Here is a 57,671-nt window from a genome sequence, read left to right on the forward strand (position 1 = left end):
TGCACCATCACTGCCTAAATAGTACCAGCTTCCATTATAATTTAACCATTCAGTTGCCATATCACCATTATTGGTTAAGTAATAGTTTTGCACCCAAAGATTCTTTGCTATATTTCCTGATGAATCAATATATTGCCACTTTCCATTATTTTGTATCCATTTGTTTGTTTTGTTATTTGAGTCTATATTGCTTGGTGCATTATTGCCCCTTGTTATATTAATAATGTATGTTCTTTCATCCTCATCATTTTTCACTGTAATATTAATTTCATTCTTCCCCATATTTAATGGAATTCTGGTTGAATAGTCATCATCTTTATGTACACTTATCCCATTAATATTAACTTTATCTTCATCTCGGTCATCTGGTTTTGCTTCTATTTTTATATAATTAATATCTGCAGGCACATTTATATTGTATAATGAATTTTTAGGTGCGAAATTTAATTTATAATAATCTTCACCGTGACTTAAAGTTAAATCACTTAAATAGATTTTATCATTATCCTCTTCATCATCATCTTCTGCTTCTTTTCTTCTTAGCTTAATTGTTACTTTTTGATTAGATGAATCACTATTTTTAGTTATTTCTACACTGACTGTTTTAGAATCCCCTGCTTTTATTGAAATTTCATCTTCTAAATCATATTCTTCATCATCGTCGCTTTCATCTATTACCTTTACGGAATAACCACTATCAACATCTGCCCTAATATTAAATTTACCTGTGCTTTCAGAAAGCTCTATGTAATATTTTGTAATATCATCTTTAAATTCAGTTGAATTATCATAATCACTATCTTTATACATCTCCAGTTCTGTAGAACCTGAGTTTTTACATACTTCTAAATCACTTATTCCTTCAATGAGTTCTGCAGAATAAGCCCTAGTAGTTAATAAATCAATATATCTTGAAGGCTCAATAACTGCTAAATTAGAAATTGCTAATGTTATAGCAATTATCCGTTTAATATTTTTATTCATAGCTTTCCCTCCTATGGCTATTTAAAGAAAAGAACGTCTATTAAAAACGCTCTTAATCTTTTATAAATATAATTATTATCTTCCAATCCAAGCGCCATCAGCACCTAATCTATATCCATCTATTGTAGTGTTATAAACCATTCCACCAAAGCTGCTTAAATAATAATATTTTCCATTAGTATCTTTAAACCACCCTGTTTGTATCTTTCCTTGTGAGTCTAAATGATACCACATACCATCAACCTTTTGCCATCCTGTTTTCTTAGCTCCATCAATCCCTAAATAGTACCAGTTTCCACCATAGTTAAGCCATCCAGTAGCCATATACCCACTATCTAATAGATAGTAATTTCCTATCCATATATTCCTTACTGGATTCCCAGTTGAATCAGTATATTGCCATCTACCGTTATTTTGTAACCATTTATTTGTATTGGAATTCACTGTTATATTACCTGAATTGATTTCTGTTTTTTCTGTTGCTTGTCCTCTATTTATAATTAAAGTATATACTCTAGATTTTCCACCATCTTCTACTTCTATTTCAATTGAATTTGTACCCTTTTTTAAATCTACATCAACTTTAAAATTATCATCATATTTAGCATCTTTTCCATTAATGGTAACATCATCGTCATCTTCATCTTCTGGCGTAGCTCTAACTACTACACTATCTACATCACTATCTACATTATATGTGTATTTAGTTTGTGATTCTTTTAATTCTATCATCTTACCATCAACACTAAGTCTTTCTAAATAAATACTATCATAATCAGAAGCATCTTTCTCTGTTTCAGTATCTGTGCTTGTACTATCTGTAGGATTATATTTCACTTTAATTCTATATGTATTTAATAAATCATAATCATCATCGTCATCATCATTGTTTCTTACAGTTTCACCTTTTGTATCTTCTCCATATATTTTTATTTCAAGAGTAGTTACACTTGAATCTGAATCTAAGGTAATATCATCACCAGGATCTTTACCTCTTGCTGAATCAGAACTTTTATTAAATATTTTAACATATCTTTCACCAGGGCCATCTATTTCTACTCTTATAGTTTTAAATGAAGTTTTAGCATAATATACTTCATCCTCCTTTGCATCTTCTTCATCGACTCTATCCTTATAATCATTATCATCATAATACTTTATTTTATCACCATCTTTATCATATAATTCCAAACTATCTAAAGTATCTTCGTCATTTGTATCTGCCGCATAAACCTTTTCTGTTAATAAATTAAAATTTGTAGCTGGTACAAATGCTGAAAATGTTCCTAAAGCTAAAGCCACTGCTATTATTTTTCTAAGATTTTTATTCATATCTAATCCCTCCATTGAAATCATTTTTGCCCAATAATAAAATTCATTAAATAATGTATTAAGTGAATATTAAAAATAAAATCGCTAATTTATCGTCATTAATTTAGAATTAATCATTGATACCTATCTTCCCGTCCAAACACCATTTGAATCTAATGCATATCCATCTATAATAGTGCTATAAACCATAGCTCCAAAGCTGTTTAAATAGTAATATTCCCCATCAACATCTTTAAACCATCCAGTTTGTACCCTACCTTCTGAATCTAAGTGATACCAAATTCCATCGACCTTCTGCCAGCCAGTTTTCTTAGCTCCATCAAATCCTAAGTAGTACCAGCTTTCATTATAATTCAGCCATCCAAGAGCCATATATTCATCATCTGAAATATAGTAGTTTCCTACCCAGATATTCTTTTCTGGATTTTTTGACGAATCGATATATTTCCATTTACCTTGAACTTGAACCCATTGGTTTCCACTGATTGTAGTTTCATTATTGCTTGTACTATTTAATGTAACACTGCCTCTATTTACTGTTAAGTTATATACTCTTTTTTTAAAGTTTTCTTCAACAACTATGCTTATTTGATTTACACCTTTACTTAGATTTATTTTTTTCTTATAGTCGCCATCATTATCAACATATTCTCCATTAACAAGCACATCATAATTATTATTTTCAGGTGTTGCTTTAACTGTTATATTATTTGTATCTTCGTCAACATTATAAATATAATTAGTCTTTGATTCTGACAATGATTGTATTTTTCCATCAATACTAAGCTTTTCTAAATAAATAGCAGAATTATCTGCTGGATTTGTTGTACTATTAGAGTTTGAATTAGTCGAAACAGCACTTCCTCTATTTATAAATACTGTGTATGTTTTTTCAAGATCACTATCTTTAAGCTTTATTGGGAATTCATTTAATCCCTTATCTAACTTAACCTTTTGCTTAAAGTTATCAGCACTATGAACTAGTTCTCCATCAATTGTAACATCATAATCCTCATCCTCTGGAGTTGCTCTGATTATTACTTCTTTAACATCACTATCAACACCATAAGTATATTCCTCTTTATCATCTGATAGTCCAATCATAATGCCGTCTATACTTAATCTTTTTAAGTATAGATCATTATCTTGACTTGTTCCTGTGTATTCTACTTTTATTTTATATGTACTTAAAACATCATAATTGTAACTATCTGAATATTTAATATCATCTGCGGGTTCTTGACCATATACTTTTATTGCAATACTTTTGTATGCTCCATCACTTGATACTTTAATATCTTCACTCGGATTTTGCCCTTTAGTAGAACTAGAAGTTCCATTAAAGATTTTTACGTATTTCTTTTCTGGTCCTTCAATTTTTATGTTAACAGTGTCAGTTGGAGATTTAACATAATAAGTTATTCTATCATCCACCTCATCTGCATCTATTATTGTTTTATAATCAGTATTTTTATATAAATTCAACTTATTTCCATCTTCATCATAGATCTTCAAACTATCTATATAATCCTCATCATTTTCCTGTACTGCAGCATAAGCCCTTGTAGTTAATAAATTTATATTACTAACTGGAATAACAGCAGACACTGTTCCAACTGCCAGTGCCAGCGCAACTATTCTTTTTATATTTTTATTCACAGTTCATCCCTCCATATTAGTCATATATCGTCTAATCTAAACTCATTTCTATAATTTGAGATAATTTATTATATTCGTCATTTACTTTAAATATAATAAAATTTAGGTTGTTTTAATTTAATTTCCATTCTATTATACACCAATTAATTCTATGCAACCACCATCATAAATCACATTTTGGCGAATTAAATATTAATTCAAAATTAAAAAATTAGTCCCGACACGTAGTCCCTTTGACCATTGAAAATTGAAAATTGAAATCTGAGAATTGATAATCAAAAACTAACAATTAATCCTAAAAACAAAGGAACGTCATTTTACAACGTTCCTTCACTTTTATAACTTGAACTTAGACATTACCAAAAACAGATTACTCCGCCACAAAGCTCCCGTGACAATTGAACATTGAGTATTGACAATTGTTCAAGAAAACCAGATTAGCTTCGCTCACTGGGTAAGTGATTCACACCAAATCATTTTTTAAGGAAGTTAACACGTATGCACGAGTTAACTAAGTTCGAATATCCAAATACAAGATTTGGATTCTCACTTATCTACTTAACCCAAGCTCCGTTAGAACCTAATTTATATCCACCAATAGTAGTATTTGAAGCCATTACTCCTTGTGCATCTAAATAATACCAAGTTCCATTTACTAATTGCCAGCCTATCTTCATAGCTCCATCGGTTCCTAAATAATACCACTTTGCATTATTACTTAACCAACCAGTAGCCATATTTCCATCTGCTTGCAAATAATAATTTTTACTTAAGCTTCTATCATAGAACCAGTTACTTTTTATTGGATTTCCTGCTCCATCATTATATTGCCATTTTCCATTTACTTGTACCCATTGCATTGCCTTAACAGTTGTAGTTACTATGTCAGTTGCAGTGCTTGGTTTTGTAGTTGAAGTATTAGTTGTAGTGCTTGTACTAGTTGAAGCATTATTCTTTGTGTATTCTAAGTCAATTTCATATTCGCCTACAACATCTCCATCATCTTCATATGTTACATCTGAATCTGGTTCCTCACTATATATTCTTACAGTAAGAGTTTTATCTCCTGTTATAGAAATATCATCTCCTGGATCTATACCTTTAGCTGAATCTGATGTTGATTTGAATATTTTAACATAGTCCTCATCAGGTCCCTCAATTTCAATGCTTACCTCTTTTGATGAAGTTTTAGCATAATAAGTTTCGCCTTCCTCTACGTCTTCACTGTCTACATCATCATCATAATCATCATCTTCATAAAGATCTATAGTTTCATAATCTTCATCTAATAATTCTAAGCTATCTAATGTATCTTCATCATTTTCGTCATCGTCATCGTCATCATCATCATCATCATCATCTGTATATTCTACTTTGATTTTATATTCATTATAATCTGAACTAGAATAATCCTCATCTTCATCATATTCATCTTCATATACTCTAACTTTAAGTGTTGTTATTTCGTCATCAAGGTCAATTGAATCTCCTACTTCATAATCATCACTACCCACAAATATTCTTACATTATCTTCATCTGCTCCATCAACGCTATCAATGGTAACTTCATCTGTATCAGATTCAGCATAATAAGTATCTCCTACATCTAAATCTCCATCTTCTACTTCATCATCACTATCATAGCCATCATCTGTATAAAGATCTAAAGTATCCCCATCATCATTTTGTAAGTCTATGCTATCTAATTCATCAGCATCATCATTTGATGCATAAGCCTTTGTAGTTAATAAATTCACATTTGTAGCTGGTGCCACTGCTGAAACAGTACCAATTGCTAATGCCATTGCAACTATTCTTTTTACGTTTTTATTCATTTGGGTACCTCCATTTTAATTATTATTTGTTTTTACTTTTCACTTTTAATTAATATATTAATTTTACCATATAAATCATAATTTTACACTTATACATTATTAACTATTGGATTTTTAATCATCTTCCCTGATGAATCTAAATAATATGATTTTCCATCTGAATTTTCAATCCATCCCGTCTTCATGGCACCACTATTATCAAGATAATACCAATTTCCAGTAGAGTCTTCTAACCAACCCATTTTCATTGCTCCACTTTGATTTAAATAGTACCAATTTTTATTTACATTTATCCAACCTGTTTGCATTTCACCATTTTCATTAAAATAGTACCAATTATTGTTATTACTTAGCCAGCCTGTAGTTCTATATCCATCTTCTTTTAAGTAATAATTTTTTTCAGTATTTTTATCAAACCACCATTGATTCTTTAAAACATCTCCAGAACCATTTATATATCTCCATTTACCATCAACTCTTTGCCACGAATTAAAACTATTTCCATTACTTTGGATTGTAAAATTTTGAACATTTGAAGTTGTGCCTGTAGATGTAGTTGAATCTGATACAATACCTCTGTATACATTTAATGTATAAGTTGTATCTTCATAATTTTCTCCGTCACTATGTTCAACATATATCTCTATAGTATTATTTCCTTTATCTAAGCTTATTGCTTTTTCATAATTGTCTTCTTCATATGCAGAACTATTATTAATCTCAACATAATCTTCATCATCTTCTGGAGTTGCTCTAACAGTTATTTCTTTAACATCTTCATTAACATTTACATTATAAGAAGTTTGATTCTTTGAAAAACCAACACTTCCATCACTTAAATGAATATTTTCTAAATATGCATATTCCCTATCATCTTCTGCTTCAGAGCTAGCAACTGATCTTTTTACATGAATTACATAAGTCTTTTCACAATTACTTACATCTCCAGCATCATATGCTACTTTATAAGCCGCTTCACTTTTATAAGTTCTTAAGTAAATATTTTTATATGCGGAGTCAATATTAATATCCTCTCCAACATCTTTGCCTGCTTCTGTTTTACTGCTTGAAGTAAAAGCTTTTACTACATATCCGTTCCCTTTTACCTCTGCATTTATTTGAATTACGCGAGCGCTTTTAAGCAATACATAATAATCATTTTGCCCTGTTAATGAAACCTCATCACCACTATAAGTATTTCGTATCTTAATATTACTATTACTTCCTGAATTTACAGTTAATGAATTTAGCTCCCCATCATTTGCACTTTTATATGTTGCTGCATAAGCCTTTGTAGTACCTAGTATAAAATTATTTGCTGGCAAAACTCCCGAGACAGCACCAATTACAAGACTTACTGCAATTATATGTTTAATCTTTTTATGCATTTTTTACCTCCCTTATTATTTTTAATTTATCTGATGTCTAGCCGCTGTAACACTCCCACTTCTATAAGTGGGAGATAACAGCGGCACGACCCTAGACGAGGTACCCCTTGAGGGTATAAGTTCAACTAAGATTCAGATGGGCATCAAATCCCACCTGAATCAAGTTTCACTTGATATCATTGTTGTATATTGACGGTATGTATAACCTATAAAAGCTAATTTCTACTTTATTAGTCTTTATACTATGTATAGTAATTTAACTACTATAAAGTAATTGTACCATATTTAAATTTAATTATAAATATAGAACTATATTTGTATATGTTAACAAGTATACTATATAGTTCTAAACTTTTTGTTATATAATTATTAATTTTTTATAAACCTTTTTTGAAAGTTTCTATAATTTCTTTATAAATTAAAGAAGATATTTGTTTAATTTCCTAAAATAAATATCTCTCTTCTGTTCTATCCCTGTGTTATCTCAACTTCCTTATTCTTAAATACAATGGCAAGCTTTATAATCTTGGTTATTCCCTTACTTAAAAGTTCACTTTCATATTTTTTATCTTCAATTTGCTTTAATGCCTCTTTTGTTGCATATTCTATTGTGTCCTCTAAGAATTCGTTAATCTTTTTAAATTCAATTATTATTCCTTGCTTTGAAACATCCTTTGGAATAATCATTACATCGTATCTTCCGTATCCGCTCTCTTTATTGGATTTTACCTCATAAGTATCAGTAAGAGAGACAAGCATTCCCAAAACAAAAGCATGGTACACCTTTTCTGGTTCTTTTCCCGATACATCAAAGTAACTAATGTTGTTTATGACAAAACCCTTAAAAAGAGCTCCAAAACTCTTTATATCACCATGTATTAAGGTTCTAAGCATTTCTTCATATCTTTCATTTGTCATGCTTTCTAAAAACCACTTTTTAATTATATTCTTATAAAATATAAGACACTCTTTATTGGGAATTTGCAACTCACATTGTCTCATTCCATCTATTGTTTCTTTTTTAATTGTCTTTAAATATCCTGATAAAAGTAAGAATCCCCAAATGTTTTCATTAGAATCTTCAACCTCACCCATAACAATATTTTCATCAATTGCTTTCGTTATGCTTTTTCCTACTATAAGGTCTTCAAGTTCTATTTTTATTCCTTGATCGCCTTTTAATAGCAATTTCTTTATTAAATCATTGGCACTGCTGTTGATCCAATAAGGCATGAAGCCTTCTTCATAACTTTCAGAATAATTTAATACTGACCACGGATTGTATATTGTATTTTTTCCGAAAATATATCCATTGTACCATTCTTTAACCTCTAAACTTTTAGCTTCTAATTTATAATATAATAAAAGCTCATCTACTTCTTCCTGAGTGAAACCAAATTTATCACTAAATTTATTGCTTAGCATTGTGTTCACTTCCAAATTATTAAGTCCTGAGAAAATACTTTCTTTCGCAACCCGTAGTATTCCTGTTACAAGTGCTTTTTCTACATTATTATTATCTTTTAAAAGATCAGTAAACATAACTCTTTCAAAAGAAATTATTTCTTCATAGTATCCACTAATATAACCTTCTTGAATTGGTACATCATATTCATCTATAAGCAAAATTACTCTTTTATTAAAATGCTTATACAAATATCTTGTTAGATTTCCCAAAGCAGTTGCAATTAATTCTGCATCACCCTTTTCATTAATTACCTTATTAATTTTTTCTTTTTCTATATCTTCTAATGTATCACTACCTAATAAATATTTATGTTCAAGATAAATCTCACTCATTAAAGATCTAATTCTACTCATTGTATCTTTAAAGTTATTAAATTTAGCACTGTTAAAAGATATGCTTATAACTGGAAATTCTCCTTGCATCTTCATAATTTCCGTTTCTTTTTCAATGTTTAATCCATTGAAGAGACTTCTTGAATATTCTATTTCACCATTTAACCTATTTTTCTTTTCCTTCATATTTATATCAAAAAAATATTTAATCATGCTCATATTCAAAGTCTTCCCAAAACGTCTTGGCCTTGGAGTTAAAATTATAGCAGCTCCATTTTCTATAAATTCTTTTATAATTAAACTCTTATCTACGAAATAATAATTTTCTTTTATTAGTTTTTTAAAGTTAGATATTCCTATTGGAATTTTCTTTTTCATTCTGTATCACTTCCTTATTTTAATTTTCAATAGTAAATACTCACTAGTTAACTTTTACATTGTTATATTCTTTTATTATAACCCATAACACATTTAGTTAAAACAAAATACCTATAGAATAAACACATTAAAAAGTGTTTATTCTATAGGTATGATTTTATAATTCTATATTATCAATGCTCCACCTGTAGTGAATTTATATTCTTTTCCATCGATTGTTTGAGTTCCTGTTACCATTACCCCATCTTCATTTAAATAGTATTTTGAATTAGAGCTGATTAACCATCCCTTTTGCATTATCCCATTTGTATTTAGGTAATACCACTTCTTTCCGTCAAGTAACCATCCTGTTTTCAGGGAACCATCACCATTTAGATAATACCATCCTTCAGTTTTTGTAGTATCAGCATTAGTAGTTGTTGTGCTAGTACTTGAAGTAGTGTCACTTGAAGTATTGCTTTGAGTATTATCATTGTTATTACCTTCAACTGCAACTTCTTGTTTATACCAGCCTGTCCTCATTGCTCCACTTGCATCTAACAGATACCACTTTCCATCTGTCTTTTGCCATCCTGTTAACATAGCACCTTTTTCATTTAGTAAGTACCAGTTGTCTTTATCTTTAAACCAACCAGTTTCTCTAATTCCATTTGCATTTAAATAACAATACACTCCTACCTCTTTATCATATAACCATGAATTCTTTAATAAGTTTCCATTTTCATCATTATATTTCCAGCCGTCATCAGTTTCTACCCAGCCAGTTTTGTCGTCCGTTGTATCAGTTTCATCTGGAACTTTAACTTCGCCTCTATTTATAGTTAATGTATAAGTTCTCTTTTTATCATTTACTTCATCTTCAACTGTTACTTCAATTACATTTTCACCTTTATTTAAAGATACTTTATTTTCATAATCATCATCTGAATTTACTTCGTCTCCATCAATTGTAACTAAATATTCCTCATCTTCAGGTTCAGCACCTATTGTTATTTTACTTATAGAGTCATCTAAATCAACTTCATAGGAACTTTCATCTTGTGAAAAATCAAGTTCTCCATCACTTAAAGTAATATTATCTATATATATGTCATCTTGCTCATCACTTGACGAATCACCTCGTGTTATATTTAAGGTATACGTTCTTTGATTGTCTTTAGCATCTGTAACCTTTATCTTGATTTCATTTTTCCCTTGCTTTAAATCTACAGTTTTTCTATATTTATCAGTTGACTCAACTAATGATCCATTTATTCTAACTCTATCCTTATCATCTTCTGGAACTGCTGTGATTTTTATATCATCAATATCTGAAGCTACTTTCATATCATAAGTAGTTTTTCCTTTTATGAAATTTATTTTTCCTCTACTAACATCGATATTATATAAATATACAGGATCTTGACTTGTATCTTCATATGAGCTTTCTGTAGTTTTCTTTAAATTTAATGTGTATTCTTCTTCACAAATTGATACATCATCTAGAGTATCTTTTGCTTTTCTAAATGCAGATGCAGATTCATAAGTTCTCACATAAAGAGTTGTATTCCCCTTTTCTAGTAAGATTTCGTCTCCTGGCTCATAAGCTGTTGCATCTGCTTTGTCAGATGTAAAGATTCTAACTATATAATCTTTACCTTCTACTTTTGAACTTATCTTTATTCCATCACTATCATCCGTGAGCTTTACATAGTACTCTCTATCCTCATTTAATTTCACAGTACTTCCATTATATCCATCACGAAGATTAAGAGTCTCTCCGTCTATTGATTTTACCGTTAATGATTTCAATTCGCCATCATCAGGAGAATAAGAAGCTGCATACACTGGCTTAATTGCCATATCAAAAGCTGTACCTGGTGTTATAGCTGAAATTGTTGAAAAAGCACTAATAGTAAGTGTAAGTGCAATTATACGTTTTATATTTTTATTCATAAAATCCCTCCTATGCCATTATTAAATAATTTTATCACAAATTGAGCTATAATACAGTAATTATTCCTTATTTATCATGTTATGGTTATATTGAGATTTAATTTTCAATTGCCAGTTTTCGATTATCAATGCTCAATTTTCAGTTTTTAACTTTTAGTTTTTAATTTTTAATTTTTAATTTTTTATAATTCAAAATTTATCATTCATTATTTACTGTCAGTACTTTAAATTCTCTAATTCGATTTAATGTATGAGTATAAATTCATAAGTAAAATCAATAAGTCACTGGAAATAATAAAATCTCCCTATGGGCAAATAATATATATTTCTATATATTTCATGTATTAATGAGATTCTTTTTTCAAATAATAGAATATAACTAAATCTTATATATTTTATTTTTAGTTATACTAAAATTTCAAATACTATTTCTTTCTATAAAGTAAAAAATGAAAATAATTATGATAGGAGTGATTCTTATGAATAAAGAAAATTCCCCTTCTAACTTAACTTCACGAGATTGTTCTCAAGAAAAATCAATTGATATTGAGCAATCAAAACTAAAAGATTCTTATACTGAAAAAATAAAAGATACTTATCTATCGCAATTGAAAATTGATTATCCGCCAAGTGAAGAAAGTATTGAACGTGCAAATGGTTTAGATCCTGCTAATCCAAATTCAGTATCTGAATCTTCTATTACCAATGCTATATCTAATTCATAGTTTCATTATAGAGAAATATGCAAATTTAGAATGATTGGTCACAATCAAAGAAATAGGAAGTCCATGTGCCCTATTAATTAAGATAGGAGTGATTATTGTGAGTAAAAAAAAGACTACCTCTAACCCAACTCAACAAGATTATGCTGTGGCAAAATTAACGGATATATACTCAACAGCGTTAGAAGCTTCTGATGCTGAAAATTTAAGCCATACTAATAATTCAAGTGAAAAAAACATTAAGAATAAAAACAATTCAAATATTTCTAGAACAAACCTAGATACACAGCTTATTGATTTAAATGCTGATGGTGATTCTGATGAATCTATCTATAATGATGAAATATGAAAATATATTGAAATTAGAAAGAATTATTAATTAAGATTGGAGCGATTAATATGAATAAAGAAAAAGTACCTAATAATGCAAATTTAGAAAGCAATTCTAGTAAAAAGTCAAGTAATACTCTTTCACCAAATTTAATGACTGATCTTTCTGGAAATATAAAAAATGCTTATTTACCAAAAATGAGAACTAATTATTCTCCAAGCGATGAAAGCGTTGAAAGCGCAACTGGTGTTGATTTCCCAATAAATATGCCAAATCCAGCAGTAGACCCTATTGTTTCAAATAATATATCTAATGCAGAATTTGATTACACACAAGATATGATTTCTCCAGATAATTATGATTTAGATAACGACTGAAAATAAATTCATACATCTTTTAATATATATGTTGCAAAAATAATCATTCATTGTTGATTTCAAAAACCATATAACAGTTCTAATTACAATTGAGCATTTAATATTGAACATTGATAGCTTCAACATATATAGTTTACAAGAGATAATTATAAATATTATTTTTTAAAATATTTGAATAAACTTGCTAATGTTGGTCAAAATAATAATTGTACCCCATAATACATAAGTACTAAAGTTTATCATTTTAATTTAGTGCTTATTTCCCAAAAAGTTTCACATAAATTTAATATTTATGTGAAACTTTTTTAACAATTAATTATATAGTATTCTTTAGTGAAAAATTCAAATATGCTTAAGATATATTGTTGATGATATCAAATATACTTTCATGAATATTTTACGTTTTCATTATGAAACCCATGTAGATACCCACTTTCTAGTTACACTTATACTATGAATATGTACCCAAATTAGAAATGAAGGTCATGCTTTTGTGGAAGTGTTACTATTTCGGATTTAGCTGTAGATATTTCTTTAGTAGAAGTTGCTTAATTTTTGCTTATCCCAATATATAAGTTACATTTATAGTTATTATTATATTCAATATCTACTATACTTATGAGGATATTCCAAACTAGAAATAAAGGGTACTCTTTTGTGCAGTGTTGCATCAGAGGATTTAGCTGTAGATATTTCTTTAGTAGAAGTTGTTCCAAAATGCTTGTTCAAAGCGTGCCTTTGAGGCTAGCATTTTGGGTACAACTTCTGCTATTAGAAATTCACAGCTAAATCCTCAGCAACCGAAACAACAGAGTACCCTTGATTTCGGCAGGATTATCCCCATAAGTAAAGCCTTTACCCTGGTATCTATTTTGAGACTGTCCAATTTTCTGGCGTTGCATATATTGAAACTCCATCTTTTGCACTTGTTTCATATAAGCTAACTCCATTAGAAATTAAATTATCATAAGCAATGTTTTTTACTATGCTTTTATCTGATCTGCTTATTATTCCAATATCGGGTTTTAGGTATCTAATAAAGTCTACAGTTGATGATGTGTCATTTCCATGATGCGGTACCTTTAATACATCAACATCTCTTCCATCTAATAAATCATTTACCCAAAAATCTTTTTCTGAATTCCATTCCATGTCAGCAGAAAATAAAGCTTGTAAATCTCCATAGTTTAAGTATACTATAGCAGAATTTTCATTAACTCCCCAATACTCTGCTACAAGGGCTGGAGATCCTATTGGTCCAAAATCCTTGTCTGATTGTACAAATTGCAAAATTTTATTTTTATCTATAAATTCACCATTTTCCGTATCAGTAAATTCTATATTTTTGTCTTTCATAGCTTTTACTGCATCATTATAAACATTATAATCTATCTTCATCATTTCAATGTTTGCAGCATTTTCTGTTGTAACTTTTACATCTGAATACCAATCTTTCATTATTGCAATATCAGGCATATATACTTTTTTAACTTTAAAATTATCTAAAATAGAAGCTAGTCCACCAATATGATCAGAATGTCCATGAGTAATTATAATGTAGTCAATTACCCCTTTTCCATCTTTCTGTTTAAGATCTTGCTCCTTTAAAAAATTAACTACTTTTTCTGGAGTCTTTACATCTCCAGTATCAATAAGTACAGTTTCTCCACTTGGGAGCTTTATAAATTCACAATCTGCATTTCCAACATTTAAATATTTTACAAATAAATGATTTTTCATTTTTGCAGTGCCTGTATATTTTCCACTAGAATTAAACTCTTCCATTTTATTATCTATGATTGCATTTCCAGTTGCAATGCTACTATCTGCTTTAACATAATACTTATTGCTTTTAGTATTTATCCACTCATTTGCTCCCATTATGCCATCTTTAGTTGAATAATAAATTTTTCCATTATTATTATAAAATCCAGTTTGAAGAATTCCATTAAATCTGAAAAAATACCAATTATCTTTTATGTATTTTTTACCTACAGTCATGATTCCTTCATCATTTAAGTAAAATTTATGTCCATCGTCTTCAATCCACCCAATATCCATCATTCCATCTTCATCTAAATGATACCAATTATATTTAATTAATTGCCAACCAGTTTGTTTAATTCCAGCTTCATTGAAATAATACCATGACCTTCCGAATTTTTTCCAACCAATTGTTGCAGCATGATTTTTATCTAAATAATATTCATTATCATTTTTTGCATTAGGATTCTCATCTTTTTCCTCAAACCATCCTGTTTTTTCTAATATTCCATCTTTAGTAACATAATACAGCCTTCCATCTATATTCTTCCACTCTGGCAAAACTTCTTGAACTACTGTTTGTTTATTTAAATCTTCATCATATTTTGTTTCTGTATCATTTTGACTTGGTACTTCAACATTTTGCCCAGAAATAGTTGTTGATCTTCCTGAATTTGTTGACCCTGTCCCTTTATTTTCTGTAATACTTGTTGTAACTATAATATCTTGCTTGTCCACTTTTACTTCAGCCTTTGCATAAATTCCAATGAAAGACGTACATAATAAGAAAATCATTGGAAATATGACTAACATCTTTTTTATATTATTTTGCATAACCTATGTTGCCGTTGCCAAAACCTTATAAAGCTCTATAAAGCTTGTTTAATTCCCTGTTCATTGTGTCCGATTTTGTGATTCTAAAAGAATATACTACTTTCGTTTGCTATAACACTCCGAGGGCTTAAATTCCCATACAACGCATGGTACATATTAGTAATATCGTTTTAAGTGATTACACTACTAATTCATATCTTGATAGATTGATGCTTGCATTATAATCCCTATCTATAACACAACCACATTCTTCACATATATATGTCCTCACTGATAGTGGAAGTTTTGGTTTTATATGACCACACTCACTACAAGTCTTTGATGACGGATACCATTTATCAGCTTCAACAATCTCAATTCCATTGAACTCACATTTATATTGCATTTGTCTTTTAAAGTCATATAAACATTGCTTTGCTATTGCTTTTGACAAATGACGGTTCTTCATCATTCCTTTAATATTAAGTGTTTCCATAACAACTCTTGATGGCTTGGTTTTCACTATCATGTTCGTTGCTTGGTGATTATGATTACTTCTTGTATTGGTTAATGTTCTATGAAGTAATTTAATCTGCTTTTCCATTTTTATAATATTACTTGTTTTGACAAACTTACTCCCTTCTTTATTTTTTATGTATTTGCGAGATACCCTACGTTGTAATCTACGTAGCCTTTTTTCCAGTTGCTTTACAACTCTTGTTTTATTAATATTTTTAAATGTCATTCCATTGGAGCATATAGCTAAATCTTTCACTCCAACATCTATACCTATTGATTCAATAGTTAATTCAACTACTGGTTGATCTTTTTCTATTCCAACCGCTATAAACCAATACTTTCCGTCAAAGCTTATTCTCGGGTTGGTATATTTACAATCCGTAGGTATTACATTTTTCTTTATATTTATCCAACCAATTTTTTCAATTAGTATAGAATTTTCTTTAACTTTTAATTTTATATTGTCATTATAGAATGATGGTTTAGACTTTCTTCTACTCTTGAATCTTGGCTTATCTGCTAATCCTTTAAAGAAATTCTTATAAGCATTGCAACCATCTTTAACAGCTTGTTTTGCTACATTATTAGATACATCATTAAGCCATTTTAATTCTTCTGTTTTCTTTAAGATAGTTAATTCTTTTCTTAAATCACCATCAAATATAAACTTACCACCATTTTTATAATTTTCTTCTTGCTTTGCAAGTGTCCAATTATAAATAAATCTTGCAGTACCGACTGATTGCCATAATTTTTGTTCCTGTTCTTTAGTTTGATATAACCTAACTTTCTTCCCCAGTATCATCTTCCAACAACTCCTTAATCATTTTCTTAGCTTTAATGGCTCTCTTGCCTTGTAACGTACAACTAAAAACTGTAACTATTTGAATTAAATCCTCAACTAATTCCTATTCTTCTGAATTAGTTATCATATCTATTAATTGATTTAATCCTTTTTTATTGTAGTTAATTCCACTTCCTATATCTGTAATGACATTAAATTGATAACCCTTAGCAATCATATATGTTTTGACATTATCAATCTGACGTTCTAAATCATCTTTTTGTTTATGTGAACTAACTCTACAATATCCAATTACTTTTTTAGTTTTAATTTCAATGCCTTTAATTCCTAAGAAATGATTGAGTTGCTCTTGTGAATAATATCTGTATCCTGTTGAAGCAACGTGATGCGGTTTCAATATATCTTTTTTATCCCACTCTCTTAATGTTTGATACGTTTTCTCTATTAATTTTGAAAACTCTTCAATAGAATAATATTTCATTCGTTATCACATCTTTAATTTATTATAACGCAAACGTTACATAAAATAAGGCTGGTCTTATAAACTTATATAGAGTTTTATTAACTGTTGTTACACCCCCTTAATATTCATAACGAATATTATACCTTAATGCTCAAATTGTTTCAATTTTTTAATTAGCAACCTTAAATAGAATATTTATCCGTTAGAAATTAAACTTCAGTTAATAATTAAATATTTAAAAATCCCTTACCTCTAACTTCAGATACATCCACTATGGTTATAAATGCACCTGGATCTATATTATGTACAACAGTATTCAATTCTATCATTTGATGTGAACTTACAATACAATAAAGCATTTTCTTTTTATCATGAGTGTATTCACCTTCTGCAAATAAAGATGTAACTCCACGATTAAGGTCTTTAATTACATATTCAATAATTTCTTTTTCTTTTCTTGTTAAAATAAGGAGAAGTTTTTTACTGCTAAATCCTTTTAACATCCTATCAAGAACTACGCTTTGGATGAATAACGAAATTAATGTATATAAGGCTTGTGGAATACCGAATATTATTGCTCCAATAATTACTATTATCAGATTAAGAGAAAATCCTAAACTACCTATATTAAAATTTGAATACTTTTTTCTAATTAACATTGTTATGATATCAGTTCCCCCAGTAGAACCACTTCTTAAAAATACCAATCCATAACCAATTCCACATAAAACTCCACCATATATACAAAAAATAAGTAAATCACTTTCCATATTAATTAAATATTTAAATGGTTTTGTTATCATAAGTGAAATTGAAAGACAAAGCATTCCTATTGTTGTATAAATAGTAAATGATTTTTCGAGTTTTTTATAGCTTAATATAAGCAATGGTATATTAATTATTAGAATTACTATACCAGCTGGAACTTCAGCTGTATACTCTAGAATTAATGCTACTCCAGTAGCACCCCCACTTAAAAGTTTAGCATGTGATAAAAAAAGATTTACTCCTAAAGATGCTATCATACAACCTGAAAATATGAACAAAATATCAATTATATTCTTTTTATATTTATAATATGTACTCATCAATACACTCCTTATAGCTTATTTATAATTTAATAATTCACTTTTACTCTACATTTCTTTTTGCCAGATATAATTCTATATTTAATTGACTGCATTTTCAACAGAATTTCTTTCTTTTTCGCAAATAATCTTTATCATTCTCCAAGTAATTATGAATAATTCAATCTATGTATTAACAAAATTATCATATTGATATTGAACTCATAATTTAATGTATATTTGTACTATAATTTACTAAAAATCATTATTTTTATAACTCTCATAACTAAAGTATGCCACTTAATTCTACATAAATTCAATATTTATTGATATTATACAAATACAAATTTTCAATTCTTTTTCAATTATATAAATTCCCTAATTGTAGATAAAAACAAGGTCATCAATTTGTTTAAGCGTAACCTTAATAAATTGATGACCTTTATTTTATAAATTTATACGTATAACTTTTACCTTAGATATACATTAATATTAAGTTTTCCTGCATTTCTTGGAATTATCTTATCTTTAATAATTTCTCCATTTATAACTACTTGTGTTTGATTTTCTTCAACATTTTCTTTATCTGTTCTGCAAACTTTTATATTATAATCCTCCTTTTCGTTTGTAATTTTTATCTCAAATTCCTTCCAGTCTTTTGGTATACAAGGTTCTATAACATATCCTTTATCTTTAACTTTTTTAAGTCCCAAAATATTTTCAATTCCAACTCTATACATCCATCCTGATGCTCCAGTATACCAACTCCAACCTCCACGCCCCGCATGAGGTTCTTTTATATAAACATCTGCTGCCATTACATAAGGCTCTACCTTATACATCATACATTCTAATTCTGTTTTTGTATGATTTATTGGATTTATCATATTGAAATATTTTGTTGCTTTGTCTCCAAGTCCAAGCTTTGTTAAAGCTAGGATAACCCAAACTGCCGCATGAGTATATTGTCCTCCATTTTCTCTTACTCCTGGCACATATCCCTTTATATATCCTGGTTCTAATTTTGAATTACTAAATGGCGGTGTAAGCAGTAATATCATTCCTTTATCTTTTTTCACAAGATTGCTATCAACTGCTTCCATAGCTTCAATTGCTCTTGCTCTGCTATCTACAGGTTTTGCCATTCCTTCTGCTAAGGAAACCCGACTCGCATACGCTCGCTGGGTAAGTGACTCACACAAAATCGTAGATTTTGGTTCGCTACTTAACGCACCTGAAATTATTGACCAACTTTGAGCTAATGAATCAATTTGACACTCTGGATTTTCTCTAGATCCAAGTGGCGTTCCATCGTCAAAATATGCTCTTCTATACCAGCCACCATCCCATGCATTTTTCTCTAAGTTCTCTCTTATGAATTCTTTTCTTTCTTCATAATGACTTTTTGTTTCTTTATCATTCTGCATTTCAGCAATTTCAATGAAGCTACTTAATATTGAATATAAGAACCAGCCAAGCCATACACTTTCTCCTTTTCCTTCATTACCAACAGTGCTCATTCCATCATTCCAATCTCCACTGCCCATTAAAGGAATATTATGAACTCCAAATTTTAAAGATTTTTCTATAGCCTTCAAACAATGTTCATATATAGTACCTTCCTTTGAAGATTGATTCACTATGGTATATCTCTCATCTTCACCTTCCCTTAAAGGTTCATCTTCTAAATAAGGAGCTGTTTGATTCAAAATCTCATAATCTCCTGTAGAATTAATATATTCTGCAGTTACATAAGGTAACCATAATAAATCATCACTAAATCTAGTTCTTATACCGGAATTGACAACTGGATGCCACCAATGTTGAACATCACCTTCCACATATTGTCTTGAAGCACTTCTTAAAATTTGTGCCTTTGGTATTTTAGAATCTGCAACACCAAGTGCCATGGAATCCTGAAGTTGGTCTCTGAAGCCATAAGCTCCACCACTTTGGTAAAATGCACTTCTACTTAAATATCTACAACTCAAGGTTTGATACAAAAGCCATCCATTTAAAAGATAATCCAAAGATTTATCTGGTGTCTTAACTTGTATATTTCCTAGGAAATGGCTCCAATATTGTTTTACTTTATCTAATTCTGCTTCTACATTTTCATAAATCTTATATTTATTTATAACTTTTTCTATATTTTCCCTTTCTTCTTGCCCAAATAAAATTACTACTTCTTTCTTTTCACCTTTTCTTAATTTAATACTTGTTACTGCTGCCAAACATGGGTCATAAATTCCACCAAAACGATTACTTAAATTATTATGATTCAAACCTTCTGGCTCAGAAATCTCACCACCAATTCCTATAAATTCTTTATTATCCCCAGTAAAACTTAAATTTTCACCACCTAAGATAGTTAAATAAGCATTTAATTTACCGAAATATTCACTATAAGGATTGCTTCCTCCTATGAAACCATTAGAAATATATGTAGAAATATATCTTGAACTATCGTATTCATAAACGCCCAAGACAAGTTTTGCATAATAAAACACTGAAACATCTCTATCTTCATCACTTAAATTTTCTAAAGTAACTCTTTGAATTTTGACTCTTTCACCTTTTGGTGCAAAGACTTCAAGCTTTCCCTTCAAATCATAAGCAGTATGATTAAATTCAGAATATCCAAAGCTATGTTTTATTAAGTAATCTCCAGAATCTCTAACTGGTTTTGGTGATATTGAAAAATAGTTTCCTGAAATATTATCTTTAATATAAAGAGCTTCCCCTAAAGGATCTCTAATATAATCATTACTCCAAGGGGTTATCTTATTCTCTCTAGAATTCCCACACCAAGTATACCCTGCACCCGCTTCAGATATATGAAATCCAAAATCTTCATTAGAAATAACATTAATCCACGGAGCTGGAGTATTCTTGTAATTAGATAATTTAATTATGTAACTATTATCTTCTTTGCTAAAACCACCATAGCCATTAAAGAAATCTAAATCTTCTACATTTTCTTCATTAACTACCTTTTTAATCTTTTCTTTTATATGATTGAAATTAGATTGATCTTGTGATTCTTGTGTTTCTTCTGTTCCTTTAAGTAAATCATCACCATTTATTACATCCATATCATGATCATATTCTTCATATGTTATTTCATTATTATTTTCCAACATTATATCTGGTGCTAAACTGTTCTTTATATCCATATGTGAATTTAGGTCCTTGCTTAAATCTCCAAATGAATTCAAATTTCGCCCTAAATCCATATGTGAGTTTGATTTTTTTTCTACTCCTGTATATGAGTTTATATTCTTCTCTAAATCTATATATGAATTTAGATTGTTCTTACAATCTACATAAACCCTTGAAATTCCTATTAATAGCTCTTTAACTTCAATGTCCATGGTTGCCTTATTGTGAATAAATATTCCACCTGCTTTGTTTAAAGTTTCACCTCCATCAGAAAACCTTATAGCCTCCATTATTTTCTTTTGGAGAGGTTCATCATAAGAAATCTCTTCATTATTGTATATAACTAAATCTAATTTAACTCCTTTAAGCTTTAAATAATAGTGGAATTTTATCATAGTGAATACTATATTTATATCTCCTTCTTTTTCTATAGCTACCATTATAATAGGAAGATCTCCTGAAATTCCATAAGACCACAAATCTTTTTGGTGTTTTGAGATATTTTTAATATATTCTTCCCTATTTTTTCTTATATTGCTTAAAAAGAATATTTGACTAGCAATACTTTGAAATACATTTGCCTCTGCACTTCTTATTCCAAATTTTCTAAGTTCAAGTTGTATCATTATGCTATAATCTTTGAATATTTTATTTAGCTTATTATTAGAGCTATTTTCTCTACATAATTCTAAAACATCTTCTTTAGAATCACATATTCCGGTTATATAGAAAACCTCAGTTTGTGAATGTGGCTGCAATCTAATTTTAGTTCGCAAGCTCATTATGGGATCTAAAACTGTTCCCACTGTATTATTTAAAGATTTATCATTATCCATAGCTAATGGAGATTTTAGTTCCCTATTCCTACCTATAAAATTTATTCTAGAAGTTTCATATGTAATACTTCCCTCTAATTCACCATTTGTTATTACCTTATGAAATATGTATGGAATTTTTGCATCTTTAACTCTTCCTCTTCTACTTCCTATAAGAATATTTTCTTTTTCATCATATTCTGTTTGAACAAATAGATTAGAAAAAGCAGGATGAACAACATCAGCACCAAAAGTTGCCAACGTTATTTCCATGTAGCTTGTTATTTCAATGCTTCGTGCTTTATCCCCTAAATTACTTAAAATTAATTTTCTAATTTCAAAATTTTCTTCTGGAGAAACTACAATTTCAGTTACAGTTTCAATATTTCCATCTTTTCTACTAAACTTAGCTTTATCCAAATTAAATTCAGCCACATATTTATCACCAGAATTTTTGCAAGGTTCAAAAGTTGAACTCCAATAATCATTAGAATTTAAATTCTTTATATAAAAGAACATTCCACTATCATCACTTGTAGAATTCCCTTTCCATCTATACAGCATAGTATCATTTTTCTTAGAATATCCACTTCCACTTGCTGTAATCATAGATGAATACTCCCCATTACATAATAACAATAGCTGTGGAGCATCTGTATTTACCTTTTCAAATATTCTCGGAATTAAGGTTTCTCCTTCAAGATATTTATTCTTTATAGAAAAATCTTCATTTCTTTCAAAAGTTACATTTTGTGGAATCTTCTCCTTTAATAAAAGCTCTGTTGATTTAACTTCTGGTAAACTATGAAATCTATTAATCAAAATATTATCATTTAAAACATTATCTAAAGACATAAGAGACATACCTAAGTGATGAACCATATAAGTCATGATTTTGTTGATTTTTTGCGAATTGTTTGAAATTCCAACATTTTTTTCATGAGCATTATTTTCATGTATACTTTCAGGAACTTGAAAGTTATCCACATTATCCACATCATTATCTTTGTTTTCATTCCATATATTATCCACGTTTTTATGATAACTATCCACGATTTCATCGTAGTTATCCACATAATCTCCGTTTTTATCCACATTTTGTGGATAATTATTTTCAATTGATAAAATATTATCCTTATTTCTGCCATTATTAGGTTTTTTTATGTTATAGTTATCCACAGCTAGTTTTTCTAATGTTTCATTTTGTATTTCATTCTCTGTTTCTTTTTTAGAAACTGTTATTATATATTTATCTTCTCTAGCTTTAGTATAATCTATAGCTTCAATAAATCCATATCTCCCTAAGGCACCTATCTTTTCAAATCTCTTAAGATTTTTGATTCCAGCATTTTTTGCAAATGTAAGTGTCATTAAAGTTGAATACGGTGATATTACAATTTCATCTTCAAGGCCTCTCTTCAACCCAAGACCAGGTACACCAAATGCTTTATATTGGTAATTTTCTGCAACATCAAATTTATAAAATGCAGATTCTGATATTCCCCAAGGCGTTTTCTTTTGCTTTGCAAAATTTATTTGAGCCTTTATTACGGATCTATAAGTCTGACTAAGCAAAGTTCTAGGATAATTTCTCATTATTAGTGCAGGCATAAAATACTCAAACATTGTTCCACTCCAAGATACGAGAGAGTGAGTATGAAAAGCATTAGTCATTGCCCTACTTAATTTAAACCAATGAGCAGAAGGTACATCATTCTTAGCTATAGCAACAAATGATGCCGTTCTAGACTCCGATGCCAATAAGTCATAATAAGAATTTCCAAGCGAATTTTCTTCTACATTATATCCAATAGAAAATAACTCTCTAGTTTTATCATAAAGAAAACTAAAGTCCATTTCTTCTGATATTTTATTAATATCTTCAATTATCTTATCTATTTTATCCACATATTTTTTTAAAGTAACAATTCTTTGTCCTAATGTGCAATCAAAGTTATCCCCATTTTTTCTTTTATAATCTTCACATCGGTTGGTTAATTCTATAATATTTGGAACGCCCTCAAAAAATTCTTTACTATATAACTTTTCTAGGTCCCCCAAAGTACAATTATAATACTTAATTTTTTTCTTAACCTCATCTGTAAGCTTGGAAATCCAATAATTTGATTCTTCATTATGAAATTTTAAAATACTTTTATTCCAATTTTCTTTTTCACTTAAGTCATTTTCTTCTTCGTTTAAGTTATTTTCTTCTTTATTAAAATTATCATCATTAACCTCATCTAATTGTTGCAGTTTACTTATTTTTTCATTATTTTTAAATTCCTCAACTTTGAATAAGATTTCATTTAGCACTTTAAAATATTCACCAATTTTAACATGTGAAGTAAATTTAAGTTTAATAGATGAATCTTCATCTTCAATTATCTTATAAATATCATTTAAAGCTCCAACTTCCTTTACTCTTATGACTTTATTGTGTTTAAGTTCCTCCATTACTTCTTTCAAAACCCACAAGTTCCCTAGGAGATTTCCACTATCAACTGTTGATACATATCTTGGCCATAGTGGTTCTTTTGTTTTTGTGTTATACCAATTTAAATAATGACCATTTACCTTTTTTAAATCTTTCATACTATTTAATGTAAGTTCCACCTTATCAACAAGTTCAAACATAGTTATATATCCTAAATCATATGCAACAATATTTGAAGTTAATCCCATACCTATGTTAGTTGGAGAAGTTCTATGAGCAACTCCTTTAAATGGATTCTCTTGGTAATTGTCTGGAGCTAAATAATTGTTTTCTTCATTAGCAAAGTCTTGATAATAGGCATATATTCGTCTAGATATTTTTCTTAAATAATTTTTTTCTTCATTCTTTAATGTATTCTTATTGTTATCTGGAAGCTTCACGCTTATACTATACGCTATATATGGACTAAATATCCAAAGTATTCCAACTATCAAATTATAAGTAATAACTACAAAAGAACTATAGAATGATAAATATAGTATTAATAATCCCATTATTGGTGCAATCCACATTCTTTTCAAATAGCCCATGAACGTATTGCTATAATTCTTTTCTACAAACTCTGAAGCCTGCCATTCCAAAAGATTTTTCTTAGAAATACAAACTCGAAATAATGTAATGATTATAGCATGAATCATCAAAAAAGATTGATATGGGATAAAACTTATTATTAATAATATTTGTTCAAAATTTTTGAAGGTTCCCATTAGTTTATTTTTAGGCGTTACAACAAGATCTGTTACTGTAAATACTAAAGAAATTATTAAACCCAAAAAGCAAAGCACTGCAATTTGACTTCTTCCCTTTAAAATGGTCAATGATAAAATAAGAGTAAGAAGTAAGTTAGGTGATAATAAACTCCGCCTTAAATTATCAAATATTTTCCATTTATATAGAAAACTTATTTTATTAGAAAATAGCCATCCTATTAATTGCCAATCTCCTCTAACCCATCTATGCAATCTTTTGCAACTAGATTCATAAAATGCTGGGTATTTATCAATAAATTCTACATCGCTTACCAATGCACATCTTGCAAGTCCCCCTTCTAGAAGATCATGACTAAGTATTTTGTCATCCTTTATTAAATTATGTAATAATGGGTAAAATTCATCTATGTTAATTATTCCTTTCCCTGTAAAAGATCCTTCACCAAATAAATCTTGATAAGTATCAGAATAGGCTACTGAATATCCATCAACACCTTCTTCTCCTCCAAAAACTTTAGAAAAGTAAGTCTGATTTTTACTTTCTAGACTTATGCTCACCTTAGGTTGCATAACTCCATAACCTCTAACAACTTTATTTTCTTTCACATATGGAATATTAAGTACATGACTCATAGCACCTACAAGTTTAGAAGCACTCTCTCTTGGCATAAATGTATCCTCATCTAATGTAATTAGATATTTAACATTGCTTAGCATATGAATTTCTGAACTAAAAACATCATAAGTGTGGTCATTACTATTTCTAATAAGAGCCATAAACTCCATGAGTTTTCCACGTTTTCTTTCCTTGCCCATATAAATATTCTGTTTCTTATTATAAATTCTTTTTCTGCTCAAAAAGAAAAATTTATCCTCTCTCACATCATTAATACTATTACCATTATTATTTCTATTATTATTGCAATATTTTTCATTTAAGCTTCGCGCACATTCGATTCCACACCTAATTATTTCAGTATCCCTTTCCTCACTCTCATAATCAGAGTCACAAAAATCATTAAGCAAGGCAAAGTACAAATTTTTATCTTTGTTCCCACAATAAGCAACTTCTAATTTATCCATAAGCTCTTTAACTTTTTCTTTAGAATTCACAATAGCCGGAATTACAACTACAGTTTTATTCTCATCTGGAATTCCCATACTAAAATTTAATTTTGGAACCAACCTAACTTCTGAAATTTTGCTTACAGTCCAATTAATGAGTCCTATTATTATTTCATTTATAGGAATTAAAATAATTAATAACGAAATTATATATTGAGTTTTAGTATATGTTATTCCTAGCAAACTACTTATAAATAGAAGAATCATACTCACCATAAGAGTTCCTAGAATATTAATAGTTAGATACGTTTCTTCTGAAATCACACCTCTTATATTATGGTGATATCCTTTTATTTCACTTATTCCATCATCAATCAAATAATAACCCACATGACACTTATAACTATCTTCCTTATTATCTTTACTACTTTTAGCAAGTTCTAAAACATAATTTGCTAAACTAATTTCATTTATTTGAATAACTTTAGCTATTTTTTCAAGTTTATGCCTATAATAATCTTTAGACTCAAAATCCATATAGTTATAAATGTCTTCAGGATCTTCTTTTAAAATCTTTTCAACTTTAGAAGTATTTTCAAAAAATCTACGCCAACTTATTCCTTCAATTTTTCTAATTGAATTTATATATTCACCAATATGTTTTTCTAAAAATTCTTCTCTTAAGTTACCTTTTATGCCGTTACTATTAAAATCTGAATTCATTTCCCCATTACTTTCATTTAAAATTCCCTTTTGAATGTTAACAATTTCTTGTGTATATTTAGATAAATTTATAATGATTGCAATTTTAAGCATAAGTGGAAAAGCCCATAACTCACCCATAGTAAAAGTAATTTCATTATTTCCTGCATTTGTATTTAAAATTTCTTCTTCAACATGAACATCTACATAATTCCATTCTGTTTCATTTTGAATACTGTGTTCTTGAAATTCATTTATGTACTTAATAAATTTATCACAGCTAATCTCATCTTCATTATTTATATAATTCTTAGCTACTAAAAAAATACGTGGAATTAGTTCTTTATCTTTTAAGGAAACTCGACTCACATTCGTTCCCTGAGTAAGCGATTCACGCAAAATCTTAGATTTTGGTTCTCTGCTTAAGGAAACTCCACTCGCATGCATTTCCTGAGTAAGTGATTCACCCAAAATCAGAGATTCCAGGTCTCTACTCATAGAAGGAAGACCCTTAAAATAATCTGTAGGCATCTCCATTTTTATTCCTTTATACTCTTTTTCAATCATATATATATTATCAAGAAGCCATTCGCACGCTCCTAGTACTTTATGACCATTTTTTGACAGTTTGCTAAAGTACTTGAAATTTTCACGGATGCATGAAAATCCATCTTCAAGCTCTCTTAAAACATTTTTTCTCACGCCATAAAAGTTATTATTTTTCAAGTAAAAAACTCCCTTCTTAATTGAAATTATCAATTGACAGTCAACAATGGACATTCGATGACAATATCAAATTATTCAATGGAGTTATTTTTACCCAAATTGCAAAATATATTCTTGTTGACTAAAGCATCTTAAAAAAATAACCATCCAAGTTTGCTAATTAAGCATATTGGACAGTTATTTAATCTAAATTATGAATTAATACATTTTTCTTAATGTATTAAACTTTTAATGTTGGTATCTATATTTATGACTAATTGAAAAATTCAGTAAATGCTTTAATTGTATATTCATTATCCTTTACGGATGCTAATTCTCTTATAGAATGCATACTAAGTACTGGTGCACCCATATCTATTACTGGTATATTCAATTTTGCTGCTGTAATTGGCCCTATTGTAGTTCCCCCTCTTAAGTCTGATCTATTTACAAATACTTGGCATGGAACTTCAGCATTTTCACATATACTTTTAAATACTGCACTTGCATAACTATCCGTTGAATAACTACCACCTGCTGCAATTTTTAATACAGGTCCCTTTCCTAACATCGGTTTACTCGTTGGATCAGACTTTTCTGTATAGTTTGGATGTATTGCGTGAGCTAAATCTGCTGAGATCATTATTGAATTACTTAATGTTCTCTTAAAATCTTCTCTTTCCTTTTTAAGTGCTAAAGTTATTCTCTCTAAAATACTTTCTAAAATCGAAGAATTTGCTCCTTGAGCTGTTAAACTTCCTATTTCCTCATTATCTAGAGCCACTAGAACCTTAGTTGCCTTAATTTTATTACTATTTAGTAAAGCCTTTAATCCTGCAAATACCATCCAAAGATCATCTAATCTTCCACATGATATAAATTCATCATTTACTCCAATTAACATACCTTCTGCATATTCATACAAAAACAAGTCAAAATCTAATATATCTCTATAATCTACCTTCAATGTTTCTGCTATTAATTTAAGTAGATACTCATCCTTTTCTAGCTTATTTACAACTATATTTAAACTTTCATTTTCTAGTTTTTCAGTTTTAGTGTTATTAATTTTATTACATGTATTTTCTTCTTCAATTTCTACATTATTTTGAACTTCTAAAGTTAAATTTTCACTATAATCATTATTTTTAATTGTCATTAGTGGTAACGTATCCTTTTGCTTATTATATGAATATCCTTCATTTATATTTCTATTCATATGTATAGCTAAATTAGGAATTATTAAAATTGGTTTATTAACATCAATTAATTTAACTTCTGGATTAAATGGGTCTTCTCCCTTTAGCATAACTCTTCCAGCTATTGATAAAGGTCTATCAAACCACGTACTAAGTATTGGTCCACCATATACCTCAGTATTCAACTTTAGATAATGTCCTTCAACTAGCATTTCAGGATTTGGCTTTATTCTAAATCCTGGCGAATCAGTATGCGCTCCAATTAATCTAAATCCATCCTTTTCAATTTCTCCAGTACCAACCTCAAATGCAATTACAGCAGAATCATTTTTTATAACATAATGCTTTCCACCCTTTTTCAAATCCCATTTATCTTCTTCTTTAACTTCACTATATCCATTCTTATCCAAAATGCATTTGATCTCATAAACACTTTGAAATGCAGTTTTACTTTTATTTATAAAATCTAATAATTCTTGTGCGTTGTTCATATTTGCTCATCCCTCTTTTTCTATATATTGTTAATTTTAATATTAGATATGTTAAAATTAACAATATACAATTAATACTTATTGTATATTATTAACTTAAACAACTCTCTGTTATTATGATTACTAAAAATATTTCTTCAAATCTTCAATTGATTCCATATCAAATATTTCAGTACCTATAACTTCTATTGTATCTTGAGATAAAGACATAAGTTTCTTTTTGTACTCATCTGGTACTATTTTAAATTTCTTTATTAATAATTTTATTAATAAATCTACTTTTCCTTTTTCTATTCCTTTTTCTATTCCTTCTTCCATTCCCTCTTCAAATATCATTTTCCCTACATCAGTCATGCTAACTACCTCCTTAAATCTCTTCTTTGAAATATCATCCCCAAATTTATCGAACAAAGCATATAATAACATTAAACAATTATTATATGCACTATAAGTTCTTGGTTGCGCTTTGCGCCTTTTTTATCTGTGTATATTTTTTGCCACTTCAATACTTTCTAATGTAATGTTACTTTTACCTTTTTTACTAGTCATTAATGGTATAAAGCTAAGTGTCATTATATCCTGTTCTGTTAACTGAATATTATTTTGTACTTTATACTCTATATTTTTCAATTTGGAATCTCCATCAAGATTACTCATATAAAAACCATTCACTCTATAATTAATTGTGCCACAATTTAAAGTAGTCGCAGCGTCTGAAATTTCAGATGAATATACTACTATAGTATTTATGTTTTTCTTGCTTTTATAATGTAAAGAAGCATCATAATATAAAAACCGTGACATATCATCTTTCTTCTTAGTTGTTTGAAATTCAAAATGCAAATACCCACCATCTTCTGTGTAAAATAAATAATCCATCGCATTAGTTTTGATATCAATATTCTTTATTTCAGTTTCTGCTGGTGCAATTATATTAACATCCAAGTCAAAGAATTCTGCAGCTCCACTCTTAAAGATTTCCATTGCTTTCTTGAAAACTGCATCCTCTACCTTATTATAATCCATCTTTATACTCCTTCCAAGTAATGTTATATTAATATATTAACCACTAGAAGAGATTTTATACGAATATACATTCGTTCAATGTACAAGAAAGAAAATAACAAGTTGGAAATACTATGAGATGAACTTGTTATTTTTTTGATTGTGCCTAATTCGAATCCAATAACTTTTATTTACAATTATGTTATAATATATTTGAAAAAGGAGGGCTATTTTATTTTTTGGACATATGGAAGTATTTATATTGCTACTTCTTTTTTTTGGTAAAAAATAAATAATACACATTCAAATAAATTAAGCTGTTAAAAAATAGGGTTTATATTTCTATTTCTCAACAGCCCATTATTCTATACAGCTTTTTAATCATGACTTATATAAGATTATTATTTTTAAGTTGCATTCTTAACATTTCTAAATTCTTTTCTTCCATAGGAAATAGTGGCATTCTAAGTGGTCCTACATTATATCCCATAAGTCCAAGTGCCGTCTTTACTGGAATAGGATTTACTTCTATGAATAATGTATTGATAATATCTAAATATTTTGTTTGAAGATCGCAGCTTTCTTTTACTTTTCCTTCAAAATATAGACTACAAATATCATGAGCTTCTTTTGGCATAATATTTGAGAAAACAGAAATAACTCCTTTTCCTCCAAGAGATAAAATTGGAATTATTTGATCATCATTTCCTGAATAAATATTAAGCTCATCTTTGCAAAGAGCTTTTATTCTTGCAATAGCTGAAATATCTCCACTAGCCTCTTTTGTGGCAACTATACGTGGATGCTTTGCTAATTCAACATATGTTTCAGGTAATATATTAACATCTGTTCTTGATGGTACATTATACAAGATAATAGGAATATTAACCCTATCAGCAATATAATTGTAGTGTTTAATTAAACCACTTTGAGTAGTTTTATTATAATATGGTGTAACCAATAAAAGTGCATCGGCTCCAACACTTTCAGCATACTTAGAAAGTTCTAAAGCATACATAGTATCATTAGATCCTGTTCCTGCAATAACTGGTACTCTTTTATTAACATACTCAGCTGTAAATCTAATAGCTTCTTTATGTTCTTCATCACTCATAGTAGAAGATTCCCCTGTTGTTCCTGCAATTACAATTGCGTCAGTGCCTTTTTCTATATTAAAATCAATTAATTTCTTTAATTCTGAAAAATTCACTCCATCTTCTGTAAAAGGTGTAACAATAGCAACTGCTGCACCAGTAAATATAACATCCTTCATAAAATCTGCCCCCTTGAATACTTTCTAAATAAATTATAACACAGTAAAGTTATACTATAAACTTAGAATGCATTATTAATTAGTAAAAATTTAATTAATAATAAACTAATTTGGGCATATTATTAATTATAATGAACTTGCTTAACTAAAAAGTTGTATTATAATAATATATATTGCATATTCTTAGATAATTATACATAAATGATTGGAGTGTATTAAATGTTTTTTGAACACATGGTTAATATATTTATAAAAAATAATTCTGATATTAAAGATAATAAGGTTAGGAATTCTTATGGTGTATTCGGTGGAATTGTTGGGATTTTAGTAAATGCACTTTTATTTATTATAAAACTTTCTGTTGGACTTTTTGTTTCAAGTATAGCTATTATGGCTGATGCTTTTAACAATCTTTCTGATGCAGCATCTTCTTTAATAACTATTTTAGGCTTTAAACTTTCAAATAAGCCAGCGGATAGAGAACATCCCTTTGGCCATGGCAGAATTGAATATCTGTCTGCTTTAATCGTTGCCTTTATGGTAATGTTAGTTGGTGTACAATTTATTAAATCTTCTTTTCAAAGAATAGTTAATCCAACTCCTGTTACTTTTGAATTAGTTCCATTCATATTACTCTTTATATCTATATTTCTTAAAATTTGGCTTTCAAGATTTAATAAATTTGTTGGTGAAAAAATTAATTCCTCTGCTTTAAAAGCTTCTTCTGTAGATGCTTTAGGTGATGTCTTTACTTCAACTTGTGTCGCTATTTCATTTTTAGCTGCAAACTTCACTTCCTTTCCTATAGATGGGTATATCGGAATGGTTGTTGCATTATTTATAGTTTATTCTGGTTTCAGTTTAGTTAAGGATACTATAAATCCTCTTTTAGGCGAAGCTCCAGACCCTGAACTTGTAAATTCTATTAAAGAAATGGTTTTATCTTACGACAAAATACTTGGTACCCATGACTTAATAATTCACAATTATGGTCCTGGTAAATGTATGGCTTCAATTCATGCTGAAATTCCAAGTGATATCTGTGTTGTTGCTATTCATGAAATAATTGATAAAGCTGAAAGAGAGATTTCTACTGCTCTTAATATCTATTTAGTAATACATATCGATCCCATTTGTATTATTGAAGGTGAAGTCAAAGGCGCTTATGAAGAAATTTTATCTTTAATTAAGAAATATGACTATATTAAATCTATACATGATTTTAGAGTTGTTGGTGAAGGTGAAGTTAAGAATTTAATCTTCGATATAGTTGTTGATTCATTAAATGAATCTCCTATAACCGATTCTGAATTGATTGATAAGTTTTCTGAAAGTGTACAAAAATCTCATCCATATTATAACTGCATAATCACTATAGATAAAGATTTCATATAAAGTTTTTATCTATTTTAACTTTATTACTTCTCATTTGCAACTACAGTTAATCCAACCGATTTTGCATATCCATCTTATTCTTATTAATCAGTTAAAAATTATCAATGTGCATTTAGTAATTACTGATGAAATCTTTTAATGATTTCTAAAAAAATTAAGGAATAAGTCATAAGTGAAAAGTTCATGTTTCCAAACTTTACATTTGGAAATATGAACTTTCTCTATGAGCTTATTCCTTAATTTTCAACTTCAAATCAATTAACAGTTAATTCTTATAGATACTCAAATTCTATATTTTCTTATTATATACCCATAAAATCAGTGATACTCCTTTGTGCAGTGTTACATCAGAGTATCGTTGATTTCAGCTGGGCATCTATAACTTATTTAGAGGAAACCCGACTCACATTCGTTCGCTGGGTAAGTGATTCACACCAAATCATTTGAAAAAGGAAGTTAACTCGTATACACGAGTTAACTAAGTTCGAGAGTGCAAATGTGATTAAAGAATACAAATCACTAAAGTGATTTGCATAAGTTCGAGTAACCAAATATTAAATTTGGACTCTCACTTATCTCACTTATCTACTTAAAGTACCTTAGACAAAAAGTCTATTGTACGTGGATTTTTAGGATTTTTGAATACTTCTTCTGGAGTTCCTGATTCTACTATTTTTCCGCCATCCATAAATAATATTCTATCTCCAACTTCTCTTGCAAATCCCATTTCATGTGTAACAACTACCATTGTCATTCCTTCTTTTGCAAGATTTTTCATAACACTTAAAACTTCTCCAACCATTTCAGGATCTAAAGCGGATGTAGGCTCATCGAATAACATAACATCTGGTTGCATAGCTAAAGCTCTAGCTATTGCAATTCTTTGCTTTTGTCCACCTGATAATGAAGCTGGATATGCATCTACCTTATCTACTAGTCCTACTTTTTCTAATAAAGTTATTGTTCTTTTTTTAGCTTCATCTTTTGAAAGTTTTTTTACTTTCATAGGTGCTAAACATATATTTTCACATACAGTCTTATGAGGAAATAAGTTAAATTGTTGGAAAACCATCCCCATTTTTTCTCTCATTTCATCAATATTAGTTTCTTTTGATGTTATATCTTTACCCTCAAAAGTAATTGTACCAGATGTAGGAGTTTCTAATAAGTTAAGGCATCTTAAAAATGTACTTTTTCCCGAACCAGATGGTCCAATTACAACTACAACTTCGCCTTTACTAATATGCTCATCTATACCTTTTAGTACATCATTTTTTCCAAAGCTTTTATGTAAATCCTTAACGTATATCACTTGCCTTCATCCTCCTCTCTACATATCCTAATATTCTTGTCATCGTGAATGTTATTATAAAGTAAATTACTGCTGCTACTATTATTGGTTCTAACCCTAAAGCCGTATTACCTCTTACAACTCCTGCATTAAACATAAGCTCTGCAACTCCAATAACAGAAACCTGCGAAGACTCTTTAATTACTGAAATAAATTCATTTCCAAGAGCTGGTAAAATATTTTTAAAGGCTTGAGGTATCACAATATGAAACATTGCTAATCCCTGATTCATCCCTAAGCTTCTTGCAGCTTCCATTTGTCCTTTATCTACAGCATCAATTCCAGCCCTCATTATTTCAGATACATATGCTGCTGAATTCAATGCTAAAGCAATTACACCTACAAGTAAGTCTTCCATAGGTATCCCTATAAATTTAGGTAATCCATCAAAATGGGGAAATCCAATATAGATTATATAGATTTGAACTAGAAGTGGAGTACCTCTTACAAATTCTACATAAGCTGTTGCTATAAAACTTATAGGTTTAAATTTTGAACGTCTTAAAAGTGTTAATGCAAGGCCTAAAATTGTTCCAAATAGCACTGCAAAAAATGCTAATACAATAGTTATCTCTGTCCCTTTTAAAAAATATCCAGAGTACTTTTCTAAAAATGTAAAATTCAATATTTTCCCTCCTAATTGTTAATTATCAACGCTTGTTTATTAATAAGAAATTAATTATAATTTTTTATAAAAAACCCGACTCACAGACCTTCGCTGGGTAAGCGATTCACATCAAATCATAGATTTGAGTTCTCTGCTTATAAGAAACCCGACTCACAGACCTTCTCTGCTTATGAAATCTGCATCACATTATTATAAATTATTAATTGTTAATTATCAACTGTTGTAATTAACAATTACAAGAATTGCTTTACATGACTTAAGGCATCACGCTCTTAATGTTTTTAAGAGGTGTTGCCTTAATTAAATTCTTAATTATCTATGCTTAAATATATATTTCTTATTAAAACTATACGAACTATTTTAAATTAGTTCGTATGTGCATATATTATTCTACCATTTTATTTGCGTCTAATACAAATTGTTCAATCTTCTTTTCATCTGTTAATTTCTTTATTGTTTTATTAACTTCTGCTTGTAATTCAGGTGAATTTTTCTTCATAGCTATAGCACATCCACCATCTGGATCCTCAACTACTACCTTATCTGCAATTGAAATACCAGGATTCTTTTGAATATTAATTTGAGCAACTGGTGCTTCAGCTAAAACTGCATCTACTTTATTGTTCTTTAAATCTAATATTAAATCAGTAACTTTGTCTAATGATTTAATGTTTGTTGCATCGAAGTTAGCTTGTGCAATCCCTTCTTGAATTGAACCCTTTTGAACTCCAATTTTCTTACCCTTTAAATCATCCATTGAAGTTATTGCAGTTTCATCTCCTGATCTAAGTATAAATCTATGTGTTGCAGCATAATATATATCTGAAAAATCTGCATTTTGTTTTCTTTCATCTGTAGGAGTCATACCTGCAAATATCATATCTACTTTATCTGCTTGGAGTGCTACAAGTAATCCATCAAACGCCATATCCTTTACTTCAAGTTCTACCCCTAAATCTTTTGCAAGTTGTTTTGCAATTTCAATATCAAATCCAACTATTTCATCTTTTCCATTTACTTCACTATGAAATTCATATGGTGGATAATCAGCACTTGTTCCGACTACAAGTTTTCCCTTTGATTTTATTGTATCTATTGCCGATGCATTACTATTAGCACTTTCTTTTTTTGTACTACTTCCACATCCAACCATGCTTATTGCTATAGTTGCAACTGCAGCTACGGCTACTATTTTTTTTACTAATCCACTTTTCATTATAATTACCTCCTGAAATTTATATCATCCCTAAATTTTGTTACAAATCTAACTATATAGTTTTTCTTTTCAATAGCATAATTATACACATTATTTAATATTTATTCAATAGTTATATGTATAATTTTTTAATTTTTATTATTTAAAATTAAATTATAATTATCCCTAGTAATAATAGTATATATATTTATATATTTTTTATGTATTATTGCTGACTATATAATATTAATACACTAAATTGAATATTTATGATATTCAATTCTTTATTTTACATATTTTATTATAAGTCATCAACAAAAAACCTAGTTTGCCAGGTACAAAGTTGTACTTATTCATCAATTGAATTGGTAATTTAAAAGTCATGCTTTTGTAGAAGTGTTACTATTTCGGATTTAGCTGTAGATATTCCTTTAGTAGAAGTTGTTCATTTATGCTTGTCAGGAGCATGCATAAATGGGTACAACTTCTGCTATTGAGTAAGAGTCCAAATCTTGTATTTGGGTACTCGAACTTACTCAGCGAACGTATGTGAGTCGAGTTTCATTTTTCTCACAGCTAAATCCTCAAGTAACCTTAACAAATGCATGACCTTCATTTCAAAGGAGCATATCCATAAGTATAGTTTTCACCACGGTTATCTATATTAGATCTTTAATTACAGATAATCTATGCAATGCTCTAGTACACATTATGTACTTAACTAAAGGCTGAATTTCTTTATTTTCTACTACTATTACCCCATCAAATTCTAGCCCTTTAGCTAAATAAGCTGGTATAAGTACCTTTCCACCTTTATAGAGAATATCTTCATTATCTATATTTTGTATATTAATTCTTTCTTTAATAGCAGCTGCAAATTTATTTAATTCATTCTTACCTTTAAATATTACTGCAATATTTTCATTGCCATCTTCTTCATAATCTTCAATTATCGATATAAGAGTATTTATAAAATCATCCTCTGATGTAACTTCTTCTTGAATAACAGGCTCTCCACTTCTAACTAAAGGAACTATTTTATCTTCATTTAAGAATTCATTTGCATATTCCATTATTTCTTGAGTTGATCTATAACTCTTGTTTAGTTCATATTTCTTAATTTCAATATTAGAATCTTCAAACACTTCATCTAAGTGAAGCATTGCAGGTTCTTTACTAGTTGTAATTAATCTTTGATTAGAGTCTCCAACTATTGTATAGCTCTTGCACCCTGTCATTTCCTTGATAATCTCAAATTGAATAAAACTATAGTCTTGTGCTTCATCAATTACAATATGTTTTATTTCTTCCTTTACCTTTAAACCTTGCAATTTTACCATCAAATAAAGAATTCCTATCAAGTCCATATATCCTAAATTGTCTACTTCTTCTTTTAAAAATTCATTATTTTCTATTAGAGTTGTCCTTAAACCATTGTTATCTTGATTATTTAATGTTTCAGTATCCTCTTTAATCCCTTTTAAATTAATAATTTTCTTATAAATATCCATAACAGATTCAACTATAATCCAAGAATCTAATTCATTACGAGAATTTATTACTTCTCTTACAATTTCTCTTATTCTAATTCTTTTCAAGTAATCTATATTACTTTTTTCCATTTCTAATTCATCCTTTGACAAATTATCCATCTTTTCTTTAAGTTCAGCATTTAATTTATAAACTTCTTCATCTCTTTTATCCTTAATCTTAGATGTTAGTATCCTCTTTATCTTTTGACTTCTTCTAAATAAAGGCATATCTTTATAATAAACATTGAATAATTCTTCTATTTCTTTAATTGAAACAATTTCTGCGCCTTTAAATTTAATTGCTTGTATTTTGAAATATTCTTTATTTAAAGTTTCTATTTGGGAATCTAATAAACTCACGAATTCCTTAGAACTCTTATACTTATATTCTTTTAAAGCACTTTCATTTCCATTCATAGCCTCTTCAATATAACTTCCAAAGCTCTTTATCTTTACTTTTTCTAACCCGAGTTCTTTCTTTGCAAAATTCTCAAAAGTAGTTTGCTTTATGTTACTCTCCCCGAGAGTCGGTAGTACTTGAGCTATATAATCCATGAAAATATCATTAGGTCCAAAAATTAATACTTTATCTCCAAATTGTTCTCTAAAGTTATAAAGCAAATAAGAAATTCTATGAAGTGCAATAGTTGTCTTTCCTGAACCTGCAACTCCATTTACAACAACTATTTTATTTCTATCTTCTCTTATTATTTCATCTTGTTCCCTTTGAATAGTCATTACTATATCTTTTAACTTATCAGATGAATTTTCAGTTAAAACCATTTGAAGTATTTCATCTTTAACATCTAATGCTGAATCAAATACGCCTTTTAATTCACCTTTCTTAATTATAAGCTGTTTTCTTGATAATATATCCGCTTGTATTTCTCCAACTGGTGGATTATAGCTTGCTTTTCCAAGTGTTCCCTTATAAAAAAGAGCTGCAATTGGAGCTCTCCAATCAACAATTAAAGGCTCATAGCTATTCTCTAAAGTTAATCCATATCTCCCCACATACATATCTTCTGGAATGTCATCATTTTCCTTAAAATTAACCTTTCCAAAGTAAGGTGCTTCCTTAAGCTTAGTGTATTCCATAAGCCTCTTATCTATTGTTTTATATGATTCTTCTTGAACATAATTTTCATGGTCAAAATAATCTATAACTTGATCTTCATCATCCTTATAGTCTTCAATATATTTCTTTCTAGAATCAATAATATATTTTGTAACACCTTTTCTTTTTTCTAAATAATTCAAAATCTCCTTATTTAATATATCTAAAATTTCATTTAATTTATTTTCTTCTTTTAAGAAATCTACTTGTTTATTCAAAATTCCAACTCCTTTTTTTCAATGCACAATGCACAATGTATGGCTAAAAACTCTAAATTAGTTTTGTATCCTCCATTGTGCATTAATATTTTATTTAAGTCTATTTAATTATATAATCATCTATTGAATTACCATTCTTATCATTTAAATTCATAATTTAATTAATTATATTTTATGCTTTTTATAGATTTTTAGTTTCATCTTCATTTATAGTTTTAGTGTTAACTACATCTTTATAATCATCTTCACCATCAACTGTAGTTTCAGAAGTTTCTTTAACATTCTCATCTTTATCATCTATAACAATGTCTAAAGAATGTTTTTTAGCTCTTCTTTCTTCTAATTCTTTAACTTTCTTTTCATTTTCTGACTTTTCTCTTTCTTTTGTTTCCTTCATTTCTGGATATTTTTCATAAACAATTTCTAAAAATTCATCTCCAAAGATTGTTTCTTTTTCTAAAAGTACTCCAGATATTCTATCCAATAGATCTCTATTATCTCTAAGAATTTGTCTAGCATTTTTATGAGAAGTTCTTATAATATTTAATGTCTCTTCATCTAAAATAGTTGAAGTTTCTTCACTACAATTTCTAACAGCTCTACCATCTAGATATCTGTTTTGTATTGATTCTAAAGCCATCATATCAAATCTATCACTCATACCATAAATGGAAACCATGCTTCTAGCCGATGCAGTAGCTCTTTCTATATCATTTGAAGCTCCTGTTGAAACTAAATTAAATACTTCTTCTTCAGCTGATCTACCACCTAACATTACTGTTATTTGATTTAATAATTCTTCTTTAGAAGTTAAATATTTTTCTTCTTCTGGCAATTGCATAGTATAACCTAACGCTCCCATAGTTCTAGGTACTATAGTTATTTTATGTACCGGATCTGCACCTTTAATCATTGCTGCAACAAGTGCATGACCTACTTCATGGAAAGCAACAACTTTTCTTTCCTTCGGTGATAAAATTCTATCTTTCTTTTCTTTACCTGCAATTACAACTTCAACCGCTTCTCTCAAATCTTCTTGAAGTACAGTTTTTCTTTTTCTTTTTACAGCTCTTAATGCACCTTCATTAATAATATTAGCAAGATCAGCTCCCACAGCTCCTGGAGTACTCTTAGCTATTTCAGCTAAATCTACATCATCACCTAATATTACATTTTTAGCATGAACTGCAAGTATTGCTTCTCTCCCCTTAAAATCTGGTCTATCAACTATTACTCTTCTATCAAATCTACCTGGTCTTAAGAGTGCTTTATCAAGTATTTCAGGTCTATTGGTAGCTCCAAGTAAAATTACTCCCTTAGACGAATCAAATCCATCCATTTCAGAAAGCAATTGATTTAAAGTTTGCTCTCTTTCATCATTACTTTGCATTTGATTATCTCTACTCTTACCTATTGCATCAATTTCATCTATAAATATAATACATGGTGCTTTTGCAACTGCATCTTTAAATAGTTCTCTAACTCTTGAAGCTCCAACTCCTACAAACATTTCAACAAAGCTTGAACCTGAAAGTGAGAAAAATGGTACTTTAGCTTCTCCAGCTACAGCCCTTGCAATAAGTGTTTTACCTGTTCCTGGAGGTCCTACAAGTAATACTCCCTTAGGTAATTTAGCTCCAATTTCAGTATACCTAGCTGGAGCATTTAAGAAGTCAATAACTTCTTTCAAAGAATCCTTAGCTTCTTCCTGTCCTGCTACATCATCAAAAGTTACTTTTATATCGCTTTCCACATAAATCTTAGCGTTGTTCTTGCCGATGCCCATGACACCGCCTCCGCCTCCGCCCATTTTAGAAAATAAAAATTTCCACATGAAAAATATAAATATCATAGGTAATATCCAAGTAAGTGCAAAATTCATAATTGGAGTTTCCTTAGGATTTTTACCTGTAAAATCAATTCCAGCCTCATCTAACTTATTTATTAGTGTATCGTCATTTATATTTGCAGTATATAAGGTTTTCCCTTTATATTCTTCATTACTTTCACTTGGTGTTATTATTAAATTTTCACTTGTAATAACAACTTTTGAAATTTCTTTATCACTCAGTAATCTTACAAATTCATTGTATGTAATTTCTTTATTTATAGCTGAGTCTTTTGCATAATTAAATGCCATTACAAATGCAAAAGCTATTAAGAAATATGTAATCGCCATAGTAATAGAATTTTTATTGTTTTTATCGCTCTTTTTATTTTTTCCATTATTATTGTTATTATTCTGCATCTAATCACCTTCCCTTAACATTATTTATTCTTTTTATCTTTAGTCCTATTCATGTATTACATCACTCTTCCCACATATTTTTCATACTATCATTTATATCGTTTTTTCTATTTAATGTAAATTCTTTATCTACTTCAAAATATTTACCTCTGGAAATTAAAATATCTCCCTCATTAAAATTACCCTTAATATTTTCAATGGATATCTTATACATATCTCCATCTTCCTTTTCAATAATAGCATAGTTTTCTTCTATTCTATCTATTATATACTTTTCATCCATTTAACACTCTCTTTTCATAATATAAATTAATTCTAAGATTAGGCCCATGAAATAAAATAGTTACCCAAAGATACCATGTATATAATTATGCTTTAATACTTTTCTAATTTAGACTGCCGAAATCTTTAAATGGATAAAATTTAATCCTAGCTCTTCCTTGTATATTAGAAGCATCTATATATGGATTAATCCACCTTCTAGCATCATTTGAACGACTTCTATTATCTCCTAAGAAAAAGAATTTATTGTCTGGCACATCAAAACTCCCATCAAAGCTTTCATTATTCTTCACATAATCTTCTTTAATATCCTCTCCATTTATATTTACAATACCATTATGTATTTTAATATGATCTCCTGGAAGTCCTATTGCCCTTTTTATAAGTATCTCATTAAGTTCCTCTGAAAAAAAGACAATCATGTCTCCTCTTTTAATTTTATCAGTATCGTAAACTCTAGTCACCATTAATTTATCACCAACATTTAAAGTTGGAACCATTGATTCACTTGGTATATAAACATTATAAACTAAAAACTTATTTATTAAAAATGCTATTGCTATGGCAGCTACGATTGGAATTATCCATTCTCTGAAAAACCCACCTTTTGATGTAAAGATTCCCACGAATCCTTTTTTTGATAAATTTCCTTCTTTATCGGCTATTATATCTTTTGATTTTGAATAATCGGAGCTACTTTCCAAACTATCTATATCTTTTGACTCCATTATTTCATCCTCTTCTCTCATTCAACGTTCTCCTTTTATTAAAATTACTCTTATCTATGATTATATATACTTTACTATTAGCAACTTTTAATGAAATATCAGGCTATTTCTTAAGTTCTTGGTTGCGCTTCGCGCTTTTTTTAAAGGTGTATATTCTTTAACAGTCAAAAGTTCTTGATTGCGCTTCGCGCCTTTTTTATATGTGTATATTTAATATCCTATTTTAATACTATTTACACTTTTAATCAATATTGATTTTCTAATTATTTATATTACTTTAATATTTCAAAATCCTTTATTGGGAAATACTTTATTTTAGCCTTTCCTTTTATATATGATTCATCAACATAAGGATTTTCCCAATACCTAGAATCATTAGAATTTGCTCTATTATCACCTAAAAAGAAATACTTTTCTTTTGGCACTTGAAATGTTCGATTATACTTTTCATTATTTTTAACATAATCTTCTTTAAGTTCTTCTCCATTTCTAAAAACAATGCCATCTTTAATTTCTATTTTATCTCCTGGAAGTCCTATCAATCTCTTTATTAAAATTTCATCTTTAAATTCATCATTCTTAAACAGTACAATATCTCCTTCCTCTAAATTTTCTGGATTATGTACTCTTGTCACAATCAATCTATCTTTGACTTCCAATGTTGGAATCATAGATCCACTGGTAATCCAAACACCATACCCTACAAAGCGCCATACCAAAAGTGTTACAAAGGCAATAGCTACTATATCTACTATCCATTCTCTTATTATTGACTTCTTTTTAATTTTTTTATCTTTTATTATTTCATTTTCATCATTTTCTCTCACAGTACTTTGCCTCCACGTCTTAGATTTTATCTTTATATCTTATTCTTGTATATAACATTTTATTTATAAATTTAGACATACAAGAAAATCTACTTCTCATTTTTTTACACTATCTCAGTATACCATAATTTGTTCTTTTAAATATTTATAAGTTGTGAATTTTTGAATATATCTAAATAAAAATATGCACTAATCTTAAAAATTAGTGCATATCCATTTTCTCTGATACTAAGCCTATCTAAAACTATTATATCTTTTATAACTAAGAATTGTACAACCTATATTAGTTCATTCTTCAATAAATCTTCATAAGATTCTCTTTTACAGATAAGCCTTGCTTCATTGTCCTTAACCATAACCACTGCTGGTTTTGGTATTTTATTGTAATTACTTGCCATGGAATAACCATAAGCTCCCGTAGTCATTATAGCCAATATATCTCCACTTTTAACTTCTGGAAGCTTAACATTTTCTAATAATATATCCCCTGATTCACAACACTTTCCTGCTATTGTTATAATCTCTTCTGAAACGCCTTCAATTCTATTTGCAAGAATGCACTCATATTCTGCATTATAAAGAGCTGGTCTTATATTATCAGTCATTCCACCATCTACCGAAACATATTTTCTGACATTTGGAATTTCCTTAACTGAACCTACAGTATATAAAGTAATTCCAGCATTAGCTACAATACTTCTTCCTGGTTCTATTGTAATTATTGGTCTTTCTTGACCAGTTCTTGCACAAACCTCATCAACTTTATTGATTATTGTATTGCAATATTCTTCAGTTGTTCTTGGCTCATCTATGCTAGTATAATATATTCCAAATCCGCCACCAAAATCTACTTCTTTTATTAAATACCCGAAATTTTCTTTAGTATTTCTTACAAGTTCCAACATTATTTCAACAGCATCTTCATATGGTTCCAAGTCAAAAATTTGTGATCCTATATGACAATGTATTCCTGCAAGATTTATATTGCTTAAACTTATAGCTTTTTTAATAGCATCTTCTATAACAGTCCCAACTGGTGCAAAACCAAATTTAGAATCTATTTGTCCTGTTTTTATATAATCATGAGTATGTGCTTCAATGCCTGGTGTTATTCTCAAATAAATATCTTGCACTTTATTATATTCCTTAGCTATGTCATTTAATGCATCCATTTCATAGTAATTATCTACAACAAAATTCCCTACACCTAATTTAATTCCTAGTTCAATTTCATCTATAGTTTTATTATTTCCATGAAACATTACTTTTTCAAGTGGAAAACCTGCCTTATGTGCAGTATATAATTCTCCACCAGAGACAACGTCTAAATTCATTTCCTCTTCTTTTAGTAATTTACACATTTGAATAGTTAAAAATGCTTTTCCTGCAAAAGCAACTCTATTATTATTTTCTTTACATTTAAAATATTCTCTATAATCTCTGCAATATTCTCTTATTAACTCTTCATCAAATACATATAATGGACTACCATATTCTTTTACTAAATCCTTAGCACTAATTCCCCCGATTACTAACTCGTTACCTTGTGCTTTCATTGTTCCAAATAATTTCATTTCACTAACCCCCAGATTAAATTTTGTTATTTATTGCTTTATTAAACCCACATATATTGACTCAATATTCCATTCACACAAAATCATAGATTGCATTGTGCAAAAGTTCGATGCATCAAATTAATAAGAAACACGATGCGTGTCACCCATTATGAAATTTTAAGTATAAATTTTATACTTTCACTTATATTACTTATCTGCTAAAAAAACAAAAGCCACAGAATATATCTGTGACGAATGGTAGATCATGCTAATTTATATGTACAATGTTTTCATTAATTATCAATTTATGAAAATATGAATTATTAGATGAATTTGAAAATATACATTAATAAAATCATTATTTCTTCCTAAATTGCTAACTGTTAACTGTTAATTGTTAACTGAAAAAAGTACCTTGTAGCTCAACACTTTTCGTGACAGTTATTCACATATTTTATGAATACCCAAAAACAAATTACCGCACAATAATTTGTTTTTTCGGCCATAATACCTTTTAGCATAAGTCTTTGCCTACCAGCTCATTATACCTACTATTTATTACAGCACCTCTACCCCAGGTCATATTATATTCCCGTAGTATTATAAGATTATATTATCTAAACTTATAATAGTTACTATTATATTATTAAACTATTAAAAATATGATACCATACTTTTTTCTTAAATCAACACTTTTTTAATCAATAAATAAAAATATTTAATTTAATTTTATTCATTTCTATATTCATCCATAAGGTCACACATAATACTTGCTGAAGTTGGAGGTGTATATGTTATAGCATTAGCTCCCGCTTGAATTGTCTCACTAATTGATTCATCATTTGGTCCACCAGTAGCTATTATGGGGAATTCCGGAAATCTATTCCTAATGTTTCTAACTATGTTAGCTGTTTTTTTCCCACCTGATACATTTAATATAGTTGCTCCAGCTTCAATTCTCTTAGCAATGTCTTCATCCTCTGAAATAACAGTTACTATTACTGGTATGTCTATAGTTGCTCTAATTTTTTTAACAATTTCATTAGATGTAGGTGCATTTACTACGACTCCCATGGCACCTTTAAACTCTGCATCCATGGCCAAGTTTACAACTCTTTTCCCCTGTGTTATTCCTCCGCCAACACCGCAAAAAACAGGAACATCGGCTGCCATAACAAGAGCTTGTGTTATTAATGGTTGTGGTGTAAATGGGTATACTGCAATAATTGCATCTGCATTGCTATTTCTTATTAATGCAACATCAGTGCTGAATAATAATGACTTTATTCTTTTCCCAAAAATCTTAATTCCACCACAATTTCTTATAACCGTTGGAACCTCAATTACATGATTTCTAAGCGTACCTTTTATTTGAGGCACAAATTTAACCTCTTTATTTACCATAATTTCTATCCCCTCCCCATTATTTATTTCTTAAATATGTCTAAATCCCCTTATTAAACTTTCATAATTACATTTTACTATATAATAATTTTCTTTAATTGTGAACACTTTTATTCCAAAATAATTAACATAACATATTATATTATACTACTTTACATTCTTACTTAAAATTATTTTTTTATTTATACACAATATCCACAGTATTTATCCACAAAAGTGTGTATATTGTTTATAAGTATATATTTTAAACTCTAATTGGTATAAATCACTTGAAAACTTTTTACAGTTTTTTATTAATATAAAAAGCATATTAACAAAATAATAGATCAGTATGTTATTCTACTGATTTTTCTTTCTTCTAGACTTAATTACCTTATAACATTAATTAATAATTAGCTTAAATAATATCTTTACTAAAGAGTAAAACTCACAGGTGGTATTTTAATTCACATAAACTCATTTAGTAAGTGATTTAATGAAGTTAACCAGCAGAGCTAGCTAACTAAGTTCGAATAGCCAAATACAAGATGCCCACAAGGGGAAAGTTCGAGAACCCAAATATAAAATTTGGACTCTCACTTTTGGATTCTCACTTATCTACTTATCCACAACCATTATATCGTTATCAACATTATGAATACTTATTGATATTTGCTAGATTAATCCCTTATATTATAAAATTAAATATAAGGGTTATCCACAAGCTTATTCACAATTATAGTATAACTTTGATTGTAAGTTAAATTATTATATATAAATATCTTAGTATTTCCTATCTCTTCCAATTAATAACACAAATAATAAATTGATATCATAAATATTTATTTTCCAAATTGTAATTATATTACGAAAATATACCTAATATAAAAATACATGCTCTTCACTTTTGCCCACATACACTTAAGTGTAGTTTTCACGTGAATATACATATAGTCCTTAAAAGTTTCTTAATACTTTGTTAACTCAACATATAACACCTTAATAAAATATTAAACTGCGTGCTAATGTGTTGTCCTATATACATTAGTATCATATACTTTTAGTTAATAAATAGTTTTAATGAATATCTTCATTTAAAACGAAAGATAACTTATGCGTATATGTAAGAAATCAAGGAGGCCTATTTTGATGAATCAAAATGAATTTTTTAACATCTTGATGGATGGTTTAAAAGACTTTCCCGAAATAAAATTACACGATATTATTTCCTATTATGAAAATAATTTTGTGCTTGAATTAGTCTCTGGAAAAACAGAAGAGGAAATAATAACTAAATTAGGTAATCCCGATTTAATAGTTAATAAGTATAGAACTGAAGCTTTAAAGACTCCTATTAATACAGGATATTTTACAACTGATGTTGATATTACTAATATTGGTAATAAAAATTATATTAATAATTCAAATTTTACTACCAATAATAATTTTATAAATGCTGATACATTTAATGATTTTAAGACTAATGATATCTTCAACAATAATAATTCTATTGAAAATGGCTTTAAAACTAATAACAAGTTTAATACCTTTAAAACTAGTAGTTCTTATGATGATATTAATTTAAGCTCCGATTTTTATAATCTCCGCAGTTCAAATCAATCAAATTATAATTTCACTGTTAAAAGTGATTTTAATCATAATAATAAAGATGATTTCAATTATAATTCAAGTAATAATTTTAATAGTGATCATAATTCAGATTCTAACTCAAATAGCTTTAATGATGAAAATCATAAGAATAAAATTTTAAAATTTAACGTAAATACCATTTTAATAATTTGCACCGGAATCTTAGCTTTAGCAATATTTTTTCCAGTTATAACTGGCATTATAGGTTGTATTATTGGCCTTCTCGGAGTAGCTATAAGTATTTTTCTTGCCAGTATAGGAGTATTAGTTGGTGGTACATTTACAAGTTTTATTGGGCTTCCTAATGTGCCAATGTTTGTTGCTAACTTCCCCCATCCATCACTAGTACTTTTTTCCCTAGGATCAATTTCATTATCAATACTTTTAATATTCTTATTTTATTATCTTTTCAAATTTCTCATACAGATGTTAATAAAAATTTATAATTCCATAAAATCTAAAGGAGGTTCATTCTAATGAAGAAGAAGTTTATTTCTACTAATATGAAAATATTTTTATTAGTGTTATTTCTTTTGTCTATGACTCTCTATGCATCGGGATGCATTGCTTTAGTACAAAGTGGTTATAAACTTTCTGATTATGCAGATGAGCTTAATATAGATCATCAAACTTTTAAATTCAAATTTAATCTTAACAAACTGAATTTTGATTTTGATAACTCTTATATATCAATGAATTATCCTGTTAATGATAACATTAATGAAATTGATCTTAATTTAAATTCTCAAGATGTTAAAGTAGTTAATTATGATGGAGAAGATTTAAAAGTTCAAATCGAAAGTCATAGTGTTCTATCTGGTGAATTACCTAAAACTGAAAGTGGCAATAAATTAATCCTTAATACTAGATATGATACCCCAAGTAATTCTAGTATTTCACTAAGTATTCCTTATAATTTTAATGATAGAGGTGTATTAAAGATTATTACAAGTAGTGGCGACATAAATATTTCTAATTTATCTATGAATACTTTAAATCTTTCTACAGCTAGTGGAGATATAGGTGTTTTCGGAACCACTTTAAATTATTTAAAATTAAATAATTCTAGTGGGGATATAAACTTTAATAATTTAACAACCTTAAATGAAACTAAGTTAACTTCTTCTTCTGGAGATATTATTGGAAGTGGCACTTTAGGAACTGTAAATGGTGGTACATCTTCTGGCGACATTAATTTGCAATTTAGAAATTCTCTAAGTAATACATTTTTAAGTACTGATTCCGGATCAGTAACCTTATCGCTTCCAATAAACCTAGGCTACAAATTAAATTATGAAACAACTTCCGGAAATTTAGAATCCTCTAATAAACAATTATCTTCTGGAGATGAAAGCTCACTTATAGATATTAATACTATAAGTGGAGATCTAGATATAAAATAATTTTATGTGTATAACTTTTCACTTATTAGGTATGCATTTATTACCTCTTCTAATAAATATCTTACCATTCTTTAGCTATAATATGATAAAATTATACTATTAAAAATATGAATTGGGGGCTTAAAAAATGATATCCAATAAGATGAAATCTCTTGTTTCAAATAACTCTACTATAAGAGCTATGTTTGAGGAAGGGAAAAAATTATCAGAAATTTATGGAGAAGAAAATGTTTTTGATTACAGTATAGGTAATCCAAATGTTGAACCTCCAGAAAGCATTAAAAAAGTTATAACTGAAATTTTAAATGAAGAAAAACCGAATTTAGTTCATGGTTATATGAACAATTCTGGGTATGAAGATGTTAGAGATGCCATAAGTACTTTTCTAAACAAAAAGAATCATTTAAATCTTTCTAGAAATAATATTATTATGACATGTGGGGCTGCAGGTGGATTAAATATAATTTTAAAATCAATATTAAATCCTGATGATGAAGTTATTACTTTTTCACCATACTTTGGAGAATATAAAAATTATGCTCAAAATTTTGATGGTAAGCTTATAATTTCTCCAACTGACACAGAAACCTTTGAACCTGACTTAAAAGCTTTAAGTGAAGTTATCACAGCTAAAACTAAAGCGTTAATAATAAATAATCCTAATAATCCCACTGGAATTGTTTATTCAAAAGAAGTAATACAAAGTTTAGCTAATCTTCTTAATGAAAAACAAAAAGAATTAAATACAACTATATATTTAATTTCTGATGAACCATATAGAGAAATAGTTTATGATGGTATTCAAGTTCCTTGCCTTTTGAAATATTATGATAATACTTTCATAGGTTATTCTTATAGTAAATCATTATCTTTGCCAGGTGAACGTATAGGATATGTGGTTATCAACACATTAATGGATGCTTTTGAAGAAATGGCCTCTGCATTAAATATTGCAAACAGAATTTTAGGATTTGTTAATGCTCCATCATTATTCCAAAGAGTTATTGCAAAATCCTTAGATGCAGAAGTTGATGTAAGTATATACAAGAAAAATCGAGATCTTTTATATAATCATTTAATATCACTTGGATTTACTTGTGTTAAACCTCAAGGTGCTTTTTACCTTTTCCCTAAATCACCAATTGAAGATGATAAGAAATTCTGTGAAGATGCAAAACAATTCAACTTATTACTTGTCCCAGGTTCAGCCTTTGGGTGTCCGGGTCATGTAAGATTATCTTATTGTATCTCATATGAAAAAATCAAAGACTCATTACAAGCATTTGATAAGCTTGCAGCACTTTATAAATTATAGACATTGCACTTATGTGGATAATCATCCGAAATAAGGAGGCCTGCATTTGTTATGGTTACTGAAGATTTTGATGGGAGCTTCTAAGTCTTCTAATGTAACACTCTACAAAAGCATGCCCCTTTATTTATATATGTATAAGTTCTTCCTTATTTTTCTCTAAAATTTAAAATTGTATTTTTTCTAAACTCTTTCAACGTTAGTAGGAAATCTAACATAAATAAGATTGAAAAAAAACAAACTGCTATAATTAAAATTTCTTCTGATCCTTTATAAATGTTATAAACAACTGGTTGCAAAAAGTAAACACCTATAAAGCTAAGTACTGTCCAATATAAAGAGAATTTAAGGCTTACAAATCCGTGGATATTATATTTCAAATGTGAGTAATCCCAATAAATTTTATTAAAGATATGTTTTAACATATATCCACTTATATATTCTACTGTTGTTGGAATTAAGAAGCATAATAATACTAAAGGAATCCCATCAATATCCAACATCTGATTATATAAAATCAAAATTGTACTTGCTATTCCATACATAGGCTTAAATGGTCCTTTCAAAAACCCTTCCTTTTTAATTCTTTTAACAGTCAAATACCAATATACTTCTTCTATAATCCAACCTATAAAAGAATATATAATAAAGTTAAATGTTATATAAAATAATAAATTCATACAATATAGTCACCTCTTTCTACATATATAAGGAAACCCGACTCACATTCGTTCGCTGGGTACTCACAGAGTAAGCGACCATCATCAAATCAAAGATTTGAGATGTCTGCTTAACCGATTCACACCAAATCACTTTTTAAGGAAGTTAACTAACAAAGTTAGTTAACTAAGTTCGAATAACGAAATATAAAATTTCGATTCTCACTTATCTCTGCTTATATTAGTATTTGTAGAATAATTATCTTTTATCCTATATTGAATGCCTTTCTGTTATAATAAAATTATGAAGTTCCTTTAGATTCAGATTAAGGTATATTAAAGAAAATAATGAATCAAAAATACTATTTATCTGATGTCTAGCCACTGTTATCTCCCATCTTCTATGAAAGTGGGAGATAACAGTGGCACGACCCTAGACGAGGTACCCCTTGGGGGTGTAAGTTTCACTTTATATTTTGAGTCTTAGATAGAAATACATTTTAGGAGGCTATTTTACATATGGAAAAAATTTATTATGATAATCAATACCTTAAGCAATTTACGGCTGAAATTGTTGATATAAAAGAAATTGATAATAAATTTCATGTTATATTAGACAAAACTGCATTTTTTCCAGGTGGTGGCGGACAAAGCTGTGACATTGGAATTTTAGGAGATCAGAAAATCCTTGATGTTTATGAACAAGATGAAATTGTTTATCACGTAGTTGAAAAAAAACCTATTAAGATACATAAGGTTAAATGTGAAATTGACTGGGATAGAAGAACTGACGGTATGCATCAACATTTAGGTCAACACGTTTTATCTGGTGCATTCTTTAATCTTTTTAATGCAAATACTTTCGCAATACATTTAGGTAGCGATATAAGCTCTGTCGATGTATATGGAACTTTAAGTGACACTCAAGTGAAAGAAGCTGAAAAACTTGCAAATAAAGTTATAGGTGATGCTTTAACTGTAGAATCCTTTATCCCAACTAAATCTGAACTAAAAAAATTATCTCTTAGACGTGCTCTTCCAAATACTGCAGAAGATATAAGAATTGTTAAAATTGGTGATTTTGATATTAATGCTTGTTGTGGTCTTCACCCAACATTAACTCAAGATCTTAGGCTTATTAAAATAAAGAAATTTGAGAAACACAAAGAAGGAACAAGAATAGAATTCTTAGCTGGTGAGCGTGCTGTTTATGATTCCTTTAAAAAAGATGAATTCCAAAATTCAATATGCAAGTATTTAAATTGCAATGAAAGTGAAGCTATCAATGGAATAAAAAATTTAAATGAAAACCTACGTGAAGCTAATGAGAACAATAAAAGCCTTAATATTTTATTAGCCAAATATCAAGTCAAAGAAATTCTTGAAAATGCAACTAAAATAAATGACGTCAAAGTCATAAAAAAAATATTTGATAGTGAAAATCTAAGGTATGTAACTAATTTAACTTCTAAGCTTGTTGAAAGTGAAAATACAATTGCTTTAATGGCAGTAAAATCTGAAGATAGGGTTAATCTTTTATTTGCTTGCTCTAAAGATATTACAGAAATAAAAATGAATGATCTTTTAAAAGATGCTATATCACTTATTGATGGTAAAGGTGGCGGAAGTCCATTCCAAGCTCAAGGCGCTGGTAAAAATAACGCCAATCTTGAAAGTGCCTTAGACTATGCCGTTAGCAAAATAACACAATCTTTAAATTAGTAATATAAGAACATCATAACTATAAAATTATGATGTTCTTATAATTTCAACAATTTGTTCTCTTGCTTTCTTTGATTCAGGAAAGAAAAATAAGGGCCAAATATGAATCATGGAAGGATATTCATAATAGTTTATCTTTATTCCCTTTTCATTTGTTATGGTTTTTAACTTCTTGGCATCTGGGTATAATATATCATTAGTTCCTGTGAACAAACTAATTTTCCCAAGTTCTTCAAGGTTACCATAAATAGGACTAATCAAGTAGTGCTTTGAGCCTTTTTCTCCTCCATACCACTTGCCAATATCAATTAATGAAGGTACTGCTAACATTGGATCAAGTTTCTCTACTTCATGTATTTTAGGATTACTTAATGACATATCTAAAGCTGGTGATATTAGAATTATATTCCCTGGCTGCTGTAAATGCTTTTCTTTTAAAAGCTCTGCTAAAGCAAGACTCATTCCCCCACCTGCTGAATCTCCCATAATTGCTATATCTTTAGGTCTTACATCTGAAATAATTTTCTTATATATTGGAATAATCATTTCAAAGACTTCTTGATGTTTATGTTTCGGTGCTAAAGGATAAATAGGAATAGTTATTGTACAGCTCAAGGCATCTGACAGTTTTCTTAAGAATTCCCAATGCATGCTATTAATTTCATATACATATCCTCCTCCATGAAGGAAAATGATATGTTTTTGCCCTACATTTCTTAGTGGTTTCATTACATAATAGCAATAACCATTTATCTCATTCTTAACAATATTAAATTTATTTTTGATTATTTTAGGTGGTTTATGACTTTCTGATAATTGTCTTTTCTCTATACTATATCTCAACTCGTCCCCAGTTAATTTCCATATTTTATTTATTTTAAAAACTCGTAAAAAAACTTTTGTTAACTTACTTTGAACGCTCTCCATGTTATCCTCCTTTCCAAAATTAATTATTCTTAAACCTTATTCATTTACTATTATGAACTTCTTTGAACTCTTATTATATTTAGTCCCTTAATTGAGTTTATTCTAAATATTATATTACATTCTTTATTTATCATATAATCATTTTCCCGGTCTGCAATAATATTGTCAATTAATACTTTACTTGTTTTACTTTTTAATTCTATTATTTTTTAAACTTTAGAGAAACTTCATATTCAATAAGAAAGCCATCATATTTCACTTGATCATTTTTTATACTGATTCATATAGAATACTTTTTATTCTACGTCCTAGTAATGATTTAGTGAAAATACAATGACCTCATTGACCATATTATAATAAAATTCTATTCTTCAATTTTAACTACATCATAACCTTCTTCTTCAATTGCTGCTTTTAATTCTTCATCACTATTCGTAGTTTCAAATATTGCACAGTTATTTTCAAGACCAGCTTCTACTGAAGTTACTTTATCTAAACCCTCTAAAGCCTCCTTTACATGACCTACACAATGTTCGCAACTCATTCTTTCAATCAATATTTACTTGTTTAGCTATAGCATCTGCAAGTTTTGCTATTGGTTCCTTTGATCCTTGTGCATCTTCAACTAACTTAACAATTTGAGAAAGTTCAGTATATTTCTCAACCTTTGTGGCTTTATACTTAATAAATCCTGTTTTATTAATACTCGCCTCTATTACATTACTTTCTATACTATATTCCACAGGGATACTTTCACCAATGAGCATTGATTCTACTTCCCTCAATAACTTCTCCATCTACAGATAACTTTTCTCCTGGTTTAACTAAAATTGTATCTCTAACAATTACTTCTCGAACAGAAGCAATTACTACATTACCATCACGTATAATTATTGCGATTTTGGGTGTTAGTCCCATCAAAGCCTTAATTGCTTGAGATGTCTTACCTTTTGAAATTGCTTCTAAATATTTTCCAGGGGTTATTAAAGTTATGATAACTGCTGCACGCTCCTGGATAAGTTCAACTAAGATTCAAATAGGAATCAAACCCCATCGGACTCAAGCTTTACTTGATATTCAATTAAAATGCTTTCTTCAACTTTCATAATTTCTCCAATATGAAGATTTAAGATTTCATGATTATTTGGATCTGCAATGATAAGCATAGTAATGTCATCTATTACTTTTTCTTTTAGCAGTTCTTTATCAAAGGTCAGAAGCAAATCACCTTTTTTTATGTATTTCCCTTCTTCACAATATAAAGTGAATCCTTCACCTTTTAAATTTATGGTATCAAGCCCTACATGTATAAGAAGATCTATACCATCATCAGTTCTTATTCCAATAGCATGCATGCTTTCCTTCATTACTGTGACAATTAATCCATTACATGGAGAAAATATTTTGTTATCACTTGGCTTAATGGCAATTCCGTCGCCCATCATTTTTTGTGAAAATACTTCATCCTTAACTTCACTTAAATCTACACTAGTGCCATCTGCAAATGCATATAAGACTTTATCTCTCTTTTTCTTAAATATATTTTTAAACATATACTCTCCTATTTTAATTCTGGCCAATATTCTTTATTAGCTTCAATCATCTCATCTAAAATTTGTTTTGCAATAAAAGCAGATGGAACTGTTTTATTCATTGTAAATGCCATAAGTGCCTTTTCATATGAACCTTCAATTGCAGCTTCAACCACTAACTTTTCACTAGCCTCTTGTTGTTCAATTAAACCTTTGTAGAAAGTCGGTATTTCTCCAACACGTATTGGTTCTGGACCATCTTTAGTAATATATGCAGGTACTTCTACCATAGCATCATCTGGTAAACTTTTAATTGCACCATTATTTTCAATCATAACTAAGTGTCTTTTTCTTAAATCATATGCTAAACTCATAGCTACTTCTACAATAAATTCTCCATGAACACCTGTAAAGAATTGTGTTAAATCAATTTCACCAGTAACATTATATTGTTCTACTGCTGTAAATATTTTCTTTTCTCTACCTTCCATTACCTCATTAGCTCTGGTATGATTTTTATCTGATTCTTCTACAATTTTATTGCCTAAAAGATAATATTGCATATAGGTATTTGGAAGATATTTAGGAAACATTTTCATTATATGTTTAGCATTATCAAAAGTGTGAAGCCATGACGCATCATTATGTCTTACTTCACTCCTAGAATTTGGTGGAATATAGCCATATTCTGCTACATATGCTTTTAATTCCTCTGTTTTATCTTCACCACTTACTCTAATTTTTGTAAACCATCCAAAATGATTTAATCCAAAGTAATCTGCTTCAATTTCATGTCTATCGCAGTCTAAAATATTAGCCATATTTCTCATTATAGCAACTGGCATATCACATATATTTAAAATTCTTGCATTTGGTCTTAATTTATACATAGCTTTTGCCACAATAGCTGCTGGATTAGAGTAATTAACAATCCAGTAGTTTTTACTAGCATGTTTTTCGCAGAAATCAATCATTTCTACCATAGGATATATAGTTCTTAGACCGTATGCTAATCCCCCTGGTCCACATGTTTCTTGTCCAACTACATTATATTTTAGCGGAATTTTTTCATCTAATTCTCTCATTTTATATAGGCCAACACGCATTTGAGCAAATACAAAATCAGCATCCTTAAAGCCTTCTTCTGGATTAGTAGTAAATATAAGCTTAACTTCCGGGTCAAACATTTCAACAACTTTCTTTACTATTACCCCAACTTTATTTTGACGTTCTTCATTTATATCATATAATCTCAATTCTGATATTTTGAATTCCTCTTTTCTTGAAAGTAAACTTTTTACAATTCCTGGTGTATAAGTACTTCCTCCGCCTACGATTACTAGTTTAAATGTTTTCATTTCAATAATTCCTCCCTAATTTTATTCTATTGTTTCTAATGCTTCATCTACAATTGTTCTAATTTTATTAATTGAAAGACCATAAACAACCTGTATATTATTTGCCTTTTTTACAACTCCAGCTGCTCCAGTAGTTTTTAATGTTTTTTCATCAATTAAACTATTATCAATAACATCTACTCTAAGCCTTGAAAAACAATTTTCTACAGTTACTATATTACTCTTACCGCCTAAGGCTTTAATAATTGTTAGAGCCTTTTCTCTATCGGCATTAAGGCTATCATTTTTATTACCTGTTTTCATGTCTTGTTTAACTTTTGCTGCATTTTTATTTAAATCAATTGTAGTATCTGTATTATCTTCTTCCCTTCCAGGTGTTCTCAAATTCATTTTTTCAATCATAAATTTGAATACTACAAATATAACAACTATTTCAACTAGTCCTATTAATACATATATAGGCCAATGGGTTCTGCTAATACCTGCAGGTAAATTTATAACAAGGAAATCTAAAATACCATTTGTTGCACAAACTCTTACGTCAACTATATACACTAACATTTGAAATAATCCATCAATTACGGAATATACAAACCATAATAATGGTGCTGCAAAAATAAATGTGAATTCTAATGGTTCTGTAATACCTGCAATTACAGCAGTTAAAGTTGATGGTATTAACTGTGCTTTTAAATTATTACGCTTTGCTTTTTTAGCTGTAAAATAAAATGCTAAAGCAACACCAATTACACCGAAGGTTTTAACTAAACCATAAGTCAGAAATCTTGCTGAATCCGGCATCATAGTTATTGTCTGATCATTTAGTAATGCTAAAAATACAGGTTTTGCTCC

37 protein-coding genes and 3 pseudogenes (2 of these 40 running past the window's edge) are annotated in these 57,671 nt (G+C 28.9%); 8 read left to right on the top strand and 32 right to left on the bottom strand.

What is annotated here, in order from left to right; genetic code table 11:
• The 7 genes from DIC82_02595 to DIC82_02625 form a co-directional block, all read right to left on the bottom strand.
• On the bottom strand, positions 1 to 984 hold the 5' portion of the coding sequence (locus DIC82_02595) for a cell wall-binding protein (protein ID AWK50045.1). It extends 186 nt beyond the left edge of the window; 984 of the gene's 1,170 nt are visible here — the first part of the coding sequence; its start codon is at positions 982 to 984; its stop codon lies off the left edge, out of view.
• Between the two features lie 75 nt (positions 985 to 1,059).
• Complete coding sequence (locus DIC82_02600; GenBank protein ID AWK50046.1) at positions 1,060 to 2,316, bottom strand: cell wall-binding protein; 1,257 nt, start codon at positions 2,314 to 2,316, stop codon at positions 1,060 to 1,062.
• A 123-nt stretch (positions 2,317 to 2,439) separates the two neighbouring features.
• Positions 2,440 to 3,975, bottom strand: a complete 1,536-nt coding sequence (locus DIC82_02605) for a cell wall-binding protein (GenBank protein AWK50047.1) — start codon at positions 3,973 to 3,975, stop codon at positions 2,440 to 2,442.
• Positions 3,976 to 4,529: 554 nt separating this feature from the next.
• A complete protein-coding gene (locus DIC82_02610) occupies positions 4,530 to 5,810 on the bottom strand; it encodes a cell wall-binding protein (GenBank protein ID AWK50048.1) in 1,281 nt (426 codons plus the stop codon).
• An 89-nt stretch (positions 5,811 to 5,899) separates the two neighbouring features.
• The gene (locus DIC82_02615; protein ID AWK50049.1) at positions 5,900 to 7,198 is read right to left on the bottom strand and encodes a cell wall-binding protein; all 1,299 of its coding nucleotides are present in this window, start codon (positions 7,196 to 7,198) and stop codon (positions 5,900 to 5,902) included.
• A 468-nt stretch (positions 7,199 to 7,666) separates the two neighbouring features.
• The gene (locus DIC82_02620) at positions 7,667 to 9,376 is read right to left on the bottom strand and encodes an AAA family ATPase (GenBank protein AWK50050.1); all 1,710 of its coding nucleotides are present in this window, start codon (positions 9,374 to 9,376) and stop codon (positions 7,667 to 7,669) included.
• 165 nt (positions 9,377 to 9,541) lie between these two features.
• Positions 9,542 to 11,311: a cell wall-binding protein gene (locus tag DIC82_02625; GenBank protein AWK50051.1), complete on the bottom strand. Its 1,770-nt coding sequence runs from the start codon at positions 11,309 to 11,311 to the stop codon at positions 9,542 to 9,544.
• A 479-nt stretch (positions 11,312 to 11,790) separates the two neighbouring features.
• Between DIC82_02625 and DIC82_02630 the strand changes: the two genes are divergently transcribed.
• The 3 genes from DIC82_02630 to DIC82_02640 all read left to right on the top strand — a co-directional run bounded on the left by DIC82_02630 (position 11,791) and on the right by DIC82_02640 (position 12,741).
• Positions 11,791 to 12,036, top strand: coding sequence for a hypothetical protein (locus DIC82_02630; protein AWK50052.1), 246 nt, complete (start codon positions 11,791 to 11,793; stop codon positions 12,034 to 12,036).
• Between the two features lie 97 nt (positions 12,037 to 12,133).
• Positions 12,134 to 12,382, top strand: a complete 249-nt coding sequence (locus DIC82_02635; protein AWK50053.1) for a hypothetical protein — start codon at positions 12,134 to 12,136, stop codon at positions 12,380 to 12,382.
• 134 nt (positions 12,383 to 12,516) lie between these two features.
• Complete coding sequence (locus DIC82_02640) at positions 12,517 to 12,741, top strand: hypothetical protein (GenBank protein AWK53019.1); 225 nt, start codon at positions 12,517 to 12,519, stop codon at positions 12,739 to 12,741.
• An 867-nt stretch (positions 12,742 to 13,608) separates the two neighbouring features.
• On the opposite strand, the gene DIC82_02645 is transcribed toward DIC82_02640, so the two are convergent.
• The 8 genes and pseudogenes from DIC82_02645 to DIC82_02680 all read right to left on the bottom strand — a co-directional run bounded on the left by DIC82_02645 (position 13,609) and on the right by DIC82_02680 (position 31,796).
• Positions 13,609 to 15,339 (bottom strand): MBL fold metallo-hydrolase, encoded by a 1,731-nt coding sequence (locus DIC82_02645; GenBank protein ID AWK50054.1) that lies wholly within the window; start codon positions 15,337 to 15,339, stop codon positions 13,609 to 13,611.
• A gap of 178 nt (positions 15,340 to 15,517) precedes the next feature.
• On the bottom strand, positions 15,518 to 16,642 hold the full coding sequence (locus DIC82_02650; protein ID AWK50055.1) for a transposase: 1,125 nt from the start codon (positions 16,640 to 16,642) through the stop codon (positions 15,518 to 15,520).
• Positions 16,620 to 17,123: pseudogene (locus tag DIC82_02655) on the bottom strand (IS607 family transposase). Before DIC82_02655 ends, DIC82_02650 begins: the two are co-directional and overlap by 23 nt.
• A gap of 209 nt (positions 17,124 to 17,332) precedes the next feature.
• Positions 17,333 to 18,193, bottom strand: coding sequence for a YitT family protein (locus tag DIC82_02660; GenBank protein AWK50056.1), 861 nt, complete (start codon positions 18,191 to 18,193; stop codon positions 17,333 to 17,335).
• Between the two features lie 449 nt (positions 18,194 to 18,642).
• On the bottom strand, positions 18,643 to 27,849 hold the full coding sequence (locus DIC82_02665; protein ID AWK50057.1) for a glycosyl transferase: 9,207 nt from the start codon (positions 27,847 to 27,849) through the stop codon (positions 18,643 to 18,645).
• A 253-nt stretch (positions 27,850 to 28,102) separates the two neighbouring features.
• Positions 28,103 to 29,518, bottom strand: coding sequence for a M18 family aminopeptidase (locus DIC82_02670; GenBank protein AWK50058.1), 1,416 nt, complete (start codon positions 29,516 to 29,518; stop codon positions 28,103 to 28,105).
• A gap of 123 nt (positions 29,519 to 29,641) precedes the next feature.
• Positions 29,642 to 30,544, bottom strand: a pseudogene (locus DIC82_02675) (hypothetical protein).
• Positions 30,545 to 30,911: 367 nt separating this feature from the next.
• Positions 30,912 to 31,796: a 4-hydroxy-tetrahydrodipicolinate synthase gene (locus DIC82_02680; GenBank protein AWK50059.1), complete on the bottom strand. Its 885-nt coding sequence runs from the start codon at positions 31,794 to 31,796 to the stop codon at positions 30,912 to 30,914.
• Between the two features lie 219 nt (positions 31,797 to 32,015).
• On the opposite strand from DIC82_02680, the gene DIC82_02685 reads away from it, so the two are divergent.
• Complete coding sequence (locus DIC82_02685; protein ID AWK50060.1) at positions 32,016 to 33,191, top strand: cation transporter; 1,176 nt, start codon at positions 32,016 to 32,018, stop codon at positions 33,189 to 33,191.
• Between the two features lie 589 nt (positions 33,192 to 33,780).
• Here the strand turns inward: DIC82_02685 and glnQ are convergent.
• The 10 genes from glnQ to DIC82_02735 all read right to left on the bottom strand — a co-directional run bounded on the left by glnQ (position 33,781) and on the right by DIC82_02735 (position 46,277).
• A complete protein-coding gene (gene glnQ / locus DIC82_02690; GenBank protein AWK50061.1) occupies positions 33,781 to 34,503 on the bottom strand; it encodes a glutamine ABC transporter ATP-binding protein in 723 nt (240 codons plus the stop codon).
• Positions 34,490 to 35,167 carry an arginine ABC transporter permease gene (locus DIC82_02695; protein ID AWK50062.1) on the bottom strand — a complete coding sequence of 226 codons (678 nt, stop codon included), beginning with the start codon at positions 35,165 to 35,167 and terminating at the stop codon, positions 34,490 to 34,492. Before DIC82_02695 ends, glnQ begins: the two co-directional genes overlap by 14 nt.
• A 388-nt stretch (positions 35,168 to 35,555) precedes the next feature.
• A complete protein-coding gene (locus tag DIC82_02700; GenBank protein AWK50063.1) occupies positions 35,556 to 36,386 on the bottom strand; it encodes an amino acid ABC transporter in 831 nt (276 codons plus the stop codon).
• 638 nt (positions 36,387 to 37,024) lie between these two features.
• Complete coding sequence (locus DIC82_02705; GenBank protein AWK50064.1) at positions 37,025 to 39,232, bottom strand: ATP-dependent DNA helicase; 2,208 nt, start codon at positions 39,230 to 39,232, stop codon at positions 37,025 to 37,027.
• Positions 39,233 to 39,413: 181 nt separating this feature from the next.
• Positions 39,414 to 41,480, bottom strand: coding sequence for a cell division protein FtsH (locus DIC82_02710; GenBank protein AWK50065.1), 2,067 nt, complete (start codon positions 41,478 to 41,480; stop codon positions 39,414 to 39,416).
• Between the two features lie 61 nt (positions 41,481 to 41,541).
• Positions 41,542 to 41,763: a DUF3006 domain-containing protein gene (locus DIC82_02715; GenBank protein ID AWK50066.1), complete on the bottom strand. Its 222-nt coding sequence runs from the start codon at positions 41,761 to 41,763 to the stop codon at positions 41,542 to 41,544.
• Between the two features lie 103 nt (positions 41,764 to 41,866).
• Positions 41,867 to 42,511 carry a signal peptidase I gene (lepB, locus tag DIC82_02720; GenBank protein AWK50067.1) on the bottom strand — a complete coding sequence of 215 codons (645 nt, stop codon included), beginning with the start codon at positions 42,509 to 42,511 and terminating at the stop codon, positions 41,867 to 41,869.
• 251 nt (positions 42,512 to 42,762) lie between these two features.
• The gene (lepB, locus tag DIC82_02725; GenBank protein ID AWK50068.1) at positions 42,763 to 43,317 is read right to left on the bottom strand and encodes a signal peptidase I; all 555 of its coding nucleotides are present in this window, start codon (positions 43,315 to 43,317) and stop codon (positions 42,763 to 42,765) included.
• Positions 43,318 to 43,595: 278 nt separating this feature from the next.
• Complete coding sequence (lysA, locus tag DIC82_02730) at positions 43,596 to 44,891, bottom strand: diaminopimelate decarboxylase (protein ID AWK50069.1); 1,296 nt, start codon at positions 44,889 to 44,891, stop codon at positions 43,596 to 43,598.
• A gap of 711 nt (positions 44,892 to 45,602) precedes the next feature.
• Positions 45,603 to 46,277 (bottom strand): hydrolase, encoded by a 675-nt coding sequence (locus tag DIC82_02735; GenBank protein AWK50070.1) that lies wholly within the window; start codon positions 46,275 to 46,277, stop codon positions 45,603 to 45,605.
• A gap of 1,128 nt (positions 46,278 to 47,405) precedes the next feature.
• On the opposite strand from DIC82_02735, the gene DIC82_02740 reads away from it, so the two are divergent.
• The 3 genes from DIC82_02740 to DIC82_02750 all read left to right on the top strand — a co-directional run bounded on the left by DIC82_02740 (position 47,406) and on the right by DIC82_02750 (position 50,624).
• The gene (locus DIC82_02740) at positions 47,406 to 48,383 is read left to right on the top strand and encodes a transporter (GenBank protein AWK50071.1); all 978 of its coding nucleotides are present in this window, start codon (positions 47,406 to 47,408) and stop codon (positions 48,381 to 48,383) included.
• On the top strand, positions 48,383 to 49,309 hold the full coding sequence (locus tag DIC82_02745; protein ID AWK50072.1) for a hypothetical protein: 927 nt from the start codon (positions 48,383 to 48,385) through the stop codon (positions 49,307 to 49,309). The genes DIC82_02740 and DIC82_02745 overlap by 1 nt, the downstream gene beginning before the upstream one ends.
• A gap of 127 nt (positions 49,310 to 49,436) precedes the next feature.
• Positions 49,437 to 50,624: a pyridoxal phosphate-dependent aminotransferase gene (locus DIC82_02750; GenBank protein AWK50073.1), complete on the top strand. Its 1,188-nt coding sequence runs from the start codon at positions 49,437 to 49,439 to the stop codon at positions 50,622 to 50,624.
• 146 nt (positions 50,625 to 50,770) lie between these two features.
• Here the strand turns inward: DIC82_02750 and DIC82_02755 are convergent, their stop codons facing one another.
• Positions 50,771 to 51,301, bottom strand: a complete 531-nt coding sequence (locus DIC82_02755; protein AWK50074.1) for a hypothetical protein — start codon at positions 51,299 to 51,301, stop codon at positions 50,771 to 50,773.
• A gap of 498 nt (positions 51,302 to 51,799) precedes the next feature.
• Between DIC82_02755 and DIC82_02760 the strand changes: the two genes are divergently transcribed.
• Positions 51,800 to 53,002 (top strand): alanyl-tRNA editing protein AlaX-L, encoded by a 1,203-nt coding sequence (locus DIC82_02760; GenBank protein ID AWK50075.1) that lies wholly within the window; start codon positions 51,800 to 51,802, stop codon positions 53,000 to 53,002.
• A gap of 27 nt (positions 53,003 to 53,029) precedes the next feature.
• Here the strand turns inward: DIC82_02760 and DIC82_02765 are convergent, their stop codons facing one another.
• The 6 genes and pseudogenes from DIC82_02765 to DIC82_02790 all read right to left on the bottom strand — a co-directional run.
• Positions 53,030 to 53,929 carry an alpha/beta hydrolase gene (locus DIC82_02765; GenBank protein AWK50076.1) on the bottom strand — a complete coding sequence of 300 codons (900 nt, stop codon included), beginning with the start codon at positions 53,927 to 53,929 and terminating at the stop codon, positions 53,030 to 53,032.
• 364 nt (positions 53,930 to 54,293) lie between these two features.
• Positions 54,294 to 54,473, bottom strand: coding sequence for a heavy metal transport/detoxification protein (locus DIC82_02770; GenBank protein AWK53020.1), 180 nt, complete (start codon positions 54,471 to 54,473; stop codon positions 54,294 to 54,296).
• A gap of 4 nt (positions 54,474 to 54,477) precedes the next feature.
• Positions 54,478 to 54,961: pseudogene (locus DIC82_02775) on the bottom strand (hypothetical protein).
• An 11-nt stretch (positions 54,962 to 54,972) separates the two neighbouring features.
• Positions 54,973 to 55,482, bottom strand: a complete 510-nt coding sequence (locus tag DIC82_02780; protein AWK50077.1) for a PTS sugar transporter subunit IIA — start codon at positions 55,480 to 55,482, stop codon at positions 54,973 to 54,975.
• An 8-nt stretch (positions 55,483 to 55,490) separates the two neighbouring features.
• Complete coding sequence (locus tag DIC82_02785) at positions 55,491 to 56,819, bottom strand: 6-phospho-alpha-glucosidase (GenBank protein ID AWK50078.1); 1,329 nt, start codon at positions 56,817 to 56,819, stop codon at positions 55,491 to 55,493.
• 21 nt (positions 56,820 to 56,840) lie between these two features.
• Positions 56,841 to 57,671 carry the 3' portion of a PTS glucose transporter subunit IIBC gene (locus tag DIC82_02790; GenBank protein AWK50079.1) on the bottom strand. 762 nt of this gene lie beyond the right edge of the window, so only the last 831 of its 1,593 coding nucleotides appear in the window; its start codon lies off the right edge, out of view; it ends in the stop codon at positions 56,841 to 56,843.

Source organism: Clostridium beijerinckii (assembly GCA_003129525.1).
GTDB classification, from domain to species: Bacteria; Bacillota; Clostridia; order Clostridiales; family Clostridiaceae; genus Clostridium; species Clostridium beijerinckii_D.

Excerpts from the sequence above, each read along its gene's own strand:
- DIC82_02600 (AWK50046.1), bottom strand. The coding sequence starts at position 2,316 with ATGAATAAAAATCTTAGAAAAATAATAGCAGTGGCTTTAGCTTTAGGA.
- DIC82_02610 (AWK50048.1), bottom strand. The coding sequence starts at position 5,810 with ATGAATAAAAACGTAAAAAGAATAGTTGCAATGGCATTAGCAATTGGT.
- DIC82_02615 (AWK50049.1), bottom strand. The coding sequence starts at position 7,198 with ATGCATAAAAAGATTAAACATATAATTGCAGTAAGTCTTGTAATTGGT.
- DIC82_02620 (AWK50050.1), bottom strand. The coding sequence starts at position 9,376 with ATGAAAAAGAAAATTCCAATAGGAATATCTAACTTTAAAAAACTAATA.
- DIC82_02625 (AWK50051.1), bottom strand. The coding sequence starts at position 11,311 with ATGAATAAAAATATAAAACGTATAATTGCACTTACACTTACTATTAGT.
- DIC82_02630 (AWK50052.1), top strand. The coding sequence starts at position 11,791 with ATGAATAAAGAAAATTCCCCTTCTAACTTAACTTCACGAGATTGTTCT.
- DIC82_02640 (AWK53019.1), top strand. The coding sequence starts at position 12,517 with ATGACTGATCTTTCTGGAAATATAAAAAATGCTTATTTACCAAAAATG.
- DIC82_02645 (AWK50054.1), bottom strand. The coding sequence starts at position 15,339 with ATGCAAAATAATATAAAAAAGATGTTAGTCATATTTCCAATGATTTTC.
- DIC82_02650 (AWK50055.1), bottom strand. The coding sequence starts at position 16,642 with ATGATACTGGGGAAGAAAGTTAGGTTATATCAAACTAAAGAACAGGAA.
- DIC82_02660 (AWK50056.1), bottom strand. The coding sequence starts at position 18,193 with ATGAGTACATATTATAAATATAAAAAGAATATAATTGATATTTTGTTC.
- DIC82_02670 (AWK50058.1), bottom strand. The coding sequence starts at position 29,518 with ATGAACAACGCACAAGAATTATTAGATTTTATAAATAAAAGTAAAACT.
- DIC82_02680 (AWK50059.1), bottom strand. The coding sequence starts at position 31,796 with ATGAAGGATGTTATATTTACTGGTGCAGCAGTTGCTATTGTTACACCT.
- DIC82_02685 (AWK50060.1), top strand. The coding sequence starts at position 32,016 with ATGTTTTTTGAACACATGGTTAATATATTTATAAAAAATAATTCTGAT.
- DIC82_02700 (AWK50063.1), bottom strand. The coding sequence starts at position 36,386 with ATGAAAAGTGGATTAGTAAAAAAAATAGTAGCCGTAGCTGCAGTTGCA.
- DIC82_02710 (AWK50065.1), bottom strand. The coding sequence starts at position 41,480 with ATGCAGAATAATAACAATAATAATGGAAAAAATAAAAAGAGCGATAAA.
- DIC82_02715 (AWK50066.1), bottom strand. The coding sequence starts at position 41,763 with ATGGATGAAAAGTATATAATAGATAGAATAGAAGAAAACTATGCTATT.
- lepB (AWK50067.1), bottom strand. The coding sequence starts at position 42,511 with ATGAGAGAAGAGGATGAAATAATGGAGTCAAAAGATATAGATAGTTTG.
- lysA (AWK50069.1), bottom strand. The coding sequence starts at position 44,891 with ATGAAATTATTTGGAACAATGAAAGCACAAGGTAACGAGTTAGTAATC.
- DIC82_02735 (AWK50070.1), bottom strand. The coding sequence starts at position 46,277 with ATGGTAAATAAAGAGGTTAAATTTGTGCCTCAAATAAAAGGTACGCTT.
- DIC82_02740 (AWK50071.1), top strand. The coding sequence starts at position 47,406 with ATGAATCAAAATGAATTTTTTAACATCTTGATGGATGGTTTAAAAGAC.
- DIC82_02745 (AWK50072.1), top strand. The coding sequence starts at position 48,383 with ATGAAGAAGAAGTTTATTTCTACTAATATGAAAATATTTTTATTAGTG.
- DIC82_02750 (AWK50073.1), top strand. The coding sequence starts at position 49,437 with ATGATATCCAATAAGATGAAATCTCTTGTTTCAAATAACTCTACTATA.
- DIC82_02755 (AWK50074.1), bottom strand. The coding sequence starts at position 51,301 with ATGAATTTATTATTTTATATAACATTTAACTTTATTATATATTCTTTT.
- DIC82_02760 (AWK50075.1), top strand. The coding sequence starts at position 51,800 with ATGGAAAAAATTTATTATGATAATCAATACCTTAAGCAATTTACGGCT.
- DIC82_02765 (AWK50076.1), bottom strand. The coding sequence starts at position 53,929 with ATGGAGAGCGTTCAAAGTAAGTTAACAAAAGTTTTTTTACGAGTTTTT.
- DIC82_02770 (AWK53020.1), bottom strand. The coding sequence starts at position 54,473 with ATGAGTTGCGAACATTGTGTAGGTCATGTAAAGGAGGCTTTAGAGGGT.
- DIC82_02780 (AWK50077.1), bottom strand. The coding sequence starts at position 55,482 with ATGTTTAAAAATATATTTAAGAAAAAGAGAGATAAAGTCTTATATGCA.
- DIC82_02785 (AWK50078.1), bottom strand. The coding sequence starts at position 56,819 with ATGAAAACATTTAAACTAGTAATCGTAGGCGGAGGAAGTACTTATACA.